The sequence below is a fragment of the Stutzerimonas balearica DSM 6083 genome (assembly GCF_000818015.1).
In the GTDB taxonomy this organism is placed as follows: Bacteria; Pseudomonadota; Gammaproteobacteria; order Pseudomonadales; family Pseudomonadaceae; genus Stutzerimonas; species Stutzerimonas balearica.
In genome coordinates this window covers 798,034-854,639 of record NZ_CP007511.1, presented here as the reverse complement: position 1 = coordinate 854,639, position 56,606 = coordinate 798,034, and the positions used below count along the sequence as shown (strand labels likewise).

The 56,606-nt window shown below is 68.2% G+C and carries 50 protein-coding genes (2 of these 50 only partly in view); 28 read left to right on the top strand and 22 right to left on the bottom strand.

The features are described 5' to 3' along the window. From CL52_RS03825 to CL52_RS03785, 9 genes are all read left to right on the top strand, one after another. Positions 1–2,750, top strand: the 3' portion of a protein-coding gene (locus CL52_RS03825; RefSeq protein WP_043218614.1) for an efflux RND transporter permease subunit. It extends 301 nt beyond the left edge of the window; 2,750 of the gene's 3,051 nt are visible here — the last part of the coding sequence; its start codon lies off the left edge, out of view; the stop codon is at positions 2,748–2,750. Continuing rightward, positions 2,750–4,210: an efflux transporter outer membrane subunit gene (locus CL52_RS03820; protein WP_043222926.1), complete on the top strand. Its 1,461-nt coding sequence runs from the start codon at positions 2,750–2,752 to the stop codon at positions 4,208–4,210. The genes CL52_RS03825 and CL52_RS03820 overlap by 1 nt, the downstream gene beginning before the upstream one ends. 139 nt (positions 4,211–4,349) lie before the next feature. After that, positions 4,350–5,645: an NCS2 family permease gene (locus tag CL52_RS03815; protein ID WP_043218612.1), complete on the top strand. Its 1,296-nt coding sequence runs from the start codon at positions 4,350–4,352 to the stop codon at positions 5,643–5,645. Between the two features lie 253 nt (positions 5,646–5,898). Beyond that, on the top strand, positions 5,899–6,987 hold the full coding sequence (gene trmA / locus CL52_RS03810; protein WP_043218610.1) for a tRNA (uridine(54)-C5)-methyltransferase TrmA: 1,089 nt from the start codon (positions 5,899–5,901) through the stop codon (positions 6,985–6,987). 72 nt (positions 6,988–7,059) lie between these two features. Beyond that, positions 7,060–8,547 carry a sigma-54 interaction domain-containing protein gene (locus CL52_RS03805; RefSeq protein WP_043218608.1) on the top strand — a complete coding sequence of 496 codons (1,488 nt, stop codon included), beginning with the start codon at positions 7,060–7,062 and terminating at the stop codon, positions 8,545–8,547. Positions 8,548–8,625: 78 nt separating this feature from the next. Then, entirely contained in the window at positions 8,626–9,024 is a 399-nt protein-coding gene (locus CL52_RS03800; protein WP_041111312.1) for a DoxX family protein, read from the top strand. A gap of 145 nt (positions 9,025–9,169) precedes the next feature. Beyond that, positions 9,170–10,870 (top strand): tannase/feruloyl esterase family alpha/beta hydrolase, encoded by a 1,701-nt coding sequence (locus tag CL52_RS03795; protein ID WP_043218607.1) that lies wholly within the window; start codon positions 9,170–9,172, stop codon positions 10,868–10,870. Between the two features lie 240 nt (positions 10,871–11,110). Further along, positions 11,111–12,373, top strand: coding sequence for an OprD family porin (locus CL52_RS03790; protein ID WP_043218605.1), 1,263 nt, complete (start codon positions 11,111–11,113; stop codon positions 12,371–12,373). Positions 12,374–12,485: 112 nt separating this feature from the next. Continuing rightward, on the top strand, positions 12,486–13,880 hold the full coding sequence (locus CL52_RS03785) for an MBL fold metallo-hydrolase (protein ID WP_043218603.1): 1,395 nt from the start codon (positions 12,486–12,488) through the stop codon (positions 13,878–13,880). A 167-nt stretch (positions 13,881–14,047) separates the two neighbouring features. On the opposite strand, the gene CL52_RS03780 is transcribed toward CL52_RS03785, so the two are convergent. Continuing rightward, positions 14,048–15,592 carry a 2Fe-2S iron-sulfur cluster-binding protein gene (locus CL52_RS03780; protein WP_043218601.1) on the bottom strand — a complete coding sequence of 515 codons (1,545 nt, stop codon included), beginning with the start codon at positions 15,590–15,592 and terminating at the stop codon, positions 14,048–14,050. Between the two features lie 138 nt (positions 15,593–15,730). On the opposite strand from CL52_RS03780, the gene CL52_RS03775 reads away from it, so the two are divergent. From CL52_RS03775 to CL52_RS03765, 3 genes are read left to right on the top strand one after another with little or no spacing between them, the layout of a single operon-like run. After that, a complete protein-coding gene (locus CL52_RS03775) occupies positions 15,731–16,135 on the top strand; it encodes a DUF1924 domain-containing protein (protein WP_043218600.1) in 405 nt (134 codons plus the stop codon). Positions 16,136–16,145: 10 nt separating this feature from the next. Continuing rightward, on the top strand, positions 16,146–16,673 hold the full coding sequence (locus CL52_RS03770; RefSeq protein WP_043218599.1) for a diheme cytochrome c: 528 nt from the start codon (positions 16,146–16,148) through the stop codon (positions 16,671–16,673). A 43-nt stretch (positions 16,674–16,716) separates the two neighbouring features. Beyond that, positions 16,717–17,172, top strand: coding sequence for a periplasmic heavy metal sensor (locus tag CL52_RS03765; protein ID WP_043218598.1), 456 nt, complete (start codon positions 16,717–16,719; stop codon positions 17,170–17,172). Positions 17,173–17,997: 825 nt separating this feature from the next. On the opposite strand, the gene CL52_RS03760 is transcribed toward CL52_RS03765, so the two are convergent. From CL52_RS03760 to CL52_RS03735, 6 genes are all read right to left on the bottom strand, one after another. Then, complete coding sequence (locus CL52_RS03760) at positions 17,998–20,151, bottom strand: LTA synthase family protein (RefSeq protein WP_052264513.1); 2,154 nt, start codon at positions 20,149–20,151, stop codon at positions 17,998–18,000. Positions 20,152–20,182: 31 nt separating this feature from the next. Further along, positions 20,183–20,578, bottom strand: coding sequence for a diacylglycerol kinase (locus CL52_RS03755; RefSeq protein ID WP_041103741.1), 396 nt, complete (start codon positions 20,576–20,578; stop codon positions 20,183–20,185). Further along, a complete protein-coding gene (locus CL52_RS03750; RefSeq protein ID WP_043218597.1) occupies positions 20,568–21,293 on the bottom strand; it encodes a lipopolysaccharide kinase InaA family protein in 726 nt (241 codons plus the stop codon). Before CL52_RS03750 ends, CL52_RS03755 begins: the two co-directional genes overlap by 11 nt. Before the next feature lie 2 nt (positions 21,294–21,295). Continuing rightward, positions 21,296–21,973 (bottom strand): class I SAM-dependent methyltransferase, encoded by a 678-nt coding sequence (locus CL52_RS03745; RefSeq protein ID WP_041103737.1) that lies wholly within the window; start codon positions 21,971–21,973, stop codon positions 21,296–21,298. A gap of 82 nt (positions 21,974–22,055) precedes the next feature. Beyond that, positions 22,056–23,324 (bottom strand): sensor histidine kinase, encoded by a 1,269-nt coding sequence (locus CL52_RS03740; protein ID WP_043218596.1) that lies wholly within the window; start codon positions 23,322–23,324, stop codon positions 22,056–22,058. Next, a complete protein-coding gene (locus CL52_RS03735) occupies positions 23,314–23,997 on the bottom strand; it encodes a response regulator transcription factor (RefSeq protein ID WP_041103734.1) in 684 nt (227 codons plus the stop codon). The genes CL52_RS03740 and CL52_RS03735 overlap by 11 nt, the downstream gene beginning before the upstream one ends. Positions 23,998–24,099: 102 nt before the next feature. On the opposite strand from CL52_RS03735, the gene CL52_RS03730 reads away from it, so the two are divergent. Continuing rightward, entirely contained in the window at positions 24,100–26,058 is a 1,959-nt protein-coding gene (locus CL52_RS03730; RefSeq protein ID WP_043218590.1) for an LTA synthase family protein, read from the top strand. Positions 26,059–26,175: 117 nt separating this feature from the next. Further along, the gene (locus tag CL52_RS03725; RefSeq protein ID WP_376748555.1) at positions 26,176–26,838 is read left to right on the top strand and encodes a phosphatase PAP2 family protein; all 663 of its coding nucleotides are present in this window, start codon (positions 26,176–26,178) and stop codon (positions 26,836–26,838) included. A gap of 77 nt (positions 26,839–26,915) precedes the next feature. Here CL52_RS03725 and CL52_RS03720 read toward each other — a convergent pair whose 3' ends face one another. After that, complete coding sequence (locus CL52_RS03720) at positions 26,916–27,329, bottom strand: hypothetical protein (protein ID WP_235366396.1); 414 nt, start codon at positions 27,327–27,329, stop codon at positions 26,916–26,918. A gap of 155 nt (positions 27,330–27,484) precedes the next feature. Beyond that, entirely contained in the window at positions 27,485–28,426 is a 942-nt protein-coding gene (locus tag CL52_RS03715) for an SdiA-regulated domain-containing protein (protein ID WP_043222919.1), read from the bottom strand. A 77-nt stretch (positions 28,427–28,503) separates the two neighbouring features. Between CL52_RS03715 and CL52_RS03710 the strand changes: the two genes are divergently transcribed. The 9 genes from CL52_RS03710 (at position 28,504) to CL52_RS03670 (ending at position 36,142) form a co-directional block, all read left to right on the top strand. Continuing rightward, positions 28,504–28,893 (top strand): YkvA family protein, encoded by a 390-nt coding sequence (locus tag CL52_RS03710; RefSeq protein WP_061337042.1) that lies wholly within the window; start codon positions 28,504–28,506, stop codon positions 28,891–28,893. A 121-nt stretch (positions 28,894–29,014) separates the two neighbouring features. Continuing rightward, positions 29,015–29,704 (top strand): thermostable hemolysin, encoded by a 690-nt coding sequence (locus CL52_RS03705; protein ID WP_041103728.1) that lies wholly within the window; start codon positions 29,015–29,017, stop codon positions 29,702–29,704. Further along, positions 29,688–31,142 (top strand): AMP-binding protein, encoded by a 1,455-nt coding sequence (locus CL52_RS03700; RefSeq protein ID WP_043218586.1) that lies wholly within the window; start codon positions 29,688–29,690, stop codon positions 31,140–31,142. Before CL52_RS03705 ends, CL52_RS03700 begins: the two co-directional genes overlap by 17 nt. An 8-nt stretch (positions 31,143–31,150) precedes the next feature. Beyond that, a complete protein-coding gene (locus CL52_RS03695; RefSeq protein ID WP_041103724.1) occupies positions 31,151–31,822 on the top strand; it encodes an iron-containing redox enzyme family protein in 672 nt (223 codons plus the stop codon). Beyond that, positions 31,809–32,648, top strand: coding sequence for an SDR family oxidoreductase (locus CL52_RS03690; protein WP_043218584.1), 840 nt, complete (start codon positions 31,809–31,811; stop codon positions 32,646–32,648). Before CL52_RS03695 ends, CL52_RS03690 begins: the two co-directional genes overlap by 14 nt. Continuing rightward, positions 32,645–33,295: a tetratricopeptide repeat protein gene (locus CL52_RS03685; RefSeq protein WP_043218581.1), complete on the top strand. Its 651-nt coding sequence runs from the start codon at positions 32,645–32,647 to the stop codon at positions 33,293–33,295. Before CL52_RS03690 ends, CL52_RS03685 begins: the two co-directional genes overlap by 4 nt. 129 nt (positions 33,296–33,424) lie before the next feature. Further along, the gene (locus CL52_RS03680) at positions 33,425–34,081 is read left to right on the top strand and encodes a response regulator (RefSeq protein WP_041103718.1); all 657 of its coding nucleotides are present in this window, start codon (positions 33,425–33,427) and stop codon (positions 34,079–34,081) included. Then, a complete protein-coding gene (locus CL52_RS03675; protein ID WP_041103716.1) occupies positions 34,081–35,535 on the top strand; it encodes an ATP-binding protein in 1,455 nt (484 codons plus the stop codon). Before CL52_RS03680 ends, CL52_RS03675 begins: the two co-directional genes overlap by 1 nt. 58 nt (positions 35,536–35,593) lie before the next feature. Next, positions 35,594–36,142, top strand: a complete 549-nt coding sequence (locus tag CL52_RS03670; protein WP_041103714.1) for a cytochrome b — start codon at positions 35,594–35,596, stop codon at positions 36,140–36,142. Positions 36,143–36,201: 59 nt separating this feature from the next. On the opposite strand, the gene CL52_RS03665 is transcribed toward CL52_RS03670, so the two are convergent. The 10 genes from CL52_RS03665 to CL52_RS03620 form a co-directional block, all read right to left on the bottom strand. After that, complete coding sequence (locus tag CL52_RS03665; RefSeq protein WP_043218579.1) at positions 36,202–37,434, bottom strand: molybdopterin molybdotransferase MoeA; 1,233 nt, start codon at positions 37,432–37,434, stop codon at positions 36,202–36,204. After that, the gene (gene moaB, locus CL52_RS03660) at positions 37,431–37,976 is read right to left on the bottom strand and encodes a molybdenum cofactor biosynthesis protein B (RefSeq protein ID WP_043218578.1); all 546 of its coding nucleotides are present in this window, start codon (positions 37,974–37,976) and stop codon (positions 37,431–37,433) included. Before moaB ends, CL52_RS03665 begins: the two co-directional genes overlap by 4 nt. Before the next feature lie 219 nt (positions 37,977–38,195). Further along, entirely contained in the window at positions 38,196–39,185 is a 990-nt protein-coding gene (moaA, locus tag CL52_RS03655) for a GTP 3',8-cyclase MoaA (protein WP_043218577.1), read from the bottom strand. A gap of 102 nt (positions 39,186–39,287) precedes the next feature. After that, entirely contained in the window at positions 39,288–40,253 is a 966-nt protein-coding gene (locus CL52_RS03650) for a peptidylprolyl isomerase (RefSeq protein WP_043218576.1), read from the bottom strand. A 69-nt stretch (positions 40,254–40,322) separates the two neighbouring features. Then, positions 40,323–41,123, bottom strand: coding sequence for a respiratory nitrate reductase subunit gamma (narI, locus tag CL52_RS03645; RefSeq protein ID WP_043218575.1), 801 nt, complete (start codon positions 41,121–41,123; stop codon positions 40,323–40,325). Beyond that, on the bottom strand, positions 41,116–41,868 hold the full coding sequence (gene narJ / locus CL52_RS03640; RefSeq protein ID WP_043218572.1) for a nitrate reductase molybdenum cofactor assembly chaperone: 753 nt from the start codon (positions 41,866–41,868) through the stop codon (positions 41,116–41,118). The genes narI and narJ overlap by 8 nt, the downstream gene beginning before the upstream one ends. Before the next feature lie 2 nt (positions 41,869–41,870). Further along, positions 41,871–43,409, bottom strand: a complete 1,539-nt coding sequence (gene narH / locus CL52_RS03635; protein WP_043218571.1) for a nitrate reductase subunit beta — start codon at positions 43,407–43,409, stop codon at positions 41,871–41,873. A gap of 11 nt (positions 43,410–43,420) precedes the next feature. After that, a complete protein-coding gene (locus CL52_RS03630; RefSeq protein ID WP_043218570.1) occupies positions 43,421–47,170 on the bottom strand; it encodes a nitrate reductase subunit alpha in 3,750 nt (1,249 codons plus the stop codon). Positions 47,171–47,236: 66 nt separating this feature from the next. Further along, complete coding sequence (locus CL52_RS03625) at positions 47,237–48,649, bottom strand: NarK family nitrate/nitrite MFS transporter (protein WP_041103697.1); 1,413 nt, start codon at positions 48,647–48,649, stop codon at positions 47,237–47,239. 18 nt (positions 48,650–48,667) lie between these two features. Beyond that, positions 48,668–49,930, bottom strand: a complete 1,263-nt coding sequence (locus CL52_RS03620) for an MFS transporter (RefSeq protein ID WP_043218568.1) — start codon at positions 49,928–49,930, stop codon at positions 48,668–48,670. Positions 49,931–50,166: 236 nt separating this feature from the next. Between CL52_RS03620 and CL52_RS03615 the strand changes: the two genes are divergently transcribed. The 3 genes from CL52_RS03615 to CL52_RS03605 all read left to right on the top strand — a co-directional run bounded on the left by CL52_RS03615 (position 50,167) and on the right by CL52_RS03605 (position 53,396). Continuing rightward, the gene (locus tag CL52_RS03615) at positions 50,167–51,969 is read left to right on the top strand and encodes a histidine kinase (RefSeq protein WP_200889416.1); all 1,803 of its coding nucleotides are present in this window, start codon (positions 50,167–50,169) and stop codon (positions 51,967–51,969) included. Then, the gene (narL, locus tag CL52_RS03610) at positions 51,966–52,613 is read left to right on the top strand and encodes a two-component system response regulator NarL (RefSeq protein ID WP_043218566.1); all 648 of its coding nucleotides are present in this window, start codon (positions 51,966–51,968) and stop codon (positions 52,611–52,613) included. Before CL52_RS03615 ends, narL begins: the two co-directional genes overlap by 4 nt. A 96-nt stretch (positions 52,614–52,709) precedes the next feature. Next, positions 52,710–53,396, top strand: coding sequence for a Crp/Fnr family transcriptional regulator (locus CL52_RS03605; RefSeq protein ID WP_043218564.1), 687 nt, complete (start codon positions 52,710–52,712; stop codon positions 53,394–53,396). On the opposite strand, the gene CL52_RS03600 is transcribed toward CL52_RS03605, so the two are convergent. Continuing rightward, positions 53,378–53,917 (bottom strand): DUF4345 domain-containing protein, encoded by a 540-nt coding sequence (locus CL52_RS03600; protein ID WP_043218563.1) that lies wholly within the window; start codon positions 53,915–53,917, stop codon positions 53,378–53,380. The genes CL52_RS03605 and CL52_RS03600 overlap by 19 nt on opposite strands. A 166-nt stretch (positions 53,918–54,083) precedes the next feature. On the opposite strand from CL52_RS03600, the gene CL52_RS03595 reads away from it, so the two are divergent. Together CL52_RS03595 and ypfJ are read left to right on the top strand one after the other, a co-directional pair. Continuing rightward, positions 54,084–54,518 carry a DUF411 domain-containing protein gene (locus CL52_RS03595; protein ID WP_043218562.1) on the top strand — a complete coding sequence of 145 codons (435 nt, stop codon included), beginning with the start codon at positions 54,084–54,086 and terminating at the stop codon, positions 54,516–54,518. A 68-nt stretch (positions 54,519–54,586) separates the two neighbouring features. Then, positions 54,587–55,444 (top strand): KPN_02809 family neutral zinc metallopeptidase, encoded by an 858-nt coding sequence (gene ypfJ / locus CL52_RS03590; RefSeq protein WP_043218561.1) that lies wholly within the window; start codon positions 54,587–54,589, stop codon positions 55,442–55,444. 79 nt (positions 55,445–55,523) lie between these two features. On the opposite strand, the gene CL52_RS03585 is transcribed toward ypfJ, so the two are convergent. Further along, complete coding sequence (locus tag CL52_RS03585) at positions 55,524–56,114, bottom strand: HAD family hydrolase (RefSeq protein WP_041103685.1); 591 nt, start codon at positions 56,112–56,114, stop codon at positions 55,524–55,526. Then, a protein-coding gene (gene tesB / locus CL52_RS03580) for an acyl-CoA thioesterase II (protein WP_041103683.1) crosses the window boundary here: on the bottom strand, positions 56,111–56,606 show its 3' portion. 374 nt of this gene lie beyond the right edge of the window; only the last 496 of its 870 coding nucleotides appear in the window; its start codon lies beyond the right edge, outside the window; the stop codon is at positions 56,111–56,113. The genes CL52_RS03585 and tesB overlap by 4 nt, the downstream gene beginning before the upstream one ends.

Here is a 56,606-nt window from a genome sequence, read left to right as displayed (position 1 = left end):
GCGATGCCCTGCCGCAGATCTGGGACGAGCTGCGCAACAAGGTCGGCGACGCCCAGGGCGACCTGCCCTCCGGCGCGCGCCCACCACAGGTCAACGACGACTTCGGCGATGTCTACGGCATCTTCTATGCACTGACCGGCGAAGGCATGACACCGCACGAGCTGCACGAACTGGCCAAGGAACTGCGCCGCAGCCTGCTGGCCACCGACGGCGTGGGCAAGGTCGAGATCGCCGGCGTGCAGGAAGAGCAGATCGTCGTCCAGGTCAACCAGGCGCAGCTCGCCGCGCTGCGCATCGGCCCCGACGAGATCGCCGCGGCCCTGGCCGATGCCGACGCTGCGGTCGAAGCCGGCGGCGTGAAGAGCGGGCAGTTCTTCCTGCGCCTGCGCCCCAGCGGCGCCTTCGACTCGCTCGACGAGCTGCGCGCGCTGCCGGTCGGCCAGGGCGACGGGCGGGTCGATCTGGGCAGCATCGCCAGCATTCGCCGCGATTATGCCGAGCGCCCGCGGCAGATCATCCGGCACAACGGCGAGCCGGCGCTGACGCTGGGCATCAGCGGCATTTCCGGGAGCAACATCGTCAAGGTCGGCGAACGCGTCGAGGCCACGCTGGAAGCCATCCACTACCGCATGCCGGTCGGCGCCGAACTGCACCCGCTGTATCAGCAGCACCGCATCGTCGATGAATCGGTCAACAGCTTCGCGCTGAACGTCTTCCTCTCGGTGGCCATCGTGGTCGGCGTGCTGTGCCTGGCGATGGGCCTGCGCGCCGGCGCGATCATCGGTGCGGTGCTGTTTCTCACGGTGCTCGGCACGCTGTTCGTCATGTGGCTAGCCGGCATCGAGCTCGAACGCATCTCGCTGGGCGCGCTGATCATCGCCATGGGCATGCTGGTGGACAACGCGGTGGTGGTCTGCGATGGCATGCTGATCCAGCAGCGACGCGGGCAGAGCATTCTGCAGGCCGCACAGCAGACGCTGCGCCAGACCCAGTGGGCGCTGCTCGGCTCGACCATCATCGGCATCCTGGCCTTTGCCGGCATCGGCCTGTCGCAGGACACCACCGGCGAGTTTCTCTTCTCGCTGTTCTTCGTCATCGCCGTCTCGCTGCTGCTGAGCTGGCTGCTGGCGCTGCTGGCGGTCCCGCTGTTCGGTCACTACCTGCTCGAGTCGCGCCAGCCAGACAGCAGCAAGGAACCCGACGAGCCCTACCACGGCCCGCTCTACGACCGCTTCCGCCGGCTGGTGCGGGGCGTGCTGCGGCACGCCTGGCTGACGGTCGCGGTGCTGGTCGGCCTGACCGCGCTCAGCCTGTTCGGCTTCACCCGCCTGCCGCAGAGCTTCTTTCCGCCGTCGAGCACACCGATCTTCTACGTCAACCTGTTCCTCCCCCAGGGCACCCATATCCGCGAGACCAGCCGCACCGCCGAGGAGGTCGGCCAGTACCTGGCCGGGCTCGACGGCGTCACCGACGTTTCCACTTTCGTCGGCGCCGGCGCCTCGCGCTTCATGCTCACCTACATGCCCGAGCAGCCGAACTCGGCGTTGATGCACTTTCTGGTGCGCACCCGCGACGCCGAACGCATCGAGGGCCTGGTGCGCGAGATCAACGATCGCCTGCCGCGTCGCTACCCCTCGGCGGACGTCGCGGCCATGCAGCTCATGTTCGGCCCCAACGCCGAATCCAAGCTGGAGGCCCGCATCAGCGGGCCGGACATCGCCACCCTGCGCGCCCTGTCGAACGAGGGCCAGCGCCGGCTCGAGGAGCAGGGCCGGGTGTTCAACATCCGCGACAACTGGCGCCAGCCGGTGCCGGTCCTGCAGCCCCGCCTGGCCCTCGACCGGCTGGCCGATGCCGGCCTGACGCGCCAGGCGGTCGCGCGCTCGCTGTCGGTGGCCAGCGAGGGCCAGCAGGTAAGCCAGCTGCGCGAGCGCGACGAGCTGGTGCCGATCCTGCTGCGCGCGGCGCCGGAAGACCGCGCCAGCGACGACGACCTCTTGCAACGCCTGATCTGGAGCCCGGCGAGCGCGCGCTACGTGCCACTGGCCCAGGTCGCCGACGGCGTCGAGCCGGTCACCGAGAACACCCTCATCGGCCGCTACGACCGGGTGCGCACCATTGCCATCCGCGCCGAGCCGCTGGACGGCGAAAACACCAACGCCGCCCATCAGCGTATTCGTCCGCTGATCGAGAGCCTCGACCTGCCGCCGGACTACCGCCTGGAATGGGGTGGCGACTACGAGCAGTCCAGCGAGGCGCAGCAGGCGCTGGCCAGCACGCTGGCCACGCCGTACCTGGCCATGGTGCTGGTCACCGTGTTGCTGTTCGCCCGCGTGCGCCAGCCGCTGATGATCTGGCTGGTGGTGCCGATGGCCATCTGCGGGGTGACCTTCGGCCTGCTGGTCACCGGTCAGTCGTTCGGCTTCATGGCCCTGCTCGGCCTGCTCAGCCTGACCGGCATGCTGATCAAGAATGCGGTGGTGCTGGTCGACGAGATCGATCGGCAGATCGACGACCAGGTGCCGCGCCTGACCGCCATCGTCGAAGCCTCCGCCTCGCGCCTGCGCCCGGTGGTAATGGCTGCCGGCACCACGGTGGCGGGCATGATCCCGCTGCTGTTCGACCCGTTCTTCGCCAACATGGCCGTCACCATCATGGGTGGCCTGAGCTTCGCGACGCTGCTGACCCTGCTCGCCGTGCCCTGCCTGTACCTGCTGTTCATGCGCGTGCGCGCGGAGGAAACCGCATGATGGCTCGCACTGCCCTATCCGCCGTGCTGGCGGCCACGCTGGCGCTTGCTGCCTGCTCGAGCGTCCCGCCGCAACCGCCGCCCGAGCTTCCACCCGAGTGGTTCGGCCCGGCCTCGGCCGCTCCGCTCGATGAGCAGGCGCTGGCCGACTGGTGGCAGCGCTTCGACGACCCGCAGCTGAGCGCCGTGGTGCAGCGCGCCATGCAGCGCAACCATGACGTGCGCCTGGCCATGCAGCGGGTCGAGGCGGCACGCGCGCAGCTGCGCCAGTCGCGCGCCGGGCTGTTCCCGACCTTCGACCTGCCCGGCTCGGCCAGCCGGCAATGGATCGAGAACGATCAGCAGGCGCCGGCCGAAGGCCCGCTCGCCGAGATCGTGCCGGACGACGACTGGATCAGCTTCGACAGCTGGGAGCTGGCCCTGCAGGCCACCTGGGAGCTCGACCTGTTCGGCGCCACCCGAGCCCGCAGCGAGGCCGCCGGCCAGGCGTTGCGCTCGGCCCAGGCGCAGGCGGTCGCCGCCCGCCTGGCGGTGGCCGCCAACGCCGCGCAGGGCTACCTGCAGTTGCGGGCGCTGGCGGCGCAGCGCGCCTTGCTGGTCGAGGCCATCGCCATTGCCCGCGAACTCGAGCGCATCGCCGGGCTGCTGTTCCATGCCGGCGAAGTGACCCGCCTGGACGTCGAGGCCACCGCGGCGGAGCGCGCCGGGCTTGAAGCCGAGCTCGGCGCGCTGGAGATCGACCTGGCCGAAGCCGGGCTCGCACTCGACACGCTGCTGGCCGAGCCACCGGGCAGCCATGCCGCACGCCTGGCCGAGCCGGCGCCGATCCCGCTGGCGCAGGACCCCATCCCGGCCGGCCAACCGATCGACCTGCTGCGCCGACGGCCGGACCTGATCGCCGAGGCGGCACGCCTGCGCGGCAGCGAACTGGAGGCGCTGGCGGCACGCCGCGACCTGTTCCCGACCCTGGCCGTACAGGCCGCGGTCGGCCGTTCGGGGCTGGCCCTGGGGGACGCGATTTCCAGCGCGTCGAACTTCGCCCGGGTCGGCGCGACCTTTGGCCTGCCGTTTCTCGACTACCGCCGACGCGGCGCGGCCATCGACCTGGCCGATGTCGAGAACCGCAGCGCCTACATCGGTTTCGAGCAGGCCCTGGCCGAGGCGCTGGAAGAGGTCGAGCGCGCGCTGGCGCGGATCGACGGGCAGACCCGGCGGCACGCCGCGCTCGAACGCACCCTGGCGTATCGCCAGCGCACCTATGCCCTGGCCCAGCGCAGCTACCGGGTCGGCGAGGTGAACCTCAGCGAAGTGCTCGACGCCCAGCGCGGCGCGCTCCAGGCGCGCCAGCGCGCGGTCGCCGGGCGCTCGGCGCTGGCCACCGCCCAGGTCGCCCTGTTCGTCGCGCTGGGGGGCGGTTGGACGGGCGCGAGCGAGGGCCCCGCGCACGCCGGAGACGACTGATCGGCTGCGACGCTCGCGGCGCTGCACCGCTACCGGCTGGCGGTGTAATATCCGCGGCTTTTGCCACTGGCGCGACCTTGGGCTTTGCTAAAGAGCGCGCGAACGTCTCCGATCAAGACCGGTAAACAAGGGAAATCCCATGCTGGAAAAGCTGTTCCAACTCAAGGCTCACCACACCACGGTGCGCACCGAGATCCTCGCCGGTCTCACGACCTTTCTGACGATGGCCTACATCCTGTTCGTCAACCCGAGCATCCTTGCCGAGGCCGGGATGGACCACGGCGCGGTGTTCGTCGCTACCTGCCTGGCCGCGGCCATCGGCTCGGCGGTGATGGGCCTGCTGGCCAACTACCCGATCGCGCTGGCGCCGGGCATGGGGCTGAACGCCTTCTTCACCTACACCGTGGTGCTGACCATGGGCTACACCTGGCAGACCGCGCTGGGCGCCGTGTTCCTCTCCGGTGCGATCTTCTTCGCGCTGTCGATCTTCAAGATCCGCGAGTGGATCATCCACAGCATTCCGCTGGCCCTGCGCGCCGGCATCGCCGCGGGCATCGGCCTGTTCCTGGCGATCATCGCGCTGAAGAACGCCGGCATCGTGGTCGACAACCCGGCCACCCTGGTCGGCCTCGGCGACCTCACCAGCGGCGGGCCGCTGCTGGCCTGCCTGGGCTTCTTCGTGATCGCCGCACTGGCCTACCGCAAGGTCACCGGCGCGGTGATGATCGGCATCCTGCTGGTCACCGGGCTGTCGATCGTGCTCGGCCTCTCCGAACTGGGCTCGGTGGTCTCGATGCCGCCGTCGCTGGCGCCGACCCTGCTGCAACTGGACATCGCCGGCGCACTGGACATCGGCCTGCTCTCGGTGATCTTCGCCTTTCTCTTCGTCGATCTGTTCGACACCTCCGGCACCCTGATCGGTGTCGCACAAAAGGCCGACCTGCTGGACAAGGACGGCCGCATGCCGCGCCTGGGCCGCGCCCTGCTGGCCGACAGCACCGCGACCATGGCCGGTGCCGCGCTGGGCACCTCGACCACCACCAGCTACATCGAGTCGGCCGCCGGCATCAGCTCCGGCGGGCGCACGGGCCTGACCGCCTGCGTGGTCGCCCTGCTGTTCCTGCTCAGCCTGTTCTTCGCCCCGCTGGCTGGCGCCGTGCCGGCCTACGCCACCGCCCCGGCGCTGCTGTTCGTCGCCGTGCTGATGATGAGCAGCCTGGCCGGCATCGACTGGGACGACCTCACCGTCGCCGCGCCGGTGGCCATCGCCGCGCTGGCCATGCCGCTGACCTTCTCCATCGCCAACGGCATCGCCTTCGGCTTCATCGCCTGGACCGCCATCAAGCTGCTGGCCGGCCGCTGGCGCGAGCTGAGCCCGGCGATGTGGATCCTCTCGGCGCTGTTCGTGATCAAGCTGGGCTTCTTCAACGGCTGATGGCGCCTGGTAGCGCTGGGCTGAAGCCCACCCTACCGTCCCCGCACAGCGTTCAAGCGTCGGGTGGGCTTCAGCCCACCAAAGCCCCGTGCGGGACCGGACCAGCCCTGACAACCCGCGCCGGCGCGCCGTACAATCCGCGCCCTTGCTGTTGCGCTGGTGGATGAGGTTTTTCCATCCACCTTTGTCACGCGAACGGTGGATGAAAAAACCGCCTTCCACCTACGATCTACCTACCATTTCAAGAGCCATCATGAGCGCTCCGCAATTCGCCCCCGCCACCTACGCCGCCCAACTCGCCGAGAAAGCCGCCCGGCTGGCGGAGCTGCTGGCGCCCTTCGCCGCACCGGCAGCGGAGATCTTCGACTCGCCGCGCGAGCATTACCGCCTGCGTGCCGAGTTCCGCCTGTGGCGCGAGGATGGCCAGCGCCACTACGCGATGTTCGAGCCCGGCGACAAGCACAAGGCGATCCTGATCGACGACTTCCCCATCGCCAGCCGCCGCATCAACGAGCTGATGCCACAGCTGAAGGCCGCCTGGCAGGCTTCGGAAGTCCTCGGTTTCAAGCTGTTCCAGGTCGAATTCCTCACCACGCTGGCCGGCGACGCGCTGATCACCCTCGCCTATCACCGCCCGCTGGACGAGGCCTGGCAGGCCGAAGCCGAACAGCTCGCCGCCCGGCTGGGCGTGAGCCTGGTCGGCCGTTCGAAGGGCAAGCGCATCGTCATCGGCCGCGATTACGTGGAAGAGGAGCTGGTGGTCGCCGGGCGGACCTTCCGCTACCGCCAGCCGGAAGGCGCCTTCACCCAGCCCAACGGCGAGGTCTGCCAGAAGATGCTGGGCTGGGCGTACGAGGCGCTCGGCGAGCGCGACGACGACCTGCTCGAGCTCTACTGCGGCAACGGCAATTTCACCCTGCCGCTGGCCACCCGCGTGCGCCGGGTGCTGGCCACCGAGATCAGCAAGGCCTCGGTCAACGCCGCGCTGGCCAACATCGCGGATAACGGCGCAGGCAACATCGAACTGGTGCGCCTCTCCGCCGAGGAGCTGACCCAGGCCCTGAACGAGGTGCGCCCGTTCCGCCGGCTGGCCCACATCGACCTGAAGAGCTACCAGTTCGGCAGCATTTTCGTCGACCCGCCGCGCGCCGGCATGGACCCGGACACCTGCGAGCTGGCCCGCCGCTTCGAGCGCATCCTCTACATCTCCTGCAACCCCGAGACGCTGGCCGCCAACATCGCCCAGCTGCACGACACCCATCGCATCGAGCGTTGTGCGCTGTTCGACCAGTTCCCCTATACCCACCACATGGAAGCCGGGGTGCTGCTGGTCCGCCGCTGAGCCATGCGCCGCCTTGCCCCTGGCGGCGGCGCACTTCCATAATCGGTCGCACAAGAACGAGACCGAGCTGCCATGGCCATCGCGCGCGAATACCTGGACCAACACGGCCTGATCATCGGCGTATCGCCCGAGCGCTTTCGCGCCATGGCCATGCCGCTGCTGTTCGATCACCTGAATGCGCAGTGCGAGGGGACCATCGCGGTCAACCGCGAAGCGCGCATCGTCTGGATGAACGACAAGTACGCCGAGAAGATCGGCATCCGCGAGCCGGCCAGCGCGCTGGGCAAGGAAGTCGAGCAGGTACTGCCGGCCAGCCGCCTGCGCGAAGTGGTACAGAGCGGCCAACCGAGCATGCTCGATTTGATGGCCTTTGGCAGCGAGCACTTCGTGGTCACCCGCATCCCGCTGCGCGACGAGGACGGCACGCTGGTCGGCGCGCTGGGCTTCGTGCTGTTCGACCGCGCCCGCCACCTCAAGCCGCTGATGGCCAAGTACAGCCACCTGCAGACCCAGCTGCTGGCCACCCAGAACGAACTGGCCAAGGCCCGCCGTGCGCGCTACACCATCGCCGGCTTCATCGGCACCAGTGCCGCGGCCGGCGAGATCAAGCGCCAGGCCCGCCGGGCCGCGCAGCTCGACGCCACGGTGCTGCTGCGCGGCGAGACCGGCACCGGCAAGGAACTGCTCGCCCAGGGCATCCACAACCTCTCGCCACGGGCGCGCGGCCCCTTCGTCGCGGTGAACGTCGCGGCGATCCCGGAAAGCCTGGTGGAAGCCGAGCTGTTCGGCACCGCGCCCGGCGCCTTCACCGGGGCCGACCGCAAGGCGCGCATCGGCAAGTTCGAGGTCGCCAATGGCGGCACCCTGTTCCTCGATGAGATCGGCGACCTGCCGCTGGCGCTGCAGGCCAAGCTGCTGCGCGTGCTGCAGGAGCAGGAGGTCGAGCCGCTGGGCTCCAACCAGGTCAAGCCGCTGAACGTGCGGGTGATCGCCGCCACGCACATCGACCTCGAGGCCAGGGTGGCCGCCGGCGAATTCCGTGACGACCTCTACTATCGGCTCAACGTCCTGGCGCTGCGCGTGCCGCCGCTGCGCGAGCGCCCGACGGACATCCCGGCGCTGGTCGAACATCTGCTCGACGACATCGCCAACCGCTCCGGGCAGGCGCCGATGGAGCTGAGTCAGGAGGCGCTGGCCCTGCTCTGCGCGCAACCCTGGCGCGGCAACGTGCGGGAGCTGGGCAACCTGCTAGAACGCGCACAGTTGTGTGCCGAAGGCCCGCAGCTGACCGCCACCGACCTGCTGCCGCTGCTCGCCGAGCCCGTCACCGAGGGCGAGCCGGCAGTCGCCGTCGCGGCGCCGGCTGCCGTCGCCTCCTCGCCGCCACCGGGCGCCCCCGTGCCACCGCTGGCCATGACCCTGGCCGAAGCCGAGCGCCAGGCCCTGCAGCATGCCCTGCAGGCCTGCGCGGGCAATCGCCGGCGGGCCGCGGGGGTGCTCGGGATCTCGCGTGCAAGCCTCTACAGCAAGCTCCAGCTGCACGGCATCGGCGGGCGCTGAACCGCGGCAGGATCGGGCCGGCTGTTCTACCTTCATGGCAGGGCCGCCGATTTCCGGCGCCGTCAGGGGTAGGATGCGATGACCGACGATGCAGGCAAACTGGTTTTGAGACTGGCCGTGGGCGTGCTGATTCTGCTGCACGGGATTCACAAGCTGCTGCATGGCGTCGACGGCATCGCCGGCATGCTCGCCGGCCATGGGCTGCCGAGCGTGCTCGCCTATGGCGTCTACCTCGGCGAGGTGGTCGGCCCGCTGCTGGTGATTCTCGGCCTGTACACGCGTCTCGGCGCCCTGCTGATGCTGGGCAACATGCTGGTCGCCCTGGCCCTGGCGCACCGCGCCGAGCTGGCCTCGCTGGGGCCGATGGGCGGCTGGGCGATCGAACTGCAGGCGCTGTTCCTGTTCGGCTCGCTGGCGATCCTGCTGCTTGGTGCCGGGCGCTTCAGCCTCGGCGGGGCGAACGCCCGCTTCAACTAGCCGCGCCTGGCGCCCGGTGCCGCCGCGCCGGGCGACCGATCATCGCCTTCGCGCGCACCCTTCGTTTCACTGGCATGGCATTGGCTTGAGCGGTCCTTGCGTCGCCTTGACGCAACCGATCGATAACAAGAAAAAGGACCCATCCATGCCTTCGATACCCCCTCTTGCACTGGCTCGCGTCGGCCTGCCGCTGGCTTCGCTTTGCCTTGCCCTGGCCAGCGAAACGGCTGCGGCCGCCGGCTGCACCGAGCTGATCGGCACCGGCATACCGGCCGAGGCCATCGCCCTGCCGACCCGTGGTGCGCAGGTCACCGCCGCCGTGGCCAGGCCAGCCGACGGCACGACTCCAGCCTACTGCGACCTGAGCGCCGAGATTCGCCCGGTCGACCCCGCCGCACCGGCGATCCGCATGCGTCTGGCGCTGCCCGAGCGCTGGAACCGCAAGGCCCTGATGCTCGGCGGTGGCGGCTACAACGGCAGCGTGCCGAACGTCGCCGGCAACGTTCCGGCCGGCCCGCTGGACCGGCCCACACCGCTGGGCCGGGGCTATGCGGTGTTCGGCAGCGACTCGGGGCATGTCGCCGACCCGCTGCACCCCGGCGCCTTCGCCTGGAACGAAGAAGCGCTGGCCAACTACGCGCACGACGCGCTGAAAAAGACCCGCGACACCGCGATCGAGCTGATCCGCCTGCGCTACGGCGCTGCGCCCGAACGCAGCTACTTCGCCGGCGGTTCCACCGGCGGGCGCGAGGCGCTGGCGGTGGTGCAGCAATGGCCGACCGACTTCCAGGGTGCGATCGCCCTCTACCCCGCCTACAACGCCGCCGCGCTGAACCTGCAGTTCGGCCGCATCAGCCGCACCCTGGCCGCACCCGGTGCCTTTCCCAGCCTGGAGCAGCGCGCCGCCCTGCTCGAGGCGGCGCTGCAGGCCTGCGATCAGCTGGACGGCGTGCGCGACCGCGTGATCAGCCACCAGGCCGCCTGCAATGCTCGCTTCGACCCCGCGCGGGCCCGGCTCGATGGCCGCCCGCTGCGTTGCCGAGGCGGGGCCGCGGGCGGCGAGCGCTGCCTGTCGGATGCTCAGATCACCGCCCTGCGCGTAATCGACACGCCGATCCGCTTCGCCAGGCCGCTGGCCAGCGGCGAACGCGGCTACCCGGGCTTCAACGCCTGGGGCACCGACTTCGGCCGCCCCGGCGGTGGCCTGCAGCAGGTGGTCAACCGGCTGGGCCTCAACACCCTGCCACCGGTCTACCCGATGCCGCCGCATGGCACCGGCTTCGAGGAGGGCGCGCCCTACCACGCCGGTTTCTGGGACGAGTGGATTCGCCACTTCGTGACACGCAACCCGGCCTTCGACTCGCTGACCTTCGACCCGCAGCGGCCCGGTCCCTGGCAGGCGCGCATCGATCAGCTGTCGCTGCGCCAGGACGTCAACCGCACCGACCTTTCGGCCTTCGCCAGGGCCGGCGGCAAGCTGCTCATCGCCCATGGCACCGCCGACCAGCTGGTCAGCAGCCGCGCCAGCGCCGAGTACTACCGGCGCATCCGCCGCGATATGGGCCCCGGCAAGACACGCCAGTTCCTGCGCTATTACGAGATCCCCGGCTATGGCCACGCCGCCAGTACCCAATTCAACGCCGCCTGGGATTCCTTGAGCGCCCTCGAGGCCTGGGTCGAGCACGGCCGTGCGCCACGCCGCCAGACCGTCACCGATACGGTCGGGGTGCCGGGCCGCACGCGGCCGCTATGCGAGTACCCGAGCTGGCCACGCTATGTCGGCAAGGGCGACGTCAACCGCGCCGAGAGCTTTGTCTGCAGCCCCGCCCGGGGTGCGCACCGCTGACAGGCGGGGTCCAGCCAGCTGGACACCCCGAGCCGACCAGGCGTCAGCCCTGATGGACATGTCCAGCCAACTGGACATGTCCATCCCTCGCCCTGACCGCCTGCAGGCCTCGCCACGGGCCGGCTGGCGACCGCTACCGACGATACCGCACGGCTGGCACGCCTTTCGCTCCGCCTGTTGCGGCCGTGCGCACACGGCCCCGGCCAGTGCCGGTACAGAACAACAACAAGAGGACACACCATGCGACTGCACCATCGATCCGTCTGCCCGCTGCTCGCCAGCGCCCTCGCCCTGGCCGTCGCCGGCCCGGCCAGCGCCGCCTTCGTCGAGGACAGCAAGGCCAGCATCGATCTGCGCAACTTCTACATGAACCGCGATTTTCGCTCCGGCGACGGCCAGTCCAAGGCCGAGGAATGGGCGCAGGGCTTCATGCTGAAAATGGAATCGGGCTACACCGAAGGCCCGCTCGGCTTCGGGCTCGACGCCATCGGCCTGCTCGGGGTGAAGCTCGACTCCAGCCCCGACCGCGTCGGCACCGGCCTTCTGCAGAGCGACCGCGAGGCGCCCAACCGTGCCCAGGACGACTACGGCTCGGCCGGGCTGACGGCCAAGGCGCGGCTGTCGGCCACCACTCTGCACCTCGGCACCCTGCAGCCGCTGCTGCCGGTGGTGATGCGCAACGACAGTCGCCTGCTGCCGCAGACCTTTCGCGGCGCCTGGCTGCAGAGCAAGGAGATCGACGGCCTGACCCTCGATGCCGGCAAGCTCGACCGGGTCAACCAGCGCAACTCTTCGGACAACGAGCAGATGACCGCCTTCAACGGCGGCGAGCGCAACATCGTCTTCGGCCGCCAGACAAGCAGCGACCAGTTCCTGTTTGCCGGCGGCCGCTACGCCTGGTCGCCCGAGCTGAGCACCAGCTACTACTACGGCGGCCTCGAGGACATCTACCGGGAGCACAACCTGGGTCTGGTTCACGTACTGCCGCTCGGCGAGGGGCGCAGCTTCAAGACCGACCTGCGCTACGTGCATCAGACCGATGACGGCGGCAGCAACGTCGACGCCGACGCCTTCGGCCTGCTGTTCAGCTACAAGCACGCGCAACACACCTTCAGCGCCAGCTACCAGCGCCTCGATGGCGATACCGGCTTCGCCTACCTCTCCGGCGCCGACAATTCGCTGATGCACCTGGTGCAGATCAACGACTTCGGCAATCAGGACGAGCGCTCCTGGCAGCTGCGCTACGACCTGGACTTCGCCGGCTTCGGCATTCCCGGCCTGAGCCTGATGACCCGCTACCTGTCCGGCGACAACGTCGAGCGGGGCACCGGGCTCGGCGAAGGCAAGACCTGGGAGCGCAACACCGACATCGCCTACGTCATCCAGAGCGGGCCGCTGAAGAACCTCGGCCTGCGCTGGCGCAACGCGACGACACGCAGCAACTACGCCAGCGACCTGGACGAGAACCGTTTGATCATCAGCTACAGCCTGCCGCTCTGGTAATGCACGCCGGCCGGGCTGCGGCCCGGCCGACGCCGACCGGCCGTCCCCTGCCGGGAACACGGGTGGGGGTATGGGTCTCCACATCGGTACAAGCCGAATCGGGAGGTTTCCAATGCTGGTCTTCGAACCCCTTTACACCCCGGGCCTTGCGCAACTGTCCTACCTGGTCGGCGACAGCAAGGCCGCCATCGCCGCGGTGATCGACCCGCGCCGCGACATCGACGTCTACCTCGACATGGCCCGCGAGCGCGGCCTGCGCATCGCGTACGTGTTCGAGACCCACATCCACGCCGACTTCGCCTCCGGTGCCCAGGCCCTGGCGGCGCGCTGCGGCGCCCGGCTGGTCGGCGGGCGCAGTGACGACTACGGCTTCGCCCTGCACCAGGCCGAGGACGGCGAAACCTTCGCCCTCGGCAAGGTCAGCCTGCAAGTGCTGCATTCGCCTGGGCACACCCCCGAGCACATCTCGCTGCTGCTGCGCGACAACCAGCAGGGCGAACAGCCCTTCGCCCTGTTCACCGGCGACACCCTGTTCAACCTCGACGTCGGCCGCCCCGACCTGCTCGGCGCCGGCAGCGAGCGCGCACTCGCCGCACAGCTGCACCACACCCTGTTCGAGCGCTACCTGCCGCTGGGCGAGCGCATGGAGGTCTACCCCTGCCACGGCGCCGGCTCGGCCTGCGGCAAGTCGATCGGTGACCGTCGCCACTCGACCCTGGGCAACGAGCTGCTGTTCAACCCGGCGCTCAAGCCGCGCAGCGAAGCCGAGTTCGTCGACTGGCTGCTGGCCGAGATGCCCGAACCGCCGCGCCACTATGCCCGGCTGAAGCAGCTCAACGCGCGCCCGGCGCCGCTCAGCGCCGGCCCCGCGCTGCCGGCACCGCTGTCGCCGGAGGAGTTCCGCCAGCGCACCCTCGACCACGAGGCCGTGCAACTGGTCGACGTGCGCTCGATCCTCGCCTTTGGTGGCGGCCACGTGCCCGGCGCGCTGAACATCGCGCTGCGCAACGAGTTCGTGAACTGGGCCGGCTGGATGCTCGACGACCAGCGGCCGATCTACCTGGTCGGCGAGGACAGCGCCGAGGTGCAGCAGGCCACCCTGCAGCTCTATCGCATCGGCCTGGACCGCGTCGAAGGCTACCTGCGCAACGGCATGACCGACTGGCAGAACGCCGGCCTGCCGCTGGAACGGGTGCGCGAGTGGACGGTGGAAGAACTCGACAGCCGCCGCGGCGACCCGCAGGTCCAGGTGCTCGACGTGCGCAGCCCCAACGAGGTACGCCAGGGCCGCGTGCCGGGCGCGCAGCACGCCTTTGTCGCCCACCTGCCCGAGCAGCTCGACCGGCTGGATCGCGACAAGACCGTGGCGGCCTATTGCGGCAGCGGCTACCGCGCCTCGATCGCGGCGAGCATCCTCAAGCGCCATGGCTTCCGCGACGTGGTCAACGTGCCCGGTTCCTGGACCGCCTGGCAGAAGCACGACCTGCCGGTGCAGCAGGCCGGCTGAGCCACTCTAGTGGCCTGTTTGGCTAGTTCAGTTAGTCAATTTCGGCGCGCGAGGCCCCGCTACTGCGTTGCCACTCCTCGCCATAGCCCTGCTATGACTCGTCGCGGCGCCTTGTCTCGGAACCTCGTGCATCCGAACTTGAGTTAACCAACTAGCCGCACAGGCCACTAGTACTCCACCGCCAGGCGGGCGCTGGCCGGCTCGGCCTGGCAGGCCAGCACCCAGCCCTGGCGCAGCTGCGCGCTATCGAGCACCAGGTTGCTGCGCATGCGCGCCTCGCCCTCCACCACCCGGCAGCGGCAGGCGCCGCATACGCCGGAGCGGCAGGCCTGCGGCGGTTGCAGGCCGACCGCTTCCATGGCTTCGAGCAGCGCCTCGCCCGGCTGTACGTCAAGCTCGCGGCGGCGGCCGTCGAGGGTCACCTGCAGGCGGCTGGCGCGCGCTTGGTTGCCTCGCGCGGGGGCAGGCGCGGCGCTGGCGAAACGCTCCAGATGGATGCGCGCCGGCTCCACGCCGTGCTCGGCCAGGGCCTGCACGGCGCCGTCCATGAAGGCCTGCGGGCCACAGACAAAGGCTTCGACGCGCGGCCAGCCGGCGATCTTCTCGGCGATCGCCCGGCTGCTCGGCACGCCCTGCTCGGCGTCGAGCCAGATGCACAGCTGCAGCCGTTCGGGGTGGCGTGCGGCGAGCGCGGCCAGCTCGTCGGCGAAGATCAGCGATTCGGCATCGCGGCTGGCGTAGAACAGGAACACCCGACCGCGCCCCTGCTCGAGCACCGCCTCGAGGATCGCGCGCAGCGGCGTGATACCGCTGCCGGCGCCGAGCAGCAGGTGATCGCCATCCAGATCCCTGGAAACGAAGACACCGGCCGGCGGCAGCAGCTCGACGCGTGCGCCCGGCCGAAGCTGGTCGAGCAGCCAGTTCGAGGCGCGCCCGTCGGGCACGCGCTTGACCGTGATGCGCAGCGTGCCGTCGTTGCCGACCGGCTGCGACAGCGAATAGCAGCGCAGCAGCGGTGGCTCGGCGCAGGGCACACGCAGGGTGACGAACTGCCCCGGTTGCGCAGCGAAGCGTTCCCTGAGCGCCGGCGGCACACGCAGGCTGAACGAAGCGCTATCGGCCGTCTCGGCCTGGCGCGCGCTGACCTCGAGCGTAGCGAAAGCCGGCGCCGCGACCACTGCGGCAGGCGCCGAGCCACTCGCCGGCGCCGTCTGGCGCGGGCCACGCAGCATCGACCAGGCCAGCTTGCGGCGCAGCAGCAGCACGTAGCCGATATGCAGGCCCACCAGGGTCAGCGCCAGGTTGGCGAAGAACTCGTGCACTTCCTCGGGGTCGCCCAGCCAGCCGACGAAATCGATGTCACTGGCGGCACCGAACAGCTCCGGGCTGACGCCCGGCAGGTCGGCCAGCACGTCGCCGTTATCGACCATGCCCAGGCCGATCAGGCTGGCCAGCGCCAGGCTGACCAGGGTGGCAAAGGTCAGCCAGCTGCCGAACGCGCCGAGGCTCGGCTTGCGTGGTTGCGCCGGCAGTAACCGCGGGAAGCCACGCGGGCGCAGCAGGGCAATCACCAGCCGCGCGAGCAGCAGCCCGACCAGGCCGTAGCCCAGCCAGACATGCAGTAGCTCGGCATCGTCGCCGGTCAGGTAGACCGCGACGAAGAAACCGGCCAACAGCCAGTGGAACAGACGAAAACGGTTGAAAACGGCCACGACGGCGATCCTCTCTGATGGATGCCGCACTTGTAGGCCGCCGAGCTGAAGCGAAGCTGAACGCCATCGCCGCGCGGCGTTCAGCTTCGCGTAAGAAGCGCCGGCTAGGCTGCGCTCAACCCACCTGGAGAGCGCTTTATGAAAGCCCACTGGATCGCCCTGGCCTGCTGCCTCAGCCTGCCCGCCCTGGCCGAAACCGAACACCCGCTCTTGCCCGGCTACGCCACCCAGGCACGCCAGGCCGATCCGGCCTTCGCCGGCTTCTCCGCCGAGCGCGGCAAGGCGCTGTACTTCGCCGAGGAGCAGCGCGACGGCAAGATCATGAGCTGCACCACCTGCCATACCGCCGACCCGCGCCAGGCCGGCAAGACCCCCGCGCACCGCAAGGTCGACCCGCTGGCACCGGTGGCCAACCCCGAGCGCTTCACCGACCTGAAGAAGGTCGAGAAGTGGTTCCGCCGCAACTGCGACGATGTCTTCGCCCGCGAATGCACGGCACAGGAAAAAGGCGACTTCATCAGCTGGATCACTGGCCTGAAGTAGGAGCACGCCCATGAAACGCATCGTTGCGCTTGCCACCCTCACCGGGCTGGCCCTCGCGCTGACCCTCGGCGGCTTCAGCCTAGCCGGCGACGACGAACATCACGAACGCAAGGACTACAAGAGACCCAAGCGCCTGGCCGTGCCCAGCGACGCACCGCTGGTATGGAAGGAGGAATGCGCCGCCTGCCACATGCTCTATTCGCCCGGCCTGCTGCCGGCCGATGCCTGGCGCGAGCAGATGCGCACCCTCGGCGACCACTACGGCAGCAACGCCTCGCTGGACCCAGTGCAGGAAAAGGAAATCCTCGATTTCCTGGTCCGCGCCTCGGCCACCAACCGCTTGCCGGTCGAGCCGTCGCCGACCGCCGGCGAGCCGCCGCGCATCAGCCAGACCCGCTGGTTCGAGCGCAAGCACCACGAGGTCAGCGAGGCCAAGTTCGCCCGCGAGGCAGTCGGTGGCCGCTTCAACTGCGTGGCCTGCCACCGCGACGCCGAGCGCGGCGACTTCGACGAGGACCACGTGAAGATCCCGCGCTGAGGCGATGGCCTGTGCGCCCTGTTCATTCCATGGAGAGAAACCGATGACGACCCCTACCCTGCGCGGCGCCCTGGCACTGTCGCTGCTGCTGAACCTCGGCGTGCTCGGCACGCTGGCCTGGCAGAAGCTGGCCACCGACGGCCTGCCGATGCCTTCCGGCGCGCCGACCGCGCTGTCACGTGAGTTGCAGCTGAGCGCCGAACAGCTCGGCCGCTGGCATGACCTGCGCGCACCCTACCTGGCTCGCCTGCGGGCCGCCGAGACGGCGCTGGCCGAGCAGCACCAGCGGCTGCTCGACGCGCTGCTTGGCGAGCGCGCAGACCCGCAGCGCATCGCCGGCGAACAGGCGCGCCTGGCCGAATTGCGCGAGGCGCGCCAGCAGTTGCTGGTCGAGCAGTTGCTGGCTGAGCGCGAGTTGCTCGATGCGCGGCAGCGAGATCGGCTGGTGGGCTATCTGGCTGCGCAGGATGCCGTGGGGGCGGTTGCCGTGGGGCGATAGCTTCGGCACGGGCGCCGGGCCGGGCTCTTTGCGGCTGGCTCGGCGCTGCCGACTTTCACGCGTCAGCCCTTCGCAGAAGCGCTTCGGGGCTGCTGGCTGCACCCTTCGTTTCGCCCTGCGGGGCGATTCACTTTCTTCACTCGCCGGATGGCCGGCCCCCAAAAAGCAAGCAAAAACGCTTGTCTCTCCATCGGATCCCGCATTCCACCCGCGCTCCGGAAACGGCGTACAAGAGCACGCCTGGTCCTCTCGCCGCGCCCATACCGCTCGCCCTGACACAACGACTGCGCTCACCCTCCTGAAGGGGCATGACAGGTCGTGCACAGAATGCAACGCCAAAGCCACTTCTCGTTCTTGTGCAGGCGACTCGGACCTCGATCCCGTCAGGAGGCCGAGCGGAGGTGTTGCGCAGGGGACGCGAGGCATGGACGCCTGGCGAGCAACGAAGGGGCCGAGGCACCCCGTCGTGAGAGGGCGCCGAGCCCGGCCACCAGTGCGAAGGAAGTCTGGCCGCCAAGCGGGCGGCCCCGGATGTCGGGCGCGCTGTCTCTTTGGCTGCTTTCCCTGCGAGCAACGCAACACGAAGCGAAGCGGAGCAACAGCCGCAGGCTGGCCCGAAGGGCGAGCGATGCGAGTCAAGTGACTCGGCCGGGGGCCGAAACCCGAGGCAGCAGCACACGCGGCAACCGCTCCTACCCTCGAACGAAATCAAACGCCTGAAACTGCAGGCTTGCCGATCCAGGCCACACCCCGATAACTCAATAAAGGAAGAATGGCCACGTACCTGCGGGGCAGCGGTAGCGTTTAAACCTGCAGCCCCACCACTCAGCCCTCCCGTGGCGGGCGGCTCCCCGGCGCCGCTGTCGCTGCCGGCTGCCCCCCACCGGCACGCGCCAACCGGCGTGCGGCGGGCTGCTCGTCGCGCTCCCGATCGGCCGTGGTATTGCCCAGCAAACTGCCGGTCGCCACCTGCAGGTACGCCTGCAAATCACGCAGCATCGGCGCCGCACGGGCGGCATCCTCGATGCGCTCGGCCGCGGCATCGGTGCCGAGCCGGTAGCGGTACAAGCGCGGCTCGAGGTCCTTGGGCTGCACCAGTACCTGGTCGCCGCGCAGTATCGCCACGGTCTGGTCGCTGCCCGAGGGTTTGATGATGCCGAAGCCCGGATCGCGCTCGTCCAGCGCCAGCAGATCGCGGCCCCAGCACTGGTGGCGCACTTCGCCCCCGAGACGGCCCATGATGGTCGGCACCACGTCGACCTGGGTGCCGACTATCTGGCGCCGCGCACCAAAGGTTTCGGTCACGCCCGGGGCGATCAGCAGCAGCGGTACATGGAAGCGGAACAGGTCCATTTCGGTGAGCTGCTCCGGCGCGCCGAAGCCATGGTCGCCGACCACCACGAACAGGGTGTCGTTGAACCAGGGTTTCTGCCGGGCCTGCTCGAAGAAGCGGCCCAGCGCCCAGTCGGCGTAGCGCATCGCGGTCAGGTGCTCGTCGAGCGAGCCATGCCCGCTGACCGCCTGCACCGGCAACGGATCGGGCAGCGCATAGGGCGTGTGGTTCGACAGCGTCTGCAGCAGTGCGTAGAACGGTTTGTCCTGGCCCAGCGCGTCGAGCTCCTGCACCGCGCGGTCGAACATGTCCTGGTCGGAAACGCCCCAGGTCGGGTCGGAGACCACCGGGTCGACATAGTCGTTGCGGCCGACGAAACGGGTCATGCCCTGGTTGCCGAAAAAGCCCAGCTGGTTGTCCCAGGCGAAATCGCCGTTGTAGACGTAGACATCGTTGAACGCACGCGCGCTGAGCAGTTGCGGCAGGCCGGAGAAGCGGTGGCTGCCCTCGGGCGACTGCATCAGGTATTCGAAGCCCGGCAGGTTGGGAAAGCAGGCCATGCTGGCGAACATGCCCTGGTGGGTGTGGGTGCCGTTGGCGAAGAAGCGCTCGAACAGCAGGCCCTCGCCGGCCAGCCGGTCGAAGTTCGGGGTGATGCCGTCGCGGCTGCCCAGCGCGCCGACATACCGCCCGGCAAAGCTCTCCATCAGGATCACCACCACGTTGCGCACCGGTAGCCGGCCGGCCTCGGGCGCCTGGTAGTCGCGGCGCACCGCGGCCAGCTCGCCGTCAACCAGCCGATCGTTGCCGGTCAGCAACAGCACGCGGGTGCGCGCCAGGGCCTCGCCTTCGGGCAGTACGGCTTTCCAGGCGTTGTCACGGTGATCGGAATAGCGGTTCTTCGCCGCCTCGTAGAGCGACAGCGCCGGGTTCAGGCCGAGCTGGTTGACGAACACCGAGTCGGTGGTGAAGGCATCGCCCCAGCGCAGCGGTGGGCCCTGGCGCAGGGTGCCACGGGCGGCGACCACGCTGACCAGCACCAGCGCGACCAGCGTCGCACCGCGCCAGTGCCAGCCCAGCGGCGCCGGGCTGCGCGGCCTGCTGGCCAGCGCGCCGACCTGCGGCCGGCAACGGCGGTCGAGCCAGCCGAACAGCAGCGACCAGAGCAGCGTCAGCCCACCCCAGACGCCGAGCAGCTTCAGTACCGGAAAGCCGTGCCAGAGCATGCTGAGGACGGTCGCCGGATCTTCGGACAGGTACTGGAAGACCAGGCTGTTCAGGCGCTGGTGAAACTCCTGGTAGAAGTTCAGCTCGATCATCCCGAGCAGGATCACCAGGCTGGCGCAAACGTCCAGCCAGACGCGCTGCAGCCTGCGCGCGGCCATCGCCCGGCGGCTGAGCACCGCCAGCGAAAGCGGCAGGAGGATGTAGACAAGCAGGCGCAGGTCGAAGCGCAGGCCGTTGCCGAAGCCTTCGAGCAGGGTTCCCAGGCTGGCATCACCGAGCAGCTCGCGGTTGAACAGCAAGAGCGCCAGGCGCAGCAGGGAGAACAACACCAGCAGCGCAAGCGCGCTGCCGGTCATGAACAGCAGGTGGTGGCGCAGGCCTGGCTGGCCGGCCGAGGCGCGAGCGATTCCATCGGTCATGAAAGGGTTCCTGGGCAGATCGGAAGAGGACTCAAAGCAGGATCACCGCCCAGACCACGGCGATAAGCGTCATGGTCAGCAGCTGGGCGGCGCTGCCCATGTCCTTGGCGCGCTTGGACAGCGGGTGCAGTTCCAGCGAGATGCGGTCGACGGTGGCCTCGATCGCCGAGTTGAGCAGCTCGACGATCGGCGCCAGGAGCACCACAGCGATCAGCACGGCGCGCTCGACGCGGCTGACATCGAGCAGAAACGCCAGCGGGATCAGCAGCAGGTTGAGCAACACCACCTGGCGGAAGGCCGCCTCGCCCACATAGGCCGCGCGCAGCCCGGCCAGCGAATAGCCGCCGGCCTGGACGATACGCCGCAAGCCCTGGCGCCCCTTGAGCGTGGCCGCATCGAGCGACTCGGCTAACGGTTCAGTGTCCATCGTCGACCTCTTGGGCGCCGAGCAGGGCCGCCTGGTAGTGCGCCTGCAGCGCGGCCCAGTCGCCGGTCGAGATCGCCGGGGCACGCCGGCGCAGCTGGTCCATGTCGCGTCGCGAGGCCTGCCGAGGCCACAGGCGCCGGCGGCATTTCTCCAGATCGAGCAGCGCCACCTCGACCTGTGCGTCCGCACCTTCGCCGTCCACGCGCAGGAAGATGTGCTTGGGGTAGAGGCAGCCGTGCTGCCAGCCGGCCCGATGCAGGCGCGCGAGCATTTCACCCAGGCGCTGCAGCAGCCGGGCCTGCACCGCGGCATCACGCAGGTGACGCGCGTCCTGATACCACTGCTCGAGGCTGACGAAGCCGCTCAGCTCCTCGGTGACCAGCAACGCCTGCCATTGCCCGGCCGGACGCTGCGCCGCGCAGTAGACCACCCGCGGTACCCGGATGCCGAGCCGCTCCAGGGCGCGCAGCGCCTGGTATTCGCGCAGCGCCGTGGGGCGGCCGAACGGGTGCGCCAGCGAGCGGTACAGGTGGCCGGTCTGGCGCTTGCAATACAGCAGCGGCCGTTGCGGATCGGCCAGGCGCAGGCGCTTGACGCCACTCTCGCCGTCACGCCGCCGGTTGGGCTCCTCGACCCACTCGCCCTGCGCCTCCCACCAGCGCTGAAAGGTGCTGGCCTGCGCCTGCGCTCCGGGTATCACCAATGGCATGCCCATGGTCAGCTCCGCTTGCGCAGTACGTAGACCCGCCACATCGCGTAGCCGGGCAGGAAGTCGCGGTGGCCGAGGATATCGAAGCCGGCCTCGGCGAATTCCGCCTCGACCAGCCCGCGCGGTACCACGAAGCGGTTCTGGTTTTCCTTGGCCGGGCGCCGGCGCTCCAGGCGCTTGCGCTTCCACGCCTTGTAGTTGCCGTCGACCCACAGCGAGAGGATCAGGGTGTCGCGGGTGACGCGGTGGAATTCGCGCAGCATCGCCAGCCGGTGCTGCGGGTCGGCCACGTGATGCAGCAGACGCATGCAGAAGATCGAGTCCACCGCACTGTCGTGCATGTCGATGTCGAACGCCGAGGTCTGAAAGGTCTCGACCCGCGCGACCACTTCAGGCGGCTGCTCGCTCTGGGCGACGGCCAGCATGTCGGCCGAGTTGTCGGCGGCAAAGATCATCCGGCTGGGGTGCTCGGCCAGCAGCGGCCAGAAGCGCCCGGCGCCGCAGGGCAGATCGAGCACCAGGTCCGGTTCGCCGGCGCGGGTCAGCGCCCAGCGGGCGAGCTGTTCGTCGCGCCAGTGCGACAGGCGCCGCGCGATGCCGTCCTGGTGCTTGTGCAGGTACTGGTAGGCGTGGTCGCGGTCGTACTTGCGGGAAAAGTCCAGTTCGATGGGGTTGGATCGAGGCATGACGGGCACCGCTCTATGAAGGTCACGCCCCAACCTAGCCTGACCGCCATCAAGGCCCCGTCAAAAGACTGTGAAAAAAACGTCAAGAACCGAGCGCCACGCTGAAACAGCTGCCGCACGGTTGCTGCGCCTGCACGCGCACCTGCCAGCCCTGGTGCGCGCAGATCCTGCGCACCAGCGAAAGCCCGAGGCCGAGGCCCTCGCCGCGATTCTCGGCACCGCGCACGAACGGCTGGAACATGCGTTCCTGCTGCTCCGGCGGAATGCCGACGCCGCTGTCCTCGACACGAAAGCCGCCGCGTTCGAGCACCAGGCGGATGCCGCCGCTGTCGGTGTAGTGCAGTGCGTTGCGCAACAGGTTGGACATCACCGTGCCGAGCAGCGTGTGGTTGTACAGCCTCTCGTCGTCGCCTTCGCGAACCACCTCGAAGGCCAGCCCCTTCTCGCGCATCGGCGGCGCCCAGCGCTCGCTCTGCTCACGCGCCACCTCGTCCAGGCTGGCGCTGCCGCCAAAGGCGAGCTGCTGATCGGGGCGCGAGCGTGCCAGCAGAAGAAAGGTCTCGACCAGCGCCTGCATTTCTTCGGCGGCGCGCTGGATACGCTCGGCCTGGCGCCGCGAGCGCTCGGGCAGCTCGCCGGCCAGCAGCAGTTCGCAGGCCCCGAGCACCACCATCAGCGGGGTGCGCAGCTCATGGCTGACGTCGGCGGTGAACAGCCGTTCGCGCTCGAGCGTCTGGCGCAGCTGGCCGAGCGTGCTGTCGAAGGCCGCGGCCAGATGGCCGACCTCGTCGTCGGCGTACTGCAGGGCCAGCGGCGGCGCCAGTGGATGCAACTGGTCGCGATGACGTACCTGCAGCGCCAGGCGGCTCACCGGCGCCATCACCTTGTCCGCCATCAGCCGGCCGAGCAGCCAGGCGCCGAGCACGCTGAGCACGAAGCCGGCGAGCACGGTGTTGAACAGGGCGTTCTCGCGCTCCTCGAACTCGTTCTGCTCCTCCATCAGCACATAGCGCTCGCCATCCAGGTCGCGCACGTAGACGTAGTACGCCTCGTTGCCGCGCACCACCTCGGTGAAACCTTCGGCCAGCGCGGCGAAGCCGTCGGGCAGCGGGTGCTCCGGTAGCGCGGTGCTGAAGAACAGGGTGCGCGCATCCAGCCGCGGCGGCTGGCCGCTGGGCAGGTCCTCATGCAGGACGGTGTCCATCTCGCGGCCCATTTCCTCGGTCACCAGCTGCGACTCGATGGAATAGACCACCGCGACGATCCCAAGCGAGAACATGCCGCTGACCAGCAGCGTCATCAGCGTGAAGGCAATGACGATGCGGCGGGCGAAAGGCTGCTTAGCGAGCATCGCTCTGCTCCGCCAGGCGGAAGCCGACGCCATGCACCGTGTGCAGCAGCGGCCGCTCGAAGGGTTTGTCCAGCGCCTGGCGCAGCTGGTGGATGTGGCTGCGCAGGCTGTCGCTGTCGGGCACGTTGTCGCCCCACAGGGCTTCCTCGAGCGCCTCGCGCCGCACCACCGCCGGGCTGCGCTGCATGAGGATGGCGAGCAGCTTGTGGCCGATGGGGTTGAGCCGGATCGGCACACCGCCGCGGCTCACCGCCAGGGTGTCGAGGTCATAGACGAGGTCGCCGACCTGCAGCTGCCGGCGCCGGGAACCCTGGCTGCGGCGCAGCACCGCTTCGATGCGGGCGACCAGCTCGGACAGGGCGAAGGGCTTGACCAGGTAGTCGTCGGCGCCGGCCTCGAGCCCCTTGATGCGATCGGGCAGCGCATCGCGGGCGGTGAGCATGATGATCGGCGTGTCGCGCCGCGCATCGTCGCGCAGGCGCTGGCACACCTGATAGCCGTCGATACCGGGCAGCATGATGTCCAGCACGATCAGGTCGTAGTCCTGGGTGGCCGCCAGATGCAGGCCGCTCAGGCCGTCCTGGGCGCAATCGACGAGGTAGCCCTTGAGCTCGAGGTAGTCGAGCACGTTGGCGAGGATGTCGCGGTTGTCTTCGATGACGAGGATTCGCATATCGGTTCGCGGCTATGACGATTTTTTCACGGCTTCTTTACGAAGGGCTCACGGACGCACTCGCAGACTTCGCCGCGTTCGTCCTTAGCCGTGGATCATACGATGCCTTTTCCCCGACATGCTCAGCTTCGTTATCTCGCCCTGCTTCTGGGCCTCTGGCTCGGCACCTTCGTGCTGACCCGCTCGGCGTTGCTCGTCGCGCACTGGCAGGAGGCGACCGCCGGCCCGCTCGACATCCTGCGCATCTATGCCGAAGGCGCGATCTACGACCTGGCCTACCTGGCCTTTGCCGCCGTGCCGCTGGCGCTGTATCTCGCGCTCTGCCCGCGAAAGGTCTGGGCCAGCCGCTGGCACCGGCTCGGCCTGCGCCTGCTGCTGGTGCTGAGCCTCTACGCGATGCTGTTCACCGCGGTGGCCGAGTGGCTGTTCTGGGACGAGTTCGGCGTGCGCTTCAACTTCATCGCGGTGGATTACCTGGTCTACTCCGACGAGGTCATCCACAACATCATGGAGTCCTACCCGCTCTTCACCCTGCTCGGCCTGCTCGCCGCCCTGGCCCTGGCACTCGGCCTGGCCCTGCAGCGGCCGGTCAGCCGCGCCCTTGCCGCACCGAGCCTGCCCTGGCGCGGGAGCCTGGCGACGCTGGCCGGCGTAGCGGGCCTGGCACTGGCCGCGGCACTGGTGGTTGGCCAGGACTTTCCGCGCGGCAGCGGCGGCAACGCCTACCAGCGCGAGCTGGCGAGCAACGGCCCGTTCCAGTTCTTCGCCGCCTTTCGCAACAACGAGCTGGACTATCCGCAGTTCTACGCCACGCTGCCCGACGCCGAGATCGGCAGCCGCCTGCGCCGGGAAGTCGCCGAGCCGAATGCGCGCTTCCTCGGCAAAGACCCGCTGGACATCCGCCGGGCGATCGACAACCCCGGCCAGCCGCGTCATCTGAACGTCGTGCTGGTGACCATCGAGAGCCTCAGCGCCAAGTACCTGGGCAGCTTCGGCGACGCGCGCGGGCTGACCCCCAACCTCGACGAGCTGCGCAAGCACAGCCTGACCTTCACCAACTTCTACGCCACCGGCACGCGCACCACCCGTGGCCTGGAGGCGATCACCCTGTCCGTGCCGCCGACTCCGGGGCGCTCGATCGTCAAGCGCATCGGTCGCGAGAGCGGCTTCGCCAGCCTCGGCCAGCAACTCGGCGCCCAGGGTTACGACAGCGTGTTCCTCTACGGTGGGCGCGGCTATTTCGACAACATGAGCGCCTTCTTCGGCGGCAACGGCTACCGCGTGGTCGACCAGAGCAGCGCCGACGAAGCGGACATCCACTTCAAGAATGCCTGGGGCATGGCCGACGAGGACCTCTATGCCCTGGCCATGCGCGAGGCCGATGCCGACCACGCCGCCGGCAAGCCGTTCCTGCTGCAGCTGCTGACCACCTCCAACCACCGCCCCTACACCTACCCGGACGGCCGCATCGACATCCCCTCCGGCGAGGGCCGCGAAGGTGCGGTGAAGTACACCGACTACGCCATCGGCCAGTTCCTCGACAAGGCGCGGCGCAAGCCCTGGTTCAAGGACACGCTGTTCGTCTTCGTCGCCGACCATACCGCCGGCAGCGCCGGCTCGCAGGACCTGCCGGTGGCCAACTACCACATTCCGCTGTTCGTCTACGCGCCGGGCCTGATCGAGCCGCGCGAGTTCACCGGGCTGGCCAGCCAGATCGACCTGGCCCCGACTCTGCTCGGCCTGCTGAACATGGATTACGTGTCGACCTTCTTCGGCCGCAACCTGTTGCGCGAGGATGCCGCGCCGGGACGCGCACTGATCGGCAACTACCAGCACCTGGGCCTGTTCGACGGCCGCGACCTGGCGATCCTCAGCCCGCGCCTGCAGGTACGTCGGCATGACGAGGCGCTGCGCTCGAGCCGCGAATCCGAGGCGCCGCTGAGCGACCCGCTGGTGCAGCGCGACATCGCCTACTACCAGGGCGCGAGCCACGACTACCGCCAGGGCCTGCTGAGCTGGCGGGCGCCAGCACCGCACGCCGATCAGCTCAGCCAACGCTAGACCGACCCGGCGCCCGACCAGGGCGCCTCTGGAGTTCCGATGCCCCGCCTACCCGACCGCTGCGAAAGCAGCCGCCCGTACAATTTCGTCCTTGGTTTCGGCGTGCCCGCCGCGCTGATGCTGGCACTGCTGATCGGCGACCCCAGCGAACTCGACTTCGCCTTCTCCCGGCTGTTCTACGAGCCGGGCGTCGGTTTCGTCGGCCGACACAGCTGGCTGCTCGAGGACTTCCTGCACGACCGCGTCAAGCAGGCGGTGATCGTCATCGGCGTGCTGGCCATCGCCGGCTTTCTGGTCAGCCTGCTGCCGACGCGCCTGGCGCGCTGGCGCCGCTCGCTGGGTTACCTGGTGCTGGCACTCGGCGTGTCGACCAGCATCGTCACCCCGCTCAAGGCCCTGACCGGCGTGCATTGCCCCTGGAGCCTGACCGACTTTGGCGGCCAGGAGACCTTCACGCCGCTGCTGGCCGAACGCGCACCTACGCTCAAGCCCGGTCGCTGCTGGCCCGGCGGGCACGCCTCGGCGGGCTTCTCGCTGCTGGCGCTGTTCTTCGTGTTGCGCGACCGCCGCCCGCGCCTGGCGCGCTACGCGCTGGGGCTGGCACTGGGCCTGGGCACGGTGATGTCGCTGGGCCGGGTCATGCAGGGCGCGCACTTCCTCTCGCACAACCTGTGGACGCTGCTGTTCGACTGGACGATCTGCCTGGCCTGCTACCGCCTGGTGCTCTATCGGCCGGCGCCGGCTCTGCAAGGTGCCGTCGCCGTCGAGCCCGCGCTCTAGTCAGCCGCCGGAAACGACAAAGGCGCAGGGTGCAGTTGCCCCTGCGCCTTTTTTTCGTCTGGACCTCAGCCGCTGGCTCAGCGATGGAAGGCCTCGGCCCGGTCTTGGTCGACCTGATGACGCCACTCGCGGTCACGCTGGCGCTGCCAGGCATCGCCACGCCGCGACGGCAGGCCACCGCTGCCCAGCGGCAGCGCCTCGCACTGGCGATAGCCGTCATCCCAGCCCTGCGCATAGAGCGGCTGGCTGAGGTAGCGCGACACGTCCTTGCGAAATGCGGCCATGGCGCCGGCGGCCTGGCGGCCGCTGCTGCAACCGGCACCATAGCCCTCGAGGTAGGCCGGCGGATAGCCGTCGCCGGCGAGCTGAGCGGGGTCACCCTGACAGCCCACCAGCACCAGTGCGGCGAACAACAGCGCCCGCGGCGCAGCGGCAGGCCGCCCCGCGCGAGGCCGGGTCGAAGAGCAATCAGGCAAACGGCGCATGAACATCGAATCACCCTGCAGGAGGCGACCGCACGCAGGCAGCGCGCGGCATCCGAGGCAGTCTGCGCGGGGCGCCGTCAGGGTTCCGTCAAACCGGCGTGAATGAAACGTGAAGCCGCGGGCGCCGGCCTGCCACTCGACCAGCGGCGAGGCCGCTGGCTTCAGCCCTCGCGGCGAAAGCTGTAGAACAGGTTCGGCTCGCTGACCACGTAAAGCGTGCCGTCATTGTCGATCGTCACGCCTTCGGGCTGCGGTGCCGAGCGTTTCAGATCGCTGAACAGGCCGTTGAGGCTGCGGTAGCTGAGCATCCGCCCGTCGCCGCTGAGCTCCATCACCAGATGCGACTCGTCGCTGAGCAGAATCAGGTGGCCGGTGGCGGCATCGAAGTGGATGTCCGAAAGGTCGGTGGCGAACACCTGGCCCGTGATCCAGTCGCTGTGGTCGCGCACCTTCAGCTGCAGCCCCCCGTCGAGGCTTGCCGCCACGCCATCGACCTCGTAGAGCTGGCGCGGGTCGCGCTCCTTGACGATGAACATGCGGTCGCCCGCGGCATCGTAGGTCACCCCTTCGAAACCCTTGTTGCCGTTGAGGTTGATGCCCAGGGAAAAGAACCTGGCCTCGGCGCTGTCGATGGTGCGCGGCACGGCCGGCAACTGGAAGATGCTCACCTGCTGGGCCCGTTCGTCGGACACCGCCACGCGCCCGCCGCCCATGTAGGTGAGCCCTTCAATGTCGCCAAAACCCTGCAGCGGATAGCGCTCGAGCAGCTCGCCGGTCTTGCTCAGCGCGACGATTTCGGTCGGCCCACCGTTGACCACGCCCAACAGGCGGTCAAGGTCGGTGTCATAGGTGATGGCCGACAGGTTGCGTGCGATGCCCTCGATCGGCTTGGCGTCGATCTGCACCCGGTAGGCGGGCAGCCAGCGATTGGCGACGCCCTGATCGGTGACGTTCATCTGCCGGGTCAGGTAGAAGTACAGCCGCTCGTCCCAGTGCAACGCCACACCGACGCCCAGGCCGACCAGCAGCGCCAGCAGGCCGAACAGCCGACGCCGGCCGAACCGCAGCTTCAGGCGTTGCCCGGGGTAAAGGGAGATCTGCATCATCGTGGTACTTCCTCGTCCTGGCGCCGCCAGTTCTGTTCGGTAAGGAGCGTCCAGTGCCCGTGCTGTCCCGTTTCATGGCCCGCCTCCAAGGCTGGGCCCGTGCCCTCAAGCGCGACGTCATGGCGCTCTGGTTCTGCGCCCGCCACCCGGCGCTGCCCTGGTGGCTGCGCCTGCTGACCCTGGCCATCGTCGCCTACGCCCTGAGCCCGATCGACCTGATCCCCGACTTCATTCCGCTGCTCGGCTACCTCGACGACCTGCTGCTTCTGCCGCTGGGCATCTGGCTGGTACTGCGCCTGACGCCGCCGCAGGTGCTGGCCGAAAGCCGAGAGCAGGCGCTGGCCTGGGAGGCACGGCGTGCGGCCCGCCCGACCAGTCGCGCCGGTGCCGTGGCAGTCGTGCTGATCTGGCTGCTCGGCGCCGCGCTGGCCGGCTACTGGCTGCTCGGGCAAGGCCGACCATAACCAGCGCCTTGTGAAAAAAACGTAACGGTCGAGCGCCGCCAGAACAGCGCTCGCCGCTTAAGACTGCCTTAAGTTTGCCGCCGCAGACTCCAGCCCAGATTCCTGAACCGAGGTTCCCCGAATGGAACTCCCCTGGGTTGATCACACTGACGTACTGGCACGCATCGGCCGCGAGCGGCCGATGACCCTGCAACTGGCCCAACCCGATCAAGGCGAGCGCCGCATGGCGCTGGAAGCCTTCATCCACCAGCGCTTCGCCGAGCACTACGGGGCGCACGTGAAGCACTTCATGCCTTGCCTGCTTGGCCTGCACGACGAAGACGGCACCGTGCAGGGCGCCGTCGGCCTGCGCAGCGCGCGGCGCCGGCCGCTGTTTCTCGAGCGTTATCTGGACGCACCGATCGAAGAGGCCGTCAGCCTACGCAGCGGCCGGGCGATCCCCCGCGAGGAGATCGTCGAGGTCGGCAACCTGGCCGCCTTCGGCAATGCCTCGGCACGCCTGTTGATCGTCGCGCTGACCGACCTGCTGGTCGCCCAGGGCTTCCGCTGGGTGGTGTTCACCGGTACTCCGGCGCTGCTCAACAGCTTCCAGCGTCTGGCGCTGACGCCGCTGCCCCTGGGCCTGGCCGATCCGGCACGAATGGGCGACGAGCTGCCGGACTGGGGCAGCTACTACGCCAGCCGCCCGCAGGTGATGGCCGGCGAGATCCTGCCCGGCCACCAGCATCTGCTGCAGCTCGGCGTGTACGCCCGGCTTGGCTATCAGCCGCTGTTCGATACCGGCGAGGTGCCCCATGCAGCCTGCAGCTGAACGCTTCTGGACGGCCCTTGAACAGCACAGCGGCATGGCCCTGAGCGAGGGCACGCGCCAGCTGAGCTATGCCGAACTGCGCCACGAGGTCGCCGCCCGTGCCAGCCGGCTCGAAGCGCTCGGCGTCGCGCGCGTCGCGCTGGCCCTGGACAACGGCCTGGAATGGGCGCTGTGGGACCTCGCCCTGCTGCGCGCCGGGCTGGTCTGCGTACCGCTGCCGGGCTTTTTTTCGCCGGCGCAGCAGGCGCACGTGCTGGAGCACGCGGGCATCGATTGCCTGATCGGGGCGACCCCGGCACCGATCGAGCGCAGCGGCTTCACCGCCCAGGAGCCCGGCCTGTACCTGCGTCAGCCGGGCGCCGTCACCGCGGTGCCGCCCGGCACCCTGAAAATCACCTATACCTCCGGCACCACCGGCCAGCCCAAGGGCGTGTGCCTGGATGCACGCGCACAGCTCGCGGTGGCCGAGAGCCTGTGGCAGGCCAGCCTGCCCTGCGCGGTGGAGCATCACCTGTGCGTGCTGCCGCTGGCGACCCTGCTGGAAAACATCGCCGGGCTCTACGCACCGTTGCTGGCCGGCGCCCGCGTCGAGCTGCGGCCGCTGGCCGAGGTCGGCTTCAGCGGTGCGGCGGGCTTCGATCTGCCGCGTTTTCTCGGCACGCTCAACGAGAGCCGCCCGCACAGCCTGATCCTGCTGCCGCAGCTCTTGCTGGCGCTGATCAGCGCTGCCGAGCAGGGCCTGCCGCTGCCACCGGCGCTGCGCTTCATTGCGGTCGGCGGTGGCCGCGTCGCGCCGCAACTGCTCGAGCGTGCCGAGCGTCTCGGCCTGCCGGTGTTCGAGGGCTACGGCTTGTCCGAATGCGCCTCGGTGGTCTGCCTGAACACTCCCGTGGCACGGCGCATCGGCACGGTCGGCCGGCCGCTGCCGCACGTCGAGCTGCGTCTGGCCGAAGATGGCGAGGTGCTGGTCAAGGGCCCGCACATGCTCGGTTATCTCGGTGAGCCGCCGCTGCACGACGACTGGCTGGCCACCGGTGACCTCGGCCATTTCGAGGACGGTTTCCTGGTCCTGCATGGGCGCAAGAAGCACCAGTTCGTCACCGCCTACGGGCGCAACGTCAATCCCGAATGGGTGGAGGCCGAGCTGATCCAGCAGGCGCCGATCGCCCAGGCCTGGCTGCATGGCGAGGCGCTGCCGCAGAACGTCGCGGTGCTGGTACCCCGCCGCGCCGATTGCAGCGATGCCGAATTGCAGGCGGCGGTGAGCCAGGTCAACGCCGGCCTGCCGGATTACGCCCGGGTGCACCGCTGGCTGCGTGCCAGCGAACCCTTCCGTGCCGACAACGGCCTCGCCACGGCCAATGGCCGGCTGCGGCGCCCGGCGCTGCTGAGCCGTTATCGCACCACGCTCGACACCCTTATGCCTTCCCTTCAGTGAGGTCTCTCATGGATTTCTTCGATCAGTTGCAACACCAGACCAGCGCCGAACGCGAGTACCTGCTGGCCTCGCCGATCATTCACGCCGCGCTGGCCGGCACCGCCACCCGCGAGCAGTACATTGCCTTCCTGACCCAGGCCTACCACCACGTCAAGCACACCGTGCCGCTGCTGATGGCCTGCGGTGCGCGCCTGCCCGAGCGGCTCGAGTGGCTGCGCGAGGCGATTGCCGAATACATCGAGGAAGAGATCGGCCACCAGGAGTGGATCCTCAATGACATCCGCGCCTGCGGCGGCGATGCCGAGGCGGTGCGCAACGGCCAGCCCGCGCTGCCCACCGAACTGATGGTGGCCTACGTCTACGACCGCATCGCCCGACACAACCCGGCGAGCTTCTTCGGCATGGTCAATGTGCTCGAAGGCACCAGCATCGCGCTGGCGACCCAGGCCGCCGGCGTGCTGCAGGACAAGCTCGGCCTGCCGGCCAAGGCGTTCAGCTACCTGACCTCCCACGGCAGCCTGGACATGGAGCACATCGAGTTCTTCAAGAAGCTGATGAACCGCCTCGACGACGAGGCCGACAAGGCCGCGGTGGTACATACCGCACGCGTGGTGTACCGCCTGTATGGCGACATCTTCCGCAGCCTGACCGCACCGGAGCACGGCCATGCAGCTGCGTGACACGCGCATCCTGCTCACCGGCGCCAGTGGCGGGATCGGCCAGATACTGGTGGAGCGGCTCTGTGGCGCGGGCGCCAAGCTGCTGCTCGCGGGGCGCTCGGGCGAGGCGCTGGAGTACCTCGCGCAGCGTTTCCCCGGCCAGGTCAGCCTGGTCTACGCCGACCTCACGCGCGCCCAGGACCGCCAGCAGGTGGCCGATGCCGTGCGTCGCCAGGGCGGCGTCGATTGCGTGATCAATGCCGCCGGGATCAACCAGTTCAGCCTGCTCGAGCAGCAGAGCGAGGATGCCATCGCGCGGCTGATCGAAGTCAACGTGACGGCCACGCTGCAGCTGACCCACCTGCTGCTGCCGCTGCTGCACCAGCAGCCGCGGGCACTGCTGGTCAACCTCGGCTCGACCTTCGGTTCGATCGGCTTTCCCGGCTTCACCGCCTACTGCGCCAGCAAGTTCGCCCTGCGCGGCTTCTCCGAAGCGCTGCGCCGTGAACTCGCCGACAGCCGGATCAAGGTGCTCTACATCGCGCCCCGGGCCACGCGCACGGCGATGAACAGTGCCCAGGTGGTGGCAATGAACGACGCGCTGAAAGTCGAGATGGACGACCCGCAGCAGGTCGCCGAGGAAATCCTGCGGGCCATCGTCCGCGAGCGCGAGGAGCTGTACCTGGGCTGGCCGGAAAAGCTCTTCGTGCGCCTCAACGGCATCCTCCCGCGGCTGGTCGACCAGGCGCTGCGCAAGCAGCTGCCGGTGGTCAAGCGCTTCGCCGACGCCGACCGCCCGCGCACCCCGCCGGCCCCTTCAGATACCCTGCCCGGAGATTCCCGATGACCCGCCACCCGTTACTGATCGCCGCACTGCTGCTGACGCTCGGCCAGCCCGCGCTGGCTCTGGAGCCTGCCGGTGCGCAGGCGTTGCACACCCTCCAGCAGCGCTGGGCCGAGATCAACTACCAGACCCCCGAGGCAAAGCGCGAGGCGGCCTTCGCCAAACTCGCCGACGAGGCGAAACAGGCCGTGGCCGCCGAGCCGAATGCCGCCGAACTGCACATCTGGCATGGCATCGTGCTGAGCACCTGGGCCGGCGCCAAGGGCGGCCTCGGCGCACTGGGCCTGGTCAAGCAGGCCAAGGCCGAGTTCGAGCAGGCCATCGAGCTTGATCCGAACGCGCTCGATGGCTCGGCCTACACCAGCCTGGCGAGCCTCTACTACCAGGTGCCCGGCTGGCCGATCGGCTTCGGCGATGACGACAAGGCCGAAGCGCTGTTCAAGCAGGCCCTGGCGCTGAACCCGAACGGCATCGACCCGAACTATTTCCACGGCGACTTCCTGCTGCGCCAGAAGCGCTACGGCGAAGCCCGCGTCGCGCTGCGCAAGGCGCTCGCCGCGCCGCCACGGCCCGGTCGCGAGACGGCCGATGCCGGGCGCCGTGAAGAGGCCCAGCGGTTGCTCGACGAGGTCGAGACCAAGCTGCGCTGATCGCCGTCGTGGCGGCTGCCCTGGCGGACCGCCACGCCCCCTCCCCGGCCGCCCCGGCCGCTGCCATACTCCGCCAGACAAGGGCGCGCCCGGCGCGTCCGCCTGGCTGCTCACCCTTCAGGAGATCACATGCGCCTATTGCTGGTGGAAGACGACCCGGCGCTCGGCGAAGGCATCCGCACCGCGCTCAAGCCCGAAGGCTATACCGTCGACTGGCTGCAGGATGGCGCCAGCGCCTTGCATGCGCTGACCCACGAGAGCTTCGACCTCGCCGTGCTCGACCTCGGCCTGCCGCGACTCGACGGGCTCGAGGTGCTCCGGCGTCTGCGCGCCGAGGCCAATCCGGTGCCGGTGCTGGTGCTCACCGCACGCGATGCCACCGCCGACCGCATCGCCGGGCTCGATGCCGGGGCCGATGACTACCTGGTCAAACCCTTCGATGTCGCCGAACTCAAGGCGCGCCTGCGTGCGCTGCTGCGGCGCAGCTTCAACCGGGCAGAGCCGGTGCTGGCCTACCGCGACATCCTGCTCGATCCGGTCAACCAGCAGGTCAGCTACCAGGGCAACCCGGTCAACCTGCCGCGCAAGGAATTCGTCCTGCTCCACGAACTGCTGGCCCAGCCCGGCCGGGTGCTGACTCGCGACAAGCTGCAGCAGGTGCTCTATGGCTGGGACGAGGACGTCGAGAGCAATGCGCTGGAAGTGCACATCCATCACCTGCGCAAGAAATTCTTTCCCGAGCTGATCCGCACCGTGCGCGGCGTCGGTTATCTGGTGGACAAGTGATGCTGCGGCGCTCGATCCGCAGCCGCACCCTGGCGCTGGTGGTCGGCACGCTGGTGCTGTCGCTGTCGCTGATCTCCTGGCAGAGCTACCGCGACGCTCGCCACGAGACCGAGGAGCTGTTCGATGCGCAGCTGGCGCACAGCGCGCGGCTGGTGCAGGGCCTGGTGGTACGCGATCTCGACAGCGAAGCGCGCCGCCGCCTGCAGCAGGCGCTCGACGAGGCGGCCAGTGTCGGTCGCGGGCTGCCCGGCCACGCCTACGAAAGCAAGCTGGGCTTCAAGGTGTTCGATCGCCAGGGGCAGCTGTTGCTGCAGTCGGCTGGCGCTCCGGAGGGTGAGTTGCGCCAGCTGCTCGATGCCAGCGGCCAGCCGGCCGACAGCGACCTGAGCGAGCCCTTCGCCGGGCTTGCCGCCGGTTATCACGACGTACGCCTCGGCCCGCATCTCTGGCGGCTGTTCCTGCTGCACGACGCGCAGGACGACCTGTGGATTCTGGTCGGCGAGCGCGGCGACGTGCGCGGCGAACTGGTTGGCAAGATCGCCCGCCGCAGCCTGATGCCCGATCTGCTCGGCCTGCCACTGCTCGCCCTGCTGCTCTGGCTCGCCGTGGGCTGGGGCCTGCGCCCGCTGGCGCGCATGGCCGAGCTGCTGCGCAACCGCGACCCGCAGCACCTCGCGCCGCTGCTGCTGGCGCCGTTGCCACGCGAGCTGGAGCCGGTCGCCGCCTCGCTCAACCGGCTGTTGCAGCAGGTCCACCAGCTGCTCGAGCGCGAGAAGCGCTTCATCGCCGATGCCGCCCACGAGCTGCGCACGCCGCTGGCGGTGCTGCGCATTCATGCGCAGAACGCGTTGCAGGCCGAACAGCCGGAGGACCGCGAACAGGCGCTGCAACAGCTCCTGGCGGGGGTCGACCGCACCACCCGTGTGGTCGCCCAGCTGCTCACGCTGGCCCGCCTGGAGCCCAGCGCGCAACGCCTGCGCCTCGAAGCACTGGACCTGCTCCCGCTGTGCCGCGAAACGCTCGCCGAACTGACGCCCTTGGCGCTGGCGCGCGGCCAGGAACTCACGCTCGAGGCGGACGAAAGCGCCGATTACCAGCTCACCGGCGACGCCGCCGCGCTGAGCACCCTGCTGCAGAATCTGGTCAGCAATGCGCTGCAGTACACGCCGGCCGGCGGGCAGATCCAGGTCGGCCTGCAGGCAACGGACGATGCCATCATGCTGCGGGTGGACGACAGCGGCCCCGGCGTCCCGGTCGAGCAGCGCGACAAGCTGTTCGAACGCTTCTACCGTCAGGGCGATGGCCAGGGCGCCGGGCTCGGGCTGGCCATCGTCGCGCGCATCGTCGAGCTGCACGGCGCCAGCATCCAGTTGACCGAGTCGCCACTCGGCGGCCTGCAGGCGGGCGTACGGCTACCGCGACAGCTCGCCGCAGTACAGTCGGTCGCTCGCTAAGCTTCGCTTAAGCTGGCCGCTCTAGACTGTCGGCATTCCCCTACATGGAGTGCGTGAAATGTCCGCTTCGAACCCCGTGGCGCGCTACGGCCGCCTGAGTATCGCCCTGCACTGGCTGATGGTGCTGCTGATCGCCGGCGTCTACGCCACCATCGAGCTCAAGGGCAATTTCCCCAAGGGCAGCGAACCGCGCGAGTTGCTCAAGCAGTGGCATTTCATGCTCGGCCTGACGATCTTCGGGCTGGTCTGGCTGCGCCTGATCGCGCGCCTGCTGAACCCGGCACCGGGCGCGGTTGCCGGTGCAGCCGGCTGGGAAACCGCCCTGGCCAAGCTGGTCCACCTGGCGCTGTATGGCCTGATGATCGGTCTGCCGCTGCTCGGCTGGCTGACCCTGAGCGCCGCGGGCAAGCCGATTCCGTTCTTCGGCCTCGAGTTGCCGGCACTGATAGGCGCCGACAAGGCCCTAGCGGGGGAGATCAAGGAAATCCACGAGACCCTGGCGGTCGCCGGCTACTGGCTGATCGGCCTGCATGCGGTGGCAGCACTGTTCCACCATTACGTGCGGCGCGACGATGTGCTCAAGCGCATGCTGCCGCAGCGCCCATAACGCCTGATCAGCAACTGACGAAGACGCCCGGCGACCGCAGTCACCGGGCGTCTTTTCGTTCAGGCCAGCAGTTCGCTGAACGGCAGGTACTCGATCTGCTCACCGGCTTCCAGCGTGCGCTGGCAGTCGACGATGGCCAGGCCTTCGGCCCAGGTGGCCGAGGTCAGCATGGCCGAGCCCTGGCGTGGAAACAGGCGGACCTGCAGCTGACCATCCACCGCCTCCAGCCGCGCGCGCAGATACTGCCGGCGCACGTTGGCCTTGCGCCAGGCGAAGCCGGCGGGCAGGCGCAGCGGCTGGACGTCCCCCTGCGTGCAACCTTGCGCTCGCAACAGGAATGGCCGCGCCACCACCAGCGAAGTGACCAGCGCCGCGGCAGGGTTGCCCGGCAGGCCGATCCACGGCGTGCCGTCGACCTCGCCAAAGGCCAGCGGCTTGCCCGGCTGGATCGCCAGGCGCCACAAGTGCAGCTCGCCCAGTTCGCGGATCGCCTGCTTGAGATGATCCTCCTCGCCGACCGAAACGCCCCCCGAGGTGATGATCAGGTCGAAGCGACTCGCCGCATCGGCCAGGGCTTCGCGGCTGGCCGCCAGATCGTCGATCAGGATCGGATAGTCGTGCACCTCGCAGCCAAGGCTCTGCAATACACCGAGCAGGCTGTAGCGGTTGGAGTTGTAGATCTGCCCGGACTCGAGCGGCTCGCCCGGCTCACGCAGTTCGTTGCCGCTGGACAGCAGCGCCACGCGCAGCCGCCGGTAGACCTTGACCCGCGCCACGCCAAAGGTCGCCAGCAGGCCGAGTTCCTGCGGGCGCAGACGCTTGCCGGCCTCGAGCAGGCGCTCGCCGGCGGCGGTTTCCTCGCCACGGCGGCGCACGTTGTCGCCGGCAGCCACCGCCGGCAGCCAGATGCGTTCGCCCTCGACGCGGCAGTTTTCCTGGGCGACCACGGCATCGGCACCCGGCGGCAGCGGCGCGCCGGTGAAGATGCGCACCGCATGCCCGGCCGGCAATTGCTGCTCGGCGGCGTCACCGGCGGCGATGCGCCCGGCCAGCAGCAGGGCTCCGCCCTCAGCCGGCAGGTCGGCGGCGCAAAGCGCGTAGCCGTCCATCGCGCTGTTGTCCCAGGCCGGCACTGGAAAGCTCGCCTCCAGCGGCTCGGCGAGCACGCGCCCAAGCGCATCGCGCAGGGCGACCTCTTCCAGCGCAGGCGGCGCCGGCACCCGTGCCAGCAGCTCGGCAATCGCCTCGTCGACCGGCTTCAGGCCGCCAACGTCACAGCCACAGGCGCTCACGAGCGAGGCCCGCAGTAGTCGACCGCGGACGCCTTGAGGTGCGGCACGAAATTGCAGGGTTTGGTGCGGCTGTCCAGCTGCTCGACGAGAATCTTGTTCCAGGCGGTGCGGCAGGCGTTGGTCGAGCCCGGCAGACAGCAGACCAGCGTGCCGTTGCTCATCCCGGCCAGCGCGCGGGACTGCACGGTGGAGGTGCCGATCTCGCCCAGCGAGACATGGCGGAACAACTCGCCGAAGCCGTCGACGGCCTTATCCATCAGCGGCTGCACCGCCTGCGGAGTGTTGTCCCGCGCGGTGAAGCCGGTGCCGCCGGTGATCAGCACCACCTGCACGTTCTCGCTGGCGATCCAGCTGCAGACACGGGCGCGGATCTGCCAGATGTCGTCCTTGACGATGGCGCGCTCGGCAAGGCTGTGGCCGGCGCTGGTGAGGCCATCGATCAGGGCCTGGCCGGAGGTGTCGGTGTCCAGGTTGCGGGTGTCGCTAACCGTGAGCACGGCAATGCTCAGCGGCTGGAATTCGGTGTTCGACAGGTGAGCCATGGCTCGAAACTCCCTTGAAGATGTGTGCGCAGGCTGCACCGGCGCTCAGCGCGAACCCATTCCCCCTTGGAGGTATGCCCGCGCGGCATGGGTGCAATCGGGTCTGACAACGCGGCGAGCGGTTCCACGCCCCAGGCGGGCAAGGCGCTCGGCCGGACCGGGCGAAACCGCTCGATGGTAGCGAATTCGTGCGGCGGCTCGAAGCCCGTCGCGACGGCTTCAGCCACCGCTGGCATTCATGAAGCGCAGCACCTGCACTTCGCCGCCGCTGGCGAACTCGTGACGCAGCGGCTTGCGCTGCAATGCGCCATGGATGGCCTCGATCACCGGCTGGTCGCGCGTCGGGTGGCGACGCAGCAGGCCGCGCAGATCGATGGAGTTTTCATGGCCCAGGCACAGCAGCAGACGCCCTTCGACCGTCAGCCGTACGCGGTTGCAGGTGGCGCAGAAGTTGTGTGAATGCGGCGAGATGAAACCGACGCGCGTCTGCGGATGCTCCGGCAGGCGCACATAGCGCGCCGGCCCACCGCTCTGCTCGGCGGAGTCGATCAGCGCATGGCGCTCGGCGATCAGCGCCTTGACCTCGTCGCTGGAGCAGAAGCTCTCGCCGCGCGAACGGCCGACGTCGCCCAACGGCATTTCCTCGATGAAGCTGATGTCCAACCCGCCGCGAATGGCGAAGTCCACCAGGTCGGCGACTTCCTCGGCGTTGCGCCCCTTCATTACCACGGCGTTGAGCTTGATCCGTTCGAAGCCGGCGGCTCGCGCCGCGTCGATGCCGTCGAGCACTTGCTGCAGGTGACCGGTGCGGGTGATGGCGTGGAATTTCTCGGCATCCAGGCTATCGAGGCTGATGTTCAGGCGCTTGACCCCGGCGCGGGCCAGCGGCTCGGCCAGCTTGACCAGCTGCGAGCCGTTGGTGGTCATCACCAGCTCACGCAGACCGGGCAGCGCGGCAATGCGCTCGCAGAGTCCGACGATGCCCTGGCGCACCAGCGGCTCGCCGCCGGTGAGCCGAATCTTCTTCACACCCAGGCCAACGAAGATGCGCGCGATGCGCTCCAGCTCCTCCAGGCCGAGCACCTGCTGGCGCGGCAGAAAGGTCATGTCCTCGGCCATGCAGTAGACGCAGCGGAAGTCGCAGCGGTCGGTGACCGACATGCGCAGGTAGTCGATCTGGCGGTTGTGCGCATCGCGTAGGTGAGTCATCGAGGACCTCTGAACTGCATAGGGTGGATGACGCTCGTTTATCGCCAGGCCGCGCCCGATGGTAGCCGAGGCACCGCCATCGGGCGCGGAGCCAGGCCACCGTCAATTCATCAGCGGTGTGTCGGCGCCCGGCATCAGAATCCCTTCGATGTTGGCCGCGCCGATCAGGCTCTTGATGTACTGGCCGACGCCGATCTGCCAGACCCGCCCGTTGAGCTCGGCGCGGATGGCCCCGGCGACGATCTCGTAGGGCAGTTGCTGGCCTTCGATGCGCTGGTCGACGTACACCAGGTGGTAGCCGTAGCGGCTCTCCAGCGGATGCGCGCAGAGCCCTTCGCCCTGACGGAACAGCTGGCGCTCGAATTCGGGCACCGTCTGGCCTTTGCTAATCTGCCCCAGCGCGCCACCCTGCGCCTTCGACGGGCAGTTCGAATGGCGCAACGCCAGTTCGGCAAACCGGCCTGGCTCGGCCTTGAGCTGCACCAGCAGCGCCTCGGCCCGCTCGCGTACCCGGCTGCGCTCCTCGGCGTCGTCCGGCGGGCAGGCCAGCAGGATGTGCCGGGCCGCCAGCAGCGGTGCGCTGAAGAAACGCTGGCGATTGCCTTCGTAGAACTGCCGGCAGGCGCTGTCGTCGGCCAGCGGCAGCTGCACTTCCTGCTCGATCAGGGCACGGGTGGCGGCTTCTTCCTCGCTTTCACCGGCCTGCGCGCGGACCAGCAGGCCCAGCTCGGCAATGCGCTGCTGCAGCAGCTCGCGAATCACCAGCGCCTGGGTGGCGAGGTAGACCGCCTCGTCGCGGCTGTCGGCCGGGTGGTACTGCAGCTCCTGGGCGATCGCCTGCGGCGCGATCTCCACGCCGTTGACGCGTACCCGCGGCCACTCCTGCTCGCTGCTGGCGATCAGCAGCGGCGCGGCCTGTTCCGCTTCGCTTTCGGCCGGGGCGTCCTGCTCGGCCACCTCGTGGGGCAGTTCCTCGAACAGCGGTGCCTCCACCGGCCGTTCCAGCTCGGGGCGCACACCGCCACCGCAACCACCTCCACTTCCACTACCACCGCATCCACAACCCATGACGGCCTACCTCTCGAAAACTGGAAACGCGTATCGGCTGTGGCCGGCGCGCACGCCGGCCACAGCTGTTCAGTGCACGCTGTCGCGGGCCTTGGCCGTGGCATAACCCGGCGCCGGCGTGTTGCCGGCCTGGGCACGCGCCGGGGCCTGGTAGCCCAGCGGCCGCTTGACCCGCTTGGCCATCGGCTTGACGCCCTTCTGCCGGACGATCTGGTAGCGCCGCCCCAGGTACCACACCGGGGCACTGACGATGTGCACCAGGCGGGTGAAGGGGAACAGCACGAACAGGGTCAGGCCGAGGAACACGTGCAGCTTGTAGACGATGCCCACCGATTCGATGGCGCCTGCGGCCTTGACCGGCTGCAGCGTCACCACGCTTTGCGCCCAGTTGCCCAGCAACACCATCACCGAGCCATCGAGATGGCCGAGCGAGGCAAAGATGGTCAGCAGGCCAAGCACCAGCTGAGCGAGCAGCACGAAGAGGATCATGATGTCGCTCTTGTTCGAGCTGGCACGCACGCGCGGGTCGTTCAGCCGGCGCTGGATCAGCATGACCAGGCCGATCAGGCAGAGCACGCCGAAGAAGCCGCCGGAGACCATCGCCACCACCTGCTTGGCACCGCTGCTGATGAAGTGGTGATAGACCGAGGCCGGAGTCAGCAGGCCGACGAAGTGCCCGGCGAGGATGAAGATCACCCCGACGTGGAACAGGTTGCTCGCCAGGCGCATGCCCTTGGGCTGGAGCATCTGGCTCGAGCCGGCCTTCCAGCTGTATTGCGACAGGTCGAAGCGCGCCCAGCTGCCGATCAGGCAGACCGCCAGGGCGATGTAGGGGTAGACCCCGAACAGCAGGAAATTGAAGTTAGACATTGCGCACCTCCTGGGCCAGCGCGGCTTGCCCGTCTTGCTTGAAATCGGTCCAGTGCAGCGGCACCGGGGTTTCTTCGCGGGCCTTGCCCGGGCCGCCCGGCATGGACGGGCAGCGGTCCTGCTGCTCGGCCTGGAGGAAGTTCACCTGTTCTTCCTCCCAGACCTTGTCCAGCGCCTCGAGCGAGTCGTCGCGCACCTCGCCGGCGACCTGCTCGCGCAGCTCGCCCACGGCCTGCTCGACGGTCTGCCCGGCGATCTGCAGCAGCGCGTGGAAGCACGCCGCGTGCGGGCTCTCGCGCTCTTCCAGGCGTGCGGCGAGCAGCGCCAGGAGGTGCGCCACGTCGGCCAGCCCCTCGCGGGCCTCGAGCTCCTCGCGGGTGGCGAGGTACTCGAGGTACAGCGGGATGTAGTCCGGCAGCTCGCGCACGCCGATGGTAAACCCGGCGGCCTCGTACTGCGCCATCAGGTCGACCATGGCCTGGCCGCGGTCACGCGACTCGCCATGCACGTGCTCGAACAGCAGCAGCGAGAGCGTGCGGCCGCGGTCGAACAGCTCGGTGTAGCGCTCCTGCACGTCCATCAGATCGTCCTCGGTCAGCGCGTCGAGCAACCGGCGCAGCGCGACGCGCTGCTCCGGGCTGATCTCGCGGGCCGAGGCGATCGCCTGCGCCAGCTCCTGACGCCCGTCGAGCAGATGCTCGCCGGGGTAGTCGAGCAGCAGGGAGATCACCTTGAGGATCTTCATGCTCAGTCCTCCCACAGCTGGACGGTCTTGATGATGTCGCGGCGGTTGGCCTTCTTCGCACCAAACATGTTGGTGTCCGAGGCGCCGGAGCAGCCGCTGCCAAAGCTGAAGCCGCAGCCCGAGCGCTCGGCGAAGGCGTCGCTGGCGGCTTCTTCGCGGTGCGCCGAGGGGATCACGTAGCGGTCCTCGTAGTTGGCGATGGCCAGGTAGCGGTACATGTCCTCGACCTGGTCGACGCTCAGGCCGACGCTCTCCAGTACCTTGAGGTCCTGCACGCCGTCGACCTGCTCGGCGCGCTTGTAGGCACGCATGGCGAGCATGCGCTTGAGCGCCAGCTTGACCGGCTTCTCGTCACCGGCGGTGAGCAGGTTGGCCAGGTAGCGCAGCGGAATGCGCAGGCTGTCGACGTCCGGCAGCACGCCGTCCATGCTGACGTGGCCGGCGGCCGCGGCGTTCTGGATCGGCGACAGCGGCGGCACGTACCAGACCATCGGCAGGGTGCGGTACTCAGGGTGCAGCGGCAGCGCCAGCTTCCAGTCCACCGCCATCTTGTACACCGGCGACTTCTGCGCGGCCTCGATCACCGACATCGGCACGCCGTCGTCGAGCGCCTGCTCGATGACCTTCGGATCGAACGGGTCGAGGAAGATCTCCAGCTGCTTCTGGTACAGGTCCTGCTCGTTGACGGTGCTGGCCACTTCATGGATGCGGTCGGCGTCATACAGCAGCACCCCGAGGTAGCGGATGCGGCCCACGCAGGTCTCGGCGCAGACGGTCGGCATGCCGGCCTCGATGCGCGGGAAGCAGAAGATGCACTTCTCGGATTTGCCGCTCTTCCAGTTGAAGTAGATCTTCTTGTACGGGCAGCCGCTGATGCACATGCGCCAGCCGCGGCACTTCTCCTGGTCGATGAGGACGATGCCGTCCTCTTCGCGCTTGTAGATCGCGCCGCTCGGGCAGGAGGCCGCGCACGCCGGGTTGAGGCAGTGCTCGCACAGGCGCGGCAGGTACATCATGAAGGTGTTCTCGTACTCGCCGTAGATGTCGGCTTGCACCTTGTCGAAGTTCTTGTCCTTGCGGCGCTTGGCGAACTCGGTGCCGAGGATTTCCTCCCAGTTCGGGCCCCACTCGATCTTCTGCATGCGCTGGCCGGAAATCAGCGAGCGCGGGCGGGCCACCGGCTGGTGGTCGGAGATCGGCGCGGTGTGCAGGTTCTGGTAGTCGAAGTCGAACGGCTCGTAGTAGTCGTCGATCGAGGGCAGGTCCGGGTTGGCGAAGATGTTCGCCAGCACGCGGAACTTGCCGCCGATCTTCGGGTTGATGGTGCCGTCGCCGTTGCGCACCCAGCCGCCCTTCCACTTGTCCTGGTTTTCCCACTCTTTCGGGTAGCCGATGCCGGGCTTGGTCTCGACGTTGTTGAACCAGGCGTATTCCATGCCCTCGCGGCTGGTCCAGACGTTCTTGCAGGTGATCGAGCAGGTGTGGCAGCCGATGCACTTGTCCAGGTTCAACACCATGCCAACTTGTGAACGAATCTTCATGGCATCAATCCTCAGATATCTTGCGGCAGGGGTTGCGGCAGCTCGTTGCCATTGGGGCCATCGAGCCAGTCGACCTTGTTCATCTTGCGCACCACGACGAACTCGTCGCGGTTGCAACCCACGGTGCCGTAGTAGTTGAAGCCGTACGCCAGCTGGGCGTAGCCGCCGATCATGTGGGTGGGCTTGAGCACCACGCGGGTCACCGAGTTGTGGTGACCGCCGCGGGTCTTGGTGCTCTCGGCGCCGGGCACGTTCACGATGCGTTCCTGGGCGTGGTACATCATCACCATGCCTTCCTTGACCCGCTGGCTGACCACCGCGCGGGCGGTCAGCGCGCCGTTGGCGTTGAAGCACTCGATCCAGTCGTTGTCCTCGATGCCGACCTTCTTGGCGTCGATCTCGCTCATCCAGACGATCGGGCCGCCACGACTCAGAGTCAGCATGATCAGGTTGTCGGTGTAGGTGCTGTGGATGCCCCACTTCTGGTGCGGGGTGATCCAGTTCAGGCAGATCTCCGGGTTGCCGTTGGACATCTTGCCCTGCACGTAGCCGGTCGAGCGGGTGTTGATCGGTGGCCGGTAGCTCTGCAGCCCTTCACCGAAGGCCAGCATCCAGGGGTGGTCCTGGTAGAACTGCTGGCGACCGGTGATGGTGCGCCACGGGATCAGCTCGTGGACGTTGGTGTAGCCGGCGTTGTACGACACGTGCTCGTCTTCCAGGCCGGACCAGGTCGGGCTGGAGATGATCTTGCGCGGCTGTGCCTGGATGTCGCGGAAGCGGATCGCCTCGTGCTCCTTCGGCAGCGCCAGGTGGGTGTGGTCGCGGCCGGTGAATTCCGACAGCGCGGCCCAGGCCTTCACCGCGACGTGGCCGTTGGTTTCCGGGGCCAGGCTCAGGATCACCTCGGCGGCATCGATGGCCGATTCGATCTTTGGTCGGCCCTGGCTGACACCCTCCTCGCGCACCTTGTAGTTCAGCTCGCCGAGGAACTCGACTTCGTGCTCGGTGTTCCAGTTGATGCCCTTGCCGCCGTTGCCGAGCTTGTCGAGCAGCGGGCCGAGCGAGGTGAACTTCTTGTAGGTGTTCGGGTAGTCGCGCTCGACCACCGTCATGTTCGGGCAGTTCTTGCCCGGCATCGGGTCCGTGCCTTCGGTCTTCCAGTCGCTGCCGCCGAACGGCTGGGCCAGCTCACCGGGGGTGTCGTGCAGCAGCGGCACGGTGACCAGGTCCTTTTCCACGCCCAGGTGGCCGACGGCCATCTCGGAGAAGGCCTTGGCGATGCCCTTGTAGATTTCCCAGTCGGAACGGGCTTCCCAGGCCGGGTCGATCGCCGCCGACAGCGGGTGGATGAAGGGGTGCATGTCCGAGGTGTTCATGTCGTCCTTCTCGTACCAGGTGGCGGTCGGCAGGACGATGTCGGAGTACACGCAAGTCGAGGACATGCGGAAGTCGAGCGTGGTGACCAGGTCGAGCTTGCCGATGGCGCCCTCGTCCTGCCATTCGGCCTCGGTCGGCTTGAAACCGCCGCGCTTGCCGAGGTCTTCGTTCATCACGCCGTTCTTGGTACCCAGCAGGTACTTGAGCATGTACTCGTGGCCCTTGCCCGAGGAGCCGAGCAGGTTGGAGCGCCAGACGAACATGTTGCGCGGGAAGTTTTCCGGGCTATCCGGCTGCTCGCAGGAGAAGCGCAGCGAGCCGTCCTTGAGCGACTTGACCACGTAGTCGACCGGCGACAGCCCGGCCGCTTCGGCCTCGCGGCAGATCTGCAGCGGGTTGCGGTTGAGCTGCGGGGCGCTCGGCAGCCAGCCGGCGCGCTCGGCGCGGATGTTGTAGTCGAGCATGTGCTCGGGGAACTGCGACTTGTCGGCCAGCGGCGAGAGCACTTCGTGGATGCTCATCTTCTCGTGGCGCCACTGCGAGCTGTGGTTGTAGAAGAAGCTGGTGCCGTTCATCTGCCGCGGTGGGCGGCTCCAGTCCAGGCCGAAGGCCAGCGGCAGCCAGCCACACTGCGGGCGCAGCTTCTCCTGGCCGACGTAGTGGGCCCAGCCACCACCGGTCTGGCCCACGCAACCGCACAACATCAGCATGTTGATCAGGCCGCGGTAGTTCATGTCCATGTGGTACCAGTGGTTCATCGCCGCACCGACGATGATCATGGAACGCCCATGGGTCTTGTCGGCGTTGTCGGCGAATTCCCGGGCGATCTGGATGGCCTTCTCGCGCGAGACACCGGTGATCTTTTCCTGCCAGGCCGGAGTGCCGGGGACGCTGGCGTCGTCGTAGCTGGAGGCGACGTTGGCGCCGCCCAGGCCACGGTCGATGCCGAGGTTGGCGGCCATCAGGTCGAACACGGTGGCGACCTTGGCGGTGCGGCCGTCGGCCAGGGTGATGCTGCTGACCGGCACACGGCGCAGCTGCACCTCGTCGCCTTCGACGGCGGTGAAGTATTCGTGGGTCTGGCCGCCGAAATAGGGGAAGGCCACTTCGGCGCTCTCGCCGCCGATCTGGCTCAGCTTGAGGTCGACTTCACGGCCCTCGCCGCCCTCGCGGGCCTCGATGTTCCACTTGCCCTTCTCACCCCAGCGATAGCCGATCGAGCCCTGCGGCGAAACCAGCCCGCCGTCGGCGTCGACGCCGATGGTCTTCCATTCCGGGTTGTTGTCCTGGCCGAGGTTGTCGGCCAGGTCCGAGGCGCGCAGGAAGCGGTCGGCGACGTAGCCGCCGTTCCGCTCGTCGAGCAGCACCAGCATCGGCAGGTCGGTGTAGCGCTTGGCGTAGTCGGTGAAGTAGGCGCTCGGCTGCTCGAGGTGGAATTCCTTGAAGATGACATGAGCGAAGGCCTGCGCCAGCGCCGCGTCGGTGCCCTGCTTGGGGTTCAGCCAGAGGTCGGTGAGCTTGGCCACCTCGGAATAGTCCGGGGTGATCGATACGGTCTTGGTGCCCTTGTAGCGAACCTCGGTGAAGAAGTGCGCGTCCGGCGTGCGCGTCTGCGGGACGTTGGAGCCCCAGGCAATGATGTAGTTGGAGTTGTACCAGTCGGCCGATTCCGGCACGTCGGTCTGCTCGCCCCAGATCTGCGGCGAGGCCGGCGGCAGGTCGCAGTACCAGTCGTAGAACGACAGGCAGACGCCGCCGATCAGCGACAGGTAGCGGCTACCGGCGGCATACGAAACCATCGACATCGCCGGGATCGGCGAGAAGCCGACCACGCGGTCCGGGCCGTACTGCTTGACGGTATAGACGTTGGCCGCGGCGATGATCTCGTTGACCTCGTCCCAGCTCGAGCGGATGAAGCCGCCCATGCCGCGCTTGCTCTTGTAGGACTCGGCCTTGGTCTTGTCCTCGACGATGCTGGCCCAGGCCTCGACCGGCGCCATGTTGCGGCGCGCCTCACGCCACAGCTTGAGCAGCGGCTTGCGCACCTTCGGGTACTTCAGGCGGTTGGCGCTGTAGATGTACCAGCTGTAGCTCGCCCCGCGCGGGCAGCCGCGCGGCTCGTGGTTGGGCAGGTCGTTGCGGGTGCGCGGGTAGTCGGTCTGCTGGGTTTCCCAGGTGATCAGGCCGTTCTTGACATAGATCTTCCAGGAGCATGACCCGGTGCAGTTCACCCCATGGGTGGAACGCACGATCTTGTCGTACTGCCAACGGGAGCGGTAGACGTTCTCCCAGTCACGGGACTCGATGCGGGTTTCGCCATGCCCGTCAGCGAACTCTCCTTGCTTGCGATTGAAAAAACGCAGCTGGTCGAGTAGGTGGCTCATCGTTTCTTTCCTCTCAGGCTGAGCGCAGGCCGGGCCCGCGCTCTTCTTTTAATGCGGTCGTCCGGCCTAGCAGGGGGTCTCGGCGCCTTTGCGCGAATACCACCACCAGGTCACCAGGATGCAGGTCACGTAGTAGGCAACGAAGCCGTAAAGGGCCATCTCCGGGCCGCCGGTCAGGGCGATGGACGAGCCGAACGACTTGGGGATGAAGAAGGCGCCAAAGGCTCCGATCGCCGAGCTGAAGCCCAGCACCGCAGCCGACTCCTTGCCGGCGGCGCGCAGCACCTCGTCATTGGCGGCACCGTGCTTGCCGGCGCGACGTTCGTGCAGGGTGCGGAAGATCACCGGGATCATGCGGAAGGTCGAACCGTTGCCGATCCCGGTGGTGATGAACAGCAGCATGAACATCGCCAGGAAGCCGTAGAAGTTGCCGCCCTGCCCGGCCTGCGGCAGGAAGTACAGGACCCCGAACACCGCGGCGATCATCACCACGAAGTTCCACAGGGTGACGCGCGCACCGCCGAGCTTGTCGGCCACCCAGCCACCGACCGGGCGCACCAGCGCGCCGACCAGCGGGCCGAGAAAGGCGAAGCTCAGCGCGTTGACGTCCGGGAAGGAGGTCTTGATCAGCATCGGGAAGGCGGCGGCGAAGCCGATGAACGAGCCGAAGGTGGCCAGGTACAGCCAGCACATCAGCCAGTTGTGCTTGCGCTTGAAGATCACCGCCTGCTCGCTGAACGAGGCCTTGGCCGAGCTCAGATCATTCATGCCGAACCAGGCGGCGACGGTCACCGCGAGGATGAACGGCACCCAGATGAAGCCGGCGTTCTGCAGCCACAGCTGGCTGCCATCGGCCAGTTCCTGCGGCTGGCCGCCCGCGGCGCCGAACAGACCGACACCGATCAGCAGCGGCACGCTGAACTGCATCACCGACACGCCGAGGTTGCCCAGGCCCGCGTTCAGGCCGAGCGCGGTGCCCTGCTGCGCCTTGGGATAGAAGAAGCTGATGTTGGACATCGAGGAGGCGAAGTTGCCGCCACCGAAGCCGCAGAACAGCGCGATGATCACGAACACGCTGTAGGGCGTCTCCGGATTCTGCACCGCAAAGCCCATCCACAGCGCCGGGATGGCCAGCGAGGCGGTGCTGATCGCGGTCCAGCGGCGGCCACCGAAGATCGGCACCATGAACGAGTAGAAGATGCGCAGCGTGGCGCCGGACAGGCCCGGCAGCGCGGCCAGCCAGAACAGCTGGTCGGTGGTGAAGCTGAAACCGATGGCGTTCAGGCGCACGATCACCGTGCTCCAGACCATCCATACGGCGAAGGCCAGGAGCAGCGCGGGGATCGAGATCCACAGGTTGCGGGTGGCGATCGCCTTGCCGGTCGACGCCCAGAACTGAGGGTCTTCGGGCCGCCAGTCGTGGATCACCGGCCCCTGTTTGGACGGCTTGCCTGCCGCAGGTTTGACGAGAACAGTCATGGTCATTCTCCAGAAGAATCAGGGCGCGGACGACAACCGGCCCTGGCCGGCCTTGCCCATCACGGGGGTTGTGCGGATTTCGCTGAAGTACATCCAGATCAGGGAGACCCAGACGACGCCGTAGAGCAGCATGAAGGCCGAGGAACGCACGCCGGTGAGGTCGACCAGGGCGCCGAACATGATCGGCAGAATGAAGCCGCCAAGGCCGCCGGCCAGGCCGACGATCCCGGAGATCACGCCCATGTTCTCGGGGTAGTCGTCAGAGATGTACTTGAAGACCGAGGCCTTGCCGAAGGCGAAGGCGATGCCGACGACGAACAGCAGCGCGGTGAACACCCAGGCGTTGAGGCCGATGTGGAAGGTGCTCGGGCCGTTGACCGTCTGGATGGTGAAGTTGGTCTGCGGGTAGGACAGCAGGAACAGGCACACCCAGCTCACCCACATCACCCACCAGGTCACGCTCTGCGCGCCCCAGCGGTCGGACATCCAGCCGCCCACCGCGCGCAGCACGCCGCCGGGCAGTGAGAAGCAGGCGGCCAGCAGCGCGGCGGTCTGCAGGTTGAAGCCGTATTCCTGCACGTAGTACTTGGTCATCCACAGGGCGAGCGCGACGTAGCCGCCGAAGACGATCGAGTAGTACTGGCAATAGCGCCACACGGCCGGGTCCCTCAGCGCCTGCAGCTGGCTCTTGAAGGTCACGCTGGTGGACACGCGGTGCGCCTTGTTCTCGCTGGTGAGGAACCAGAACAGCACCGCGGTGATGAACATGATCGCCGAGTAGACCTTGGGCACCATCTGCCAGCTGCCGGCAGCGATGATCGCCGGGGCGATGAACTTGGTCAGCGCCGAACCGGCGTTGCCGGCGCCGAAGATGCCCATGGCCAGGCCCTGGGTGCTCTTGTCGAACCACTTGGCGACATAGGCGATGCCCACCGAGAAGGAACCGCCGGCCAGGCCGACGAACAATCCCAGCACCAGGAAGTGCCAGTAGGCGGTGGCCTCGCTGATCAGGTAGATCGGCAGCACGCAGACCAGCATCAGCACGAAGAAGACGATGCGGCCGCCGAACTTGTCGGTGAGCATGCCCAGCGGCAGGCGCACCAGGGAACCGGTTAGAACGGGTGTTGCGGCCAGCAGGCCGAACTGGGTCTCGTTGAGCTGGAAGATCTCCTTGATCGGTACGCCGAGCACGGCAAACATCATCCAGACCATGAAGCAGATGGTGAATGCCACCGTGCTCATGCCGAGTATCAGCCCTTGTTGAACATTCATTTTCGCCATGTCGAACCCTCCCCGAAGTATCGACCTGGCGCCAAGCTAGAGACGCAACGACCGGAATCCGTTGATTTGGATCAAGACCGGATTTCCGAGTGAAAAGGTAAGATTTGCCCAGCTACCACCTTGGAGGTAGCCAGAATTTCCACGCAAAACGCCTTTAATATCAGTGGTTTAAGGAATGATCGCCCAGCAGGGACCGGCACCCGGGCATCTCGGAACTCTTTGGAGGTAGCGTGCGGCTGGTTCAATGGATAAGGGGCTCGCTGCCGGTTCGCGCCGGCCTGGCCGTCATGCTCATCGCCGCCCTGGCGCTCGGCAGCGCGGTCAGCGCCGGCATGATCGCCTGGCTCAGCGAGGACGACGCCGCCGCCATCAACACCGCCGGCTCGCTGCGCATGGCGACCTACCGGCTGGCCTGGAAGCTCGAGGCCCAGGCCGCGGAAGAAGATATCCAGACCCTGGGGCGCAATTTCCAGCATCGCCTGGAGAGCGTCAGCCTGACCCGCATTCTCCAGGGCGAGGCCGAGGCGCCACTCAACCATGCCTATGCCGAACTGCGCGAGCGCTGGCGTACACAGCTGCTGCCCGCGCTCGAACGCGGCGATGCGAGCGGTTTTCAGGAAAATGCCGACGACTTCGTCAGCCAGCTCGATCGTTTCGTACTGCTGCTGCAACATCAGAGCGAGCGCAAGCAGAGCTGGCAGCAGGCCATTCAGGGCACCGCGCTGTTCGTCACCGTGATCGTGCTGATGGTCGGCATGTACAGCCTGCACAGCAGTGTGCTCAACCCGCTGCAGGAACTGGTCAGCGCCACCGAACGCTTTCGCGCCGGCGATCTGAGCGCACGCGTGCGCTACCGCGCCGATGACGAGTTCGGCCACATGGCGCTGAGCTTCAACGCCATGGCCGATGCCCTGGAAGAATCGCACCACACGCTGGAGATGCACGTGGCGCGCAAGACCGCGCACCTCGCCCAGGCCAACGCCGCGCTGCAGTTGCTCTACCAGAGCAGCCGGCGCATCGCCACCGACCCGGCTACCGCCGACTCGCTCGACAAGCTGATCGACAGCTTCCGCAACCGACTGCCCGGCCTGAACCTGACTCTTTGCCTGCACGGCGACCCGCGTGAACCGGCCACCCAATTGATCGCCCTGCACGGCAGCGAGCTGCGGCAGATCTGCGCGCCAGGTGACTGCGCGAGCTGCAGCATGCACAACGGTAGCCGTCTGATCGCCTGCCCGGTGGTCAATCTGGGCAGCGAGCTGGGCGAGCTGCGTGCGGGGTTCGCCGATGGCCGCGCGCCGGAGCAATGGGAGATGGAGCTGATCGAGGCACTGGCCAACCTGATCGGCACCGCGCTGTCGCTGGAACGCCGACGCGAGCAGGATCACCGCCTGCTGCTGTTCGAGGAGCGCGCGATCATTGCCCGCGAGCTGCACGACTCGCTGGCCCAGGCACTGTCCTACATGAAGCTGCAGGTGACCCGGCTGCAGACGCTGATCAATCGCGGCGAGTCGCCACAGACGCTGGAAAAGGTCGCCGAGGAGATCCGCGAAGGGCTGAACAATGCCTATCGCCAACTGCGCGAGCTGCTCACCACCTTCCGCCTGAAGATTCAGGACGGCGGGCTGGACAAGGCGCTGCAGGACACCGTGCGCGAATTCTCCGAGCGGGGTCAGTTCCCGGTGCACCTGAACATCCAGCCGCTGGCCTTCGACCTGCTGGCCAACGAGCAGATTCACCTCCTGCAGATCGCCCGCGAGGCGCTGTCCAACTGCGCCCGCCATTCCGGCGCCGATCAGGTCTGGGTCACGCTGCGCCCGGCCGGCGATGCGCTCGAGCTGCTGGTCGAGGACGACGGCTGCGGCCTGTCCGGCGACTACGACCAGCGCCAGCACCACGGCACCACGATCATGCAGGAGCGCAGCCGTCAGCTGCACGGCCAGCTGACCCTCGAGCCGCGCACTCCACGCGGCACGCGTGTACGCCTGACATTCAAGCCGGGATTTCTCGGCAACCAACCCAAGGGACAGATCGCATGAACGACACACGTCACAGCATCCTGCTGGTCGACGACCACCCGATGATGCGCCGCGGCATGCGCCAGCTGCTGGAGCTCGAAGACGACCTGGCCGTGGTCGGCGAGGCCAGCAACGGCGAGGAAGCCCTGCGCCTGATGCCGGACCTCGCCCCCGACCTGATCCTGCTGGACAACAACATGCCTGCGCTCAATGGCATCGAGACGCTCAAGCGCCTGCGCCAGCAGGGTTACGAAGGCAAGGTACTGCTGTTCACCGTCTCCGACGCCGAGGAAGACGTGCGTGACGCCCTGCGTCATGGCGCCGACGGCTATCTGCTCAAGGACATGGAGCCGGAAAAGCTCATCGACCAGATCCGCGAAGTGCTGCAGGGCGACCTGGTGGTCAGCCCGGCGCTGGCGCGCGTCATGGCCCAGGCCTTGCGGGTCGGCCAGCCGGTGACCTCCGAAGCGGAGCTGACCGAGCGCGAACGGCAGGTGCTGAAGATGATCGCCGGCGGCAACAGCAACAAGATGATCGGCCGCAAACTGGGCATCACCGAAGGCACGGTGAAGGTGCACGTGAAGAACCTGCTGCACAAGCTCGGCTTGCGCTCGCGCGTCGAAGCTGCCGTCTGGGCGCTGGAGCACGAGCGGATGCGCGGTTGAGCACCAGCTGCCTCTTTGGAGGTAGCCGGTTTATCGCTTCCGGGAGGCGACTGGCGCCTGGCCAGCCTCCTAGGATGCAGGCAGCAAGGAGGCCGCATGCTTACCCATTCCACCCTGCTGGCGACGCTGTTCCGCCACCCGCTGTTTCAGGCATTACCCCAACCGGCGCTGCAGGAACTGGCGCTCGGCGCCGGCAGCCGCCGCCTGCTGCAGGGCGCCACGCTGCATCATGAGGGCGATCCGGCGCGGCATTTCTTCATTCTGGTGCATGGGCAGATCAAGCTGCACCGGCTCAGCGGCGACGGGCAGGAGCGCGTGCTGGAGATCGTCCGCCCCGGCGATGTCTTCGCCGAGACACCGCTGTTCGACGAGCAGCCGCATTACCGGCTCAGCGCCACTGCGCTGCGCGAAACGCTGGTGCTGCAGGTCCAGAACGCGTGCTACCAGCGCCTGCTGCAGCAGCACCCGCCGCTCGCGCAGGCCATGCTTGCGCGACTCAGCCAGCGCCTCAACCGGCGGCTGGACGACATCGACAACCTGGCCACGTCCAACGCCAATCACCGGGTCGCACGCTTTCTCATCCAGGCGCAGGAGTCCGATAGCGGCATCGTCAACCTCGACGTGCCGAAGCGGCTGATCGCCTCGAAGCTGGGCATCCAGCCGGAAACCTTCTCACGCATCCTGCACCGGCTGATCAGCGCCGGGCTGATTCGCGTGCACAACCGCCGCATCGAGATTCTCGACCCGCTCAACCTCGCGGCCTATCAGCGCGAAGCGGGTTGATCGGACGCACCGTCCCGCTCGGCGGCATCATCCGCCCCGGCCTCGAACGGCGCCGGGCCGTCGCCCAGGCGGAAGGGCTGTGGCGGTGTATCGTCGAGCCGGCGCGTTGGCGGTGGTATGGGCTGGGCATCCTCCTCCGGTTCGCGCAGCAGACGGTAGGCGAGCGCGGCGAGCAACGCCGCCAGCAGGCGATAGATCAGCGAGGCAAGGTCGAAACCGATCAGGCTGCCGCCGTCGAGCCACAGCGACAGCAGGCGCCCGAACACCAGCGCTGCCATCAGGAACACCAGCATCATCAGCGCGGTGCGCATGCGTTCCGGTGCGCGCGCCGCCCAGAGCAGGAACAGCGCCAGTCCCAGTTGCAGCCCACCGTAGTAGACGCGCATGTGGCTGATCGATGCCGACTCCATGAGCAGCATGCCGTTGAGATTGGCCATCTCATACGGGCGTACCCAGTAGGCCAGGCTGAAGGCCAGCATGAACAGGGCCTGGGCCAGCAGTACGAAACGGGCAAAACGCATCGAAAACGCTCCTGATGACTCGATCCCCGGTCGCCATACGACCGCTCGTCGGGGGCTTGGTTCGATCCGGAGGCACCCTGCGGATCGCCACATTTGCCCACACTTTGCGGCTTTGGCCCCGACGCGCGCGGGGCTATGCTGCCGGCTTCGTCACCGGAGGTTTTCCATGCGTCGTCTATTGCTTGCCACCACTCTTTTTGCCGGCCTGGCGCAGGCCGCCGAGCCGATCGCCATCGACGTCCATCGCGACGCCAACTGCGGTTGCTGCAAGGCCTGGATCGAGCACCTCGAAGCCAACGGCTTCAGCGTGACCGACCACGTCGAGCCCGACATGGTCGCGGTGAAAATCGCCAATGGCGTGCCGCCTCGGCTCGGCTCCTGCCATACCGCCGTGATCGGCGGCCAGTTCGTCGAAGGCCACGTGCCGGCAGCCGACATTCTCAAGCTGCGTGCCCAGCCGGACCTCGCTGGCGCAGCGGTGCCCGGCATGCCGGTCGGCTCGCCCGGCATGGAGATGGGCGACCGCCAGGACGCCTATCAGGTCATCGGCCTGGCCAAGGACGGGTCCGAACGGGTCCTGGCCGACTATCCTGGGCACTGACCGGCCACGGCAACGATGCGCTGTCCCGCCGGTCTGATGGCTGACAGACACAGCGGAGAACCGAGCCCATGCGCTGGAAACGTGCGCGTCGCAGCGACAACGTGGTGGATGCCCGAGGGCGCAGCGGCATGCGCCTGGGCGGAGGGCTGGGCCTGGGCGGCATCGTCATTGTCGTGGTGCTCGGCCTGCTCACCGGGCAGGACCCGCTGCAACTGCTCGGCCAGCTCACCGGGCAGGACGGCTCGACCGTTCAGCAGCAGCGCCCGAGCACCACAGGCGACGACCCGCAGGTCGATTTCGTGCGCGCCATTCTTGGCGATACCGAAGACACCTGGCAGGCATTGTTCCGGCAGAGCGGCGAGCAGTACCGCGACCCCAGGCTGGTGCTGTTTCGCGGCGGGGTGAACTCGGCCTGCGGCTTCGCCAGTTCGGCGGTCGGCCCGTTCTACTGCCCCGGCGACCAGCAGGTCTACCTGGACCTGCAGTTCTTCGACGAGATGGCCCGGCGCTTTTCCGCCGCCGGCGACTTCGCTCAGGCCTATGTCATCGCTCACGAAGTCGGCCATCACGTGCAGACCCTGCTCGGCGTCTCGCAGCAGGTTCAGCAGGCCCGCGCGCGCGGCGCGCGGCTCGAAGGCGACAACGGCCTGCTGGTCCGCCAGGAGCTGCAGGCCGACTGCCTGGCCGGCGTCTGGGCGCACCATGCCCAGCAACGCCACGACTGGCTGGAGCAAGGCGATCTGGAGGAAGCACTCAACGCGGCCAGCGCCATCGGCGATGACCGCCTGCAGCAGCAGAGCCAGGGGCGCGTGGTGCCCGACGCCTTCACCCATGGCACCTCGGCGCAACGGGTCCGCTGGTTCCGCACCGGCTTCGACAGCGGCGAGCCGGGGCGCTGCGACACGTTCAAGGCTCCGCGCTTATAAGCTCAGGCCGAGCGGCCGCCGGCGAACGCCATGCGCTTGCACCGCTCCGGGCGAAGCGCGTGGCGCACCCAGTGCGGGTTCAACCCAGCTGCGCCAGCAGTGCCGCACAATCGCGCGCATGCCACTCGGTCAGTTCCGGCCAGGGGTTGTCCGGCAGGTTGACCAGCACACCCTGCGCCCCGGCGGCCCGGGCACATTCGAGATCGAAGCGGTAGTCGCCGACCATCACCAGCGCCCCCGGCTCGACGCCCCAGCGCTCGGCGAGCTTGAGCAGGCCGCCCGGATGCGGCTTGGGAGGTGCCTCATCGCGGCCGAGAATGTCCTCCGGCACGAAGCAGTCACCCAGCCCGAGCGCCTGCAATGTCACCAGCGCGAGCTCGTGGGCGTTGCGGGTCAGCACGCCGAGCCGGCAGCCGCGCTCGCGCAGCGCATGCACCAGCTCCAGCGCACCGGGGGCCGGGCGCGCCGCGTAGGCCAGCTCGCGCTCGTGTTCGAGCAGCCAGGCGCGCTTGGGCGCCGCCTGCTCGGCCGGCAGCGCGGCGAGGTGATGCAGGATGTCGTCGTCCGCGGGGATGTCCAGCGCGCGGCGGATCGCCGCGAAGTCATGCACGGCGATGGTCAGGGTGCCGTCCATGTCGAACACCCAGTGGCGCAGCGCGGCAAGCGTCACATCCAGTCCTCTCGGGCACGGATCAGCCCTTCCTGGGCCACCGAGGCCACCAGCTCGCCGGCACGATTGAAGATGCTGCCGCGCACGAAGCCGCGTGCATTGCCCGCCCAGGGGCTGTCGATCGAGTACAGCAGCCAGTCGTCGAGTTTCACCTCGCGGTGGAACCAGATCGCATGGTCAAGGCTGGCCAGCTGGATGAACTTGCTCCAGGAGCTCACGCCGTGCGGCTGCAGCGCGGTGCCGACGAAGCTGAAGTCCGAGGCGTAGGCCAACAGGTACTTGTGCAGCGCCGGGCTGGCCGGCAACGTGCCATCGGCGCGGAACCACAGGTGGCGGATCGGCTCGAGCGGCTGCGGGTTGGTCGGGTCCTGCAGGGTCACCGGACGGATCTCGATCGGCTTGGGCCGACGCAGCTTCTCCATCACCCGCTCGGGTACCAGCGGCGTGAGCTTGTGCAACAGCTCCCACTCGCTGGCCAGGTCTTCGGGGCCG

What these genes read in the sequence shown, in the direction of transcription:
- CL52_RS03820 (WP_043222926.1), top strand. Translation starts at nt 2,750, where the DNA reads ATGGCTCGCACTGCCCTATCCGCCGTGCTGGCGGCCACGCTGGCGCTT.
- CL52_RS03815 (WP_043218612.1), top strand. Translation starts at nt 4,350, where the DNA reads ATGCTGGAAAAGCTGTTCCAACTCAAGGCTCACCACACCACGGTGCGC.
- trmA (WP_043218610.1), top strand. Translation starts at nt 5,899, where the DNA reads ATGAGCGCTCCGCAATTCGCCCCCGCCACCTACGCCGCCCAACTCGCC.
- CL52_RS03805 (WP_043218608.1), top strand. Translation starts at nt 7,060, where the DNA reads ATGGCCATCGCGCGCGAATACCTGGACCAACACGGCCTGATCATCGGC.
- CL52_RS03800 (WP_041111312.1), top strand. Translation starts at nt 8,626, where the DNA reads ATGACCGACGATGCAGGCAAACTGGTTTTGAGACTGGCCGTGGGCGTG.
- CL52_RS03795 (WP_043218607.1), top strand. Translation starts at nt 9,170, where the DNA reads ATGCCTTCGATACCCCCTCTTGCACTGGCTCGCGTCGGCCTGCCGCTG.
- CL52_RS03790 (WP_043218605.1), top strand. Translation starts at nt 11,111, where the DNA reads ATGCGACTGCACCATCGATCCGTCTGCCCGCTGCTCGCCAGCGCCCTC.
- CL52_RS03785 (WP_043218603.1), top strand. Translation starts at nt 12,486, where the DNA reads ATGCTGGTCTTCGAACCCCTTTACACCCCGGGCCTTGCGCAACTGTCC.
- CL52_RS03775 (WP_043218600.1), top strand. Translation starts at nt 15,731, where the DNA reads ATGAAAGCCCACTGGATCGCCCTGGCCTGCTGCCTCAGCCTGCCCGCC.
- CL52_RS03770 (WP_043218599.1), top strand. Translation starts at nt 16,146, where the DNA reads ATGAAACGCATCGTTGCGCTTGCCACCCTCACCGGGCTGGCCCTCGCG.
- CL52_RS03765 (WP_043218598.1), top strand. Translation starts at nt 16,717, where the DNA reads ATGACGACCCCTACCCTGCGCGGCGCCCTGGCACTGTCGCTGCTGCTG.
- CL52_RS03760 (WP_052264513.1), bottom strand. Translation starts at nt 20,151, where the DNA reads ATGACCGATGGAATCGCTCGCGCCTCGGCCGGCCAGCCAGGCCTGCGC.
- CL52_RS03755 (WP_041103741.1), bottom strand. Translation starts at nt 20,578, where the DNA reads ATGGACACTGAACCGTTAGCCGAGTCGCTCGATGCGGCCACGCTCAAG.
- CL52_RS03750 (WP_043218597.1), bottom strand. Translation starts at nt 21,293, where the DNA reads ATGGGCATGCCATTGGTGATACCCGGAGCGCAGGCGCAGGCCAGCACC.
- CL52_RS03745 (WP_041103737.1), bottom strand. Translation starts at nt 21,973, where the DNA reads ATGCCTCGATCCAACCCCATCGAACTGGACTTTTCCCGCAAGTACGAC.
- CL52_RS03740 (WP_043218596.1), bottom strand. Translation starts at nt 23,324, where the DNA reads ATGCTCGCTAAGCAGCCTTTCGCCCGCCGCATCGTCATTGCCTTCACG.
- CL52_RS03735 (WP_041103734.1), bottom strand. Translation starts at nt 23,997, where the DNA reads ATGCGAATCCTCGTCATCGAAGACAACCGCGACATCCTCGCCAACGTG.
- CL52_RS03730 (WP_043218590.1), top strand. Translation starts at nt 24,100, where the DNA reads ATGCCTTTTCCCCGACATGCTCAGCTTCGTTATCTCGCCCTGCTTCTG.
- CL52_RS03725 (WP_376748555.1), top strand. Translation starts at nt 26,176, where the DNA reads ATGCTGGCACTGCTGATCGGCGACCCCAGCGAACTCGACTTCGCCTTC.
- CL52_RS03720 (WP_235366396.1), bottom strand. Translation starts at nt 27,329, where the DNA reads ATGTTCATGCGCCGTTTGCCTGATTGCTCTTCGACCCGGCCTCGCGCG.
- CL52_RS03715 (WP_043222919.1), bottom strand. Translation starts at nt 28,426, where the DNA reads ATGCAGATCTCCCTTTACCCCGGGCAACGCCTGAAGCTGCGGTTCGGC.
- CL52_RS03710 (WP_061337042.1), top strand. Translation starts at nt 28,504, where the DNA reads ATGGCCCGCCTCCAAGGCTGGGCCCGTGCCCTCAAGCGCGACGTCATG.
- CL52_RS03705 (WP_041103728.1), top strand. Translation starts at nt 29,015, where the DNA reads ATGGAACTCCCCTGGGTTGATCACACTGACGTACTGGCACGCATCGGC.
- CL52_RS03700 (WP_043218586.1), top strand. Translation starts at nt 29,688, where the DNA reads ATGCAGCCTGCAGCTGAACGCTTCTGGACGGCCCTTGAACAGCACAGC.
- CL52_RS03695 (WP_041103724.1), top strand. Translation starts at nt 31,151, where the DNA reads ATGGATTTCTTCGATCAGTTGCAACACCAGACCAGCGCCGAACGCGAG.
- CL52_RS03690 (WP_043218584.1), top strand. Translation starts at nt 31,809, where the DNA reads ATGCAGCTGCGTGACACGCGCATCCTGCTCACCGGCGCCAGTGGCGGG.
- CL52_RS03685 (WP_043218581.1), top strand. Translation starts at nt 32,645, where the DNA reads ATGACCCGCCACCCGTTACTGATCGCCGCACTGCTGCTGACGCTCGGC.
- CL52_RS03680 (WP_041103718.1), top strand. Translation starts at nt 33,425, where the DNA reads ATGCGCCTATTGCTGGTGGAAGACGACCCGGCGCTCGGCGAAGGCATC.
- CL52_RS03675 (WP_041103716.1), top strand. Translation starts at nt 34,081, where the DNA reads ATGCTGCGGCGCTCGATCCGCAGCCGCACCCTGGCGCTGGTGGTCGGC.
- CL52_RS03670 (WP_041103714.1), top strand. Translation starts at nt 35,594, where the DNA reads ATGTCCGCTTCGAACCCCGTGGCGCGCTACGGCCGCCTGAGTATCGCC.
- moaB (WP_043218578.1), bottom strand. Translation starts at nt 37,976, where the DNA reads ATGGCTCACCTGTCGAACACCGAATTCCAGCCGCTGAGCATTGCCGTG.
- moaA (WP_043218577.1), bottom strand. Translation starts at nt 39,185, where the DNA reads ATGACTCACCTACGCGATGCGCACAACCGCCAGATCGACTACCTGCGC.
- CL52_RS03650 (WP_043218576.1), bottom strand. Translation starts at nt 40,253, where the DNA reads ATGGGTTGTGGATGCGGTGGTAGTGGAAGTGGAGGTGGTTGCGGTGGC.
- narI (WP_043218575.1), bottom strand. Translation starts at nt 41,123, where the DNA reads ATGTCTAACTTCAATTTCCTGCTGTTCGGGGTCTACCCCTACATCGCC.
- narJ (WP_043218572.1), bottom strand. Translation starts at nt 41,868, where the DNA reads ATGAAGATCCTCAAGGTGATCTCCCTGCTGCTCGACTACCCCGGCGAG.
- narH (WP_043218571.1), bottom strand. Translation starts at nt 43,409, where the DNA reads ATGAAGATTCGTTCACAAGTTGGCATGGTGTTGAACCTGGACAAGTGC.
- CL52_RS03630 (WP_043218570.1), bottom strand. Translation starts at nt 47,170, where the DNA reads ATGAGCCACCTACTCGACCAGCTGCGTTTTTTCAATCGCAAGCAAGGA.
- CL52_RS03625 (WP_041103697.1), bottom strand. Translation starts at nt 48,649, where the DNA reads ATGACTGTTCTCGTCAAACCTGCGGCAGGCAAGCCGTCCAAACAGGGG.
- CL52_RS03620 (WP_043218568.1), bottom strand. Translation starts at nt 49,930, where the DNA reads ATGGCGAAAATGAATGTTCAACAAGGGCTGATACTCGGCATGAGCACG.
- narL (WP_043218566.1), top strand. Translation starts at nt 51,966, where the DNA reads ATGAACGACACACGTCACAGCATCCTGCTGGTCGACGACCACCCGATG.
- CL52_RS03605 (WP_043218564.1), top strand. Translation starts at nt 52,710, where the DNA reads ATGCTTACCCATTCCACCCTGCTGGCGACGCTGTTCCGCCACCCGCTG.
- CL52_RS03600 (WP_043218563.1), bottom strand. Translation starts at nt 53,917, where the DNA reads ATGCGTTTTGCCCGTTTCGTACTGCTGGCCCAGGCCCTGTTCATGCTG.
- CL52_RS03595 (WP_043218562.1), top strand. Translation starts at nt 54,084, where the DNA reads ATGCGTCGTCTATTGCTTGCCACCACTCTTTTTGCCGGCCTGGCGCAG.
- ypfJ (WP_043218561.1), top strand. Translation starts at nt 54,587, where the DNA reads ATGCGCTGGAAACGTGCGCGTCGCAGCGACAACGTGGTGGATGCCCGA.